Source organism: Blautia sp. HCP3S3_B11 (assembly GCF_052064435.1).
Classification (GTDB): Bacteria; Bacillota; Clostridia; order Lachnospirales; family Lachnospiraceae; genus Blautia_A.
Map to the genome: position 1 here is coordinate 173,015 of NZ_JBQHVP010000002.1, position 57,671 is coordinate 230,685.

At 41.7% G+C, this 57,671-nt stretch carries 49 protein-coding genes, 1 pseudogene and 1 riboswitch (2 of these 51 running past the window's edge); of the genes and pseudogenes, 4 read left to right on the forward strand and 46 right to left on the reverse strand.

Annotation, left to right across the window (positions count from 1 at the left end):
* From ACTNC0_RS02325 to ACTNC0_RS02355, 7 genes are all read right to left on the reverse strand, one after another.
* Positions 1 to 714, reverse strand: partial view of a ClpP family protease gene (locus tag ACTNC0_RS02325; RefSeq protein ID WP_441086273.1) — the 5' portion only. The gene continues 81 nt to the left of window position 1, outside the view; the window shows 714 of its 795 coding nt (coding positions 1-714); it begins with the start codon at positions 712 to 714; its stop codon lies beyond the left edge, outside the window.
* Positions 715 to 911: 197 nt separating this feature from the next.
* Positions 912 to 1,640: a YebC/PmpR family DNA-binding transcriptional regulator gene (locus tag ACTNC0_RS02330; RefSeq protein WP_441086203.1), complete on the reverse strand. Its 729-nt coding sequence runs from the start codon at positions 1,638 to 1,640 to the stop codon at positions 912 to 914.
* A 62-nt stretch (positions 1,641 to 1,702) separates the two neighbouring features.
* A complete protein-coding gene (locus ACTNC0_RS02335; RefSeq protein WP_441086204.1) occupies positions 1,703 to 3,004 on the reverse strand; it encodes a hemolysin family protein in 1,302 nt (433 codons plus the stop codon).
* Between the two features lie 355 nt (positions 3,005 to 3,359).
* Complete coding sequence (locus ACTNC0_RS02340) at positions 3,360 to 3,707, reverse strand: type II toxin-antitoxin system PemK/MazF family toxin (RefSeq protein ID WP_441086205.1); 348 nt, start codon at positions 3,705 to 3,707, stop codon at positions 3,360 to 3,362.
* A 263-nt stretch (positions 3,708 to 3,970) separates the two neighbouring features.
* Positions 3,971 to 5,146 (reverse strand): alanine racemase, encoded by a 1,176-nt coding sequence (gene alr, locus ACTNC0_RS02345; protein ID WP_441086206.1) that lies wholly within the window; start codon positions 5,144 to 5,146, stop codon positions 3,971 to 3,973.
* Between the two features lie 64 nt (positions 5,147 to 5,210).
* Positions 5,211 to 6,710, reverse strand: a complete 1,500-nt coding sequence (locus ACTNC0_RS02350) for an NAD(P)H-hydrate dehydratase (RefSeq protein ID WP_441086207.1) — start codon at positions 6,708 to 6,710, stop codon at positions 5,211 to 5,213.
* Between the two features lie 157 nt (positions 6,711 to 6,867).
* The gene (locus ACTNC0_RS02355; protein ID WP_441086208.1) at positions 6,868 to 7,515 is read right to left on the reverse strand and encodes a redox-sensing transcriptional repressor Rex; all 648 of its coding nucleotides are present in this window, start codon (positions 7,513 to 7,515) and stop codon (positions 6,868 to 6,870) included.
* Between the two features lie 453 nt (positions 7,516 to 7,968).
* Here ACTNC0_RS02355 and abc-f point away from each other — a divergent pair, with 453 nt between their 5' ends.
* Positions 7,969 to 9,879 (forward strand): ribosomal protection-like ABC-F family protein, encoded by a 1,911-nt coding sequence (gene abc-f / locus ACTNC0_RS02360; RefSeq protein WP_118609867.1) that lies wholly within the window; start codon positions 7,969 to 7,971, stop codon positions 9,877 to 9,879.
* A 76-nt stretch (positions 9,880 to 9,955) separates the two neighbouring features.
* Here abc-f and ACTNC0_RS02365 read toward each other — a convergent pair whose 3' ends face one another.
* Complete coding sequence (locus tag ACTNC0_RS02365) at positions 9,956 to 11,164, reverse strand: NADP-dependent isocitrate dehydrogenase (RefSeq protein WP_441086209.1); 1,209 nt, start codon at positions 11,162 to 11,164, stop codon at positions 9,956 to 9,958.
* A 284-nt stretch (positions 11,165 to 11,448) separates the two neighbouring features.
* Positions 11,449 to 12,297: a S8 family peptidase gene (locus ACTNC0_RS02370; RefSeq protein WP_441086210.1), complete on the reverse strand. Its 849-nt coding sequence runs from the start codon at positions 12,295 to 12,297 to the stop codon at positions 11,449 to 11,451.
* A 346-nt stretch (positions 12,298 to 12,643) separates the two neighbouring features.
* Here ACTNC0_RS02370 and ACTNC0_RS02375 point away from each other — a divergent pair, with 346 nt between their 5' ends.
* Positions 12,644 to 12,799: a hypothetical protein gene (locus ACTNC0_RS02375; protein ID WP_178761999.1), complete on the forward strand. Its 156-nt coding sequence runs from the start codon at positions 12,644 to 12,646 to the stop codon at positions 12,797 to 12,799.
* Position 12,800: 1 nt separating this feature from the next.
* Here the strand turns inward: ACTNC0_RS02375 and ACTNC0_RS02380 are convergent, their stop codons facing one another.
* From ACTNC0_RS02380 to ACTNC0_RS02495, 24 genes and pseudogenes are all read right to left on the reverse strand, one after another.
* Positions 12,801 to 14,393 carry a GH25 family lysozyme gene (locus ACTNC0_RS02380; RefSeq protein ID WP_441086211.1) on the reverse strand — a complete coding sequence of 531 codons (1,593 nt, stop codon included), beginning with the start codon at positions 14,391 to 14,393 and terminating at the stop codon, positions 12,801 to 12,803.
* A 158-nt stretch (positions 14,394 to 14,551) separates the two neighbouring features.
* Positions 14,552 to 15,283 (reverse strand): class I SAM-dependent methyltransferase, encoded by a 732-nt coding sequence (locus ACTNC0_RS02385; protein ID WP_441086212.1) that lies wholly within the window; start codon positions 15,281 to 15,283, stop codon positions 14,552 to 14,554.
* A gap of 225 nt (positions 15,284 to 15,508) precedes the next feature.
* Positions 15,509 to 17,350 carry a glutamine--fructose-6-phosphate transaminase (isomerizing) gene (gene glmS, locus ACTNC0_RS02390; protein ID WP_441086213.1) on the reverse strand — a complete coding sequence of 614 codons (1,842 nt, stop codon included), beginning with the start codon at positions 17,348 to 17,350 and terminating at the stop codon, positions 15,509 to 15,511.
* Positions 17,351 to 17,522: 172 nt separating this feature from the next.
* Entirely contained in the window at positions 17,523 to 19,100 is a 1,578-nt protein-coding gene (locus ACTNC0_RS02395; protein ID WP_441086214.1) for a hypothetical protein, read from the reverse strand.
* A gap of 127 nt (positions 19,101 to 19,227) precedes the next feature.
* Positions 19,228 to 19,518: a hypothetical protein gene (locus ACTNC0_RS02400; protein ID WP_441086215.1), complete on the reverse strand. Its 291-nt coding sequence runs from the start codon at positions 19,516 to 19,518 to the stop codon at positions 19,228 to 19,230.
* 366 nt (positions 19,519 to 19,884) lie between these two features.
* Positions 19,885 to 20,604, reverse strand: coding sequence for a glycosyltransferase family 2 protein (locus ACTNC0_RS02405; RefSeq protein ID WP_441086216.1), 720 nt, complete (start codon positions 20,602 to 20,604; stop codon positions 19,885 to 19,887).
* Positions 20,605 to 20,703: 99 nt separating this feature from the next.
* Entirely contained in the window at positions 20,704 to 21,852 is a 1,149-nt protein-coding gene (locus tag ACTNC0_RS02410; protein ID WP_441086217.1) for an ABC transporter ATP-binding protein, read from the reverse strand.
* A 49-nt stretch (positions 21,853 to 21,901) separates the two neighbouring features.
* Positions 21,902 to 22,921 carry a FecCD family ABC transporter permease gene (locus ACTNC0_RS02415; protein WP_441086218.1) on the reverse strand — a complete coding sequence of 340 codons (1,020 nt, stop codon included), beginning with the start codon at positions 22,919 to 22,921 and terminating at the stop codon, positions 21,902 to 21,904.
* Between the two features lie 303 nt (positions 22,922 to 23,224).
* Positions 23,225 to 24,358: an ABC transporter substrate-binding protein gene (locus tag ACTNC0_RS02420; RefSeq protein ID WP_441086274.1), complete on the reverse strand. Its 1,134-nt coding sequence runs from the start codon at positions 24,356 to 24,358 to the stop codon at positions 23,225 to 23,227.
* Positions 24,359 to 24,456: 98 nt separating this feature from the next.
* Positions 24,457 to 25,554: a hypothetical protein gene (locus tag ACTNC0_RS02425; RefSeq protein ID WP_441086219.1), complete on the reverse strand. Its 1,098-nt coding sequence runs from the start codon at positions 25,552 to 25,554 to the stop codon at positions 24,457 to 24,459.
* A 301-nt stretch (positions 25,555 to 25,855) separates the two neighbouring features.
* Positions 25,856 to 27,253: a sirohydrochlorin cobaltochelatase gene (locus tag ACTNC0_RS02430; protein ID WP_441086220.1), complete on the reverse strand. Its 1,398-nt coding sequence runs from the start codon at positions 27,251 to 27,253 to the stop codon at positions 25,856 to 25,858.
* A 211-nt stretch (positions 27,254 to 27,464) separates the two neighbouring features.
* Positions 27,465 to 27,641: riboswitch (cobalamin riboswitch) on the reverse strand.
* Between the two features lie 123 nt (positions 27,642 to 27,764).
* Positions 27,765 to 28,091: pseudogene (gene hisI / locus ACTNC0_RS02435) on the reverse strand (phosphoribosyl-AMP cyclohydrolase); the annotation flags it as partial.
* A gap of 307 nt (positions 28,092 to 28,398) precedes the next feature.
* Positions 28,399 to 28,989 carry an imidazoleglycerol-phosphate dehydratase HisB gene (hisB, locus tag ACTNC0_RS02440; RefSeq protein ID WP_118247588.1) on the reverse strand — a complete coding sequence of 197 codons (591 nt, stop codon included), beginning with the start codon at positions 28,987 to 28,989 and terminating at the stop codon, positions 28,399 to 28,401.
* 247 nt (positions 28,990 to 29,236) lie between these two features.
* A complete protein-coding gene (gene hisD / locus ACTNC0_RS02445) occupies positions 29,237 to 30,538 on the reverse strand; it encodes a histidinol dehydrogenase (RefSeq protein ID WP_441086221.1) in 1,302 nt (433 codons plus the stop codon).
* Between the two features lie 2 nt (positions 30,539 to 30,540).
* On the reverse strand, positions 30,541 to 31,188 hold the full coding sequence (gene hisG / locus ACTNC0_RS02450; RefSeq protein ID WP_008702990.1) for an ATP phosphoribosyltransferase: 648 nt from the start codon (positions 31,186 to 31,188) through the stop codon (positions 30,541 to 30,543).
* A 3-nt stretch (positions 31,189 to 31,191) separates the two neighbouring features.
* Positions 31,192 to 32,310: an ATP phosphoribosyltransferase regulatory subunit gene (hisZ, locus tag ACTNC0_RS02455; RefSeq protein ID WP_118420104.1), complete on the reverse strand. Its 1,119-nt coding sequence runs from the start codon at positions 32,308 to 32,310 to the stop codon at positions 31,192 to 31,194.
* Positions 32,311 to 32,939: 629 nt separating this feature from the next.
* The gene (locus ACTNC0_RS02460) at positions 32,940 to 33,473 is read right to left on the reverse strand and encodes a Holliday junction resolvase RecU (RefSeq protein WP_441086222.1); all 534 of its coding nucleotides are present in this window, start codon (positions 33,471 to 33,473) and stop codon (positions 32,940 to 32,942) included.
* 23 nt (positions 33,474 to 33,496) lie between these two features.
* Entirely contained in the window at positions 33,497 to 34,057 is a 561-nt protein-coding gene (gene lepB, locus ACTNC0_RS02465; protein ID WP_441086223.1) for a signal peptidase I, read from the reverse strand.
* Complete coding sequence (locus tag ACTNC0_RS02470; RefSeq protein ID WP_441086224.1) at positions 33,981 to 35,006, reverse strand: RluA family pseudouridine synthase; 1,026 nt, start codon at positions 35,004 to 35,006, stop codon at positions 33,981 to 33,983. The genes lepB and ACTNC0_RS02470 overlap by 77 nt, the downstream gene beginning before the upstream one ends.
* A 33-nt stretch (positions 35,007 to 35,039) precedes the next feature.
* Complete coding sequence (locus tag ACTNC0_RS02475) at positions 35,040 to 35,714, reverse strand: hypothetical protein (protein ID WP_441086225.1); 675 nt, start codon at positions 35,712 to 35,714, stop codon at positions 35,040 to 35,042.
* A complete protein-coding gene (locus tag ACTNC0_RS02480; protein WP_441086226.1) occupies positions 35,711 to 37,771 on the reverse strand; it encodes a YgiQ family radical SAM protein in 2,061 nt (686 codons plus the stop codon). Before ACTNC0_RS02480 ends, ACTNC0_RS02475 begins: the two co-directional genes overlap by 4 nt.
* Before the next feature lie 94 nt (positions 37,772 to 37,865).
* Positions 37,866 to 38,675: a GTP pyrophosphokinase gene (locus ACTNC0_RS02485; protein ID WP_117676402.1), complete on the reverse strand. Its 810-nt coding sequence runs from the start codon at positions 38,673 to 38,675 to the stop codon at positions 37,866 to 37,868.
* A 64-nt stretch (positions 38,676 to 38,739) separates the two neighbouring features.
* Entirely contained in the window at positions 38,740 to 39,582 is an 843-nt protein-coding gene (locus ACTNC0_RS02490; protein WP_441086227.1) for a M23 family metallopeptidase, read from the reverse strand.
* Positions 39,583 to 39,781: 199 nt separating this feature from the next.
* Positions 39,782 to 41,233, reverse strand: a complete 1,452-nt coding sequence (locus tag ACTNC0_RS02495; protein WP_441086228.1) for an aminoacyl-histidine dipeptidase — start codon at positions 41,231 to 41,233, stop codon at positions 39,782 to 39,784.
* A 162-nt stretch (positions 41,234 to 41,395) separates the two neighbouring features.
* On the opposite strand from ACTNC0_RS02495, the gene ACTNC0_RS02500 reads away from it, so the two are divergent.
* The gene (locus ACTNC0_RS02500; RefSeq protein WP_441086229.1) at positions 41,396 to 42,385 is read left to right on the forward strand and encodes a hypothetical protein; all 990 of its coding nucleotides are present in this window, start codon (positions 41,396 to 41,398) and stop codon (positions 42,383 to 42,385) included.
* Positions 42,386 to 42,734: 349 nt separating this feature from the next.
* On the opposite strand, the gene ACTNC0_RS02505 is transcribed toward ACTNC0_RS02500, so the two are convergent.
* The 8 genes from ACTNC0_RS02505 to ACTNC0_RS02540 form a co-directional block, all read right to left on the reverse strand.
* On the reverse strand, positions 42,735 to 43,364 hold the full coding sequence (locus tag ACTNC0_RS02505; protein WP_117676400.1) for an ATPase: 630 nt from the start codon (positions 43,362 to 43,364) through the stop codon (positions 42,735 to 42,737).
* A gap of 62 nt (positions 43,365 to 43,426) precedes the next feature.
* Positions 43,427 to 43,921 carry a pantetheine-phosphate adenylyltransferase gene (coaD, locus tag ACTNC0_RS02510; RefSeq protein ID WP_441086230.1) on the reverse strand — a complete coding sequence of 165 codons (495 nt, stop codon included), beginning with the start codon at positions 43,919 to 43,921 and terminating at the stop codon, positions 43,427 to 43,429.
* Positions 43,922 to 44,001: 80 nt separating this feature from the next.
* Positions 44,002 to 44,553, reverse strand: a complete 552-nt coding sequence (gene rsmD / locus ACTNC0_RS02515) for a 16S rRNA (guanine(966)-N(2))-methyltransferase RsmD (protein ID WP_441086231.1) — start codon at positions 44,551 to 44,553, stop codon at positions 44,002 to 44,004.
* Entirely contained in the window at positions 44,550 to 44,945 is a 396-nt protein-coding gene (locus ACTNC0_RS02520) for a methylglyoxal synthase (RefSeq protein WP_008702973.1), read from the reverse strand. Before ACTNC0_RS02520 ends, rsmD begins: the two co-directional genes overlap by 4 nt.
* 345 nt (positions 44,946 to 45,290) lie before the next feature.
* Positions 45,291 to 45,860 carry an AAA family ATPase gene (locus ACTNC0_RS02525; RefSeq protein ID WP_441086232.1) on the reverse strand — a complete coding sequence of 190 codons (570 nt, stop codon included), beginning with the start codon at positions 45,858 to 45,860 and terminating at the stop codon, positions 45,291 to 45,293.
* A 329-nt stretch (positions 45,861 to 46,189) separates the two neighbouring features.
* A complete protein-coding gene (pap, locus tag ACTNC0_RS02530) occupies positions 46,190 to 47,668 on the reverse strand; it encodes a polyphosphate:AMP phosphotransferase (RefSeq protein WP_441086233.1) in 1,479 nt (492 codons plus the stop codon).
* A gap of 228 nt (positions 47,669 to 47,896) precedes the next feature.
* Positions 47,897 to 48,898, reverse strand: coding sequence for a DHH family phosphoesterase (locus ACTNC0_RS02535; RefSeq protein WP_441086234.1), 1,002 nt, complete (start codon positions 48,896 to 48,898; stop codon positions 47,897 to 47,899).
* A 518-nt stretch (positions 48,899 to 49,416) separates the two neighbouring features.
* The gene (locus ACTNC0_RS02540) at positions 49,417 to 49,653 is read right to left on the reverse strand and encodes an alpha/beta-type small acid-soluble spore protein (RefSeq protein WP_118630458.1); all 237 of its coding nucleotides are present in this window, start codon (positions 49,651 to 49,653) and stop codon (positions 49,417 to 49,419) included.
* 387 nt (positions 49,654 to 50,040) lie between these two features.
* On the opposite strand from ACTNC0_RS02540, the gene ACTNC0_RS02545 reads away from it, so the two are divergent.
* Positions 50,041 to 51,423, forward strand: coding sequence for an alanine/glycine:cation symporter family protein (locus tag ACTNC0_RS02545; RefSeq protein WP_441086235.1), 1,383 nt, complete (start codon positions 50,041 to 50,043; stop codon positions 51,421 to 51,423).
* Between the two features lie 182 nt (positions 51,424 to 51,605).
* Here the strand turns inward: ACTNC0_RS02545 and udk are convergent, their stop codons facing one another.
* The 5 genes from udk to recG form a co-directional block, all read right to left on the reverse strand.
* Positions 51,606 to 52,226 carry a uridine kinase gene (udk, locus tag ACTNC0_RS02550; protein WP_117677338.1) on the reverse strand — a complete coding sequence of 207 codons (621 nt, stop codon included), beginning with the start codon at positions 52,224 to 52,226 and terminating at the stop codon, positions 51,606 to 51,608.
* 72 nt (positions 52,227 to 52,298) lie between these two features.
* Positions 52,299 to 52,586 (reverse strand): carbohydrate kinase family protein, encoded by a 288-nt coding sequence (locus ACTNC0_RS02555; RefSeq protein WP_441086236.1) that lies wholly within the window; start codon positions 52,584 to 52,586, stop codon positions 52,299 to 52,301.
* Positions 52,587 to 53,276: 690 nt separating this feature from the next.
* The gene (gene feoB / locus ACTNC0_RS02560; protein WP_441086237.1) at positions 53,277 to 55,616 is read right to left on the reverse strand and encodes a ferrous iron transport protein B; all 2,340 of its coding nucleotides are present in this window, start codon (positions 55,614 to 55,616) and stop codon (positions 53,277 to 53,279) included.
* A gap of 346 nt (positions 55,617 to 55,962) precedes the next feature.
* A complete protein-coding gene (locus tag ACTNC0_RS02565; RefSeq protein ID WP_441086238.1) occupies positions 55,963 to 56,589 on the reverse strand; it encodes a DUF6465 family protein in 627 nt (208 codons plus the stop codon).
* A 157-nt stretch (positions 56,590 to 56,746) separates the two neighbouring features.
* On the reverse strand, positions 56,747 to 57,671 hold the end of the coding sequence (gene recG, locus ACTNC0_RS02570) for an ATP-dependent DNA helicase RecG (RefSeq protein ID WP_441086239.1). It continues 1,157 nt past the right edge of the window; the window shows 925 of its 2,082 coding nt (coding positions 1,158-2,082); the start codon falls outside the window, past its right edge; its stop codon occupies positions 56,747 to 56,749.

Sequence of the window (57,671 nt, forward strand, 5' to 3'; positions counted from 1 at the left end):
TTCCTGTACTGCCTCCTTTCCCTCTAACATCGTTCCTACATCCTTTACAAGCTGAGTTGTATCCAGCATCAGTTCTTCCAGACGTTCCTGGGATGCCCTGGAATGTTCAGAAATAAATGTGGTGATTCGGTCCTGGATTTTTTCCATATTCCGATAAGTTTGTGCCACTCCGATAAACATCCCGCTGGAACGCACCGGGTGAATCACCATGGTCGCACTTGGCACTACAAAAGAATAGTCCGCCGAAACAGCCATCGGAACACCAATCGAATGGCCTCCGCCAAGAACCAGAGATACCGTAGGAATGCTCAGCGATGCAATCATTTCTGCAATGGCAAGCCCTGCCTCCACATCTCCTCCTACCGTATTTAACAGAATTAACAATCCTTCTATCTCTTCATCATCCTCGATAATCGCAAGCTTCGGCAGTACATGCTCATATTTGGTTGTCTTTGAATGGGATGGTGCAGATTCATGTCCCTCCACTTCTCCGATGATCGTCAGAAGTTCCACTTTATGTTTTCTGGAATTGCTATCCAGAACCACCTGTCCCATCTCTTTAATCTGTTCGTTCTGTGTGTCTTCTTTTTCTAAATTCTTCTCTTTTTCCGCATTCTCTGTTTTTGATTTATTTTCACCGTTTTCGTTTTCCTCTTCATTCTCAAGTGAATCCTCTTCTGGTTTCCCTCTCTGTTTATTCTGATATCTGCACATTTCTGCATACTGTTCCAGAACGTCCATTTCTCCATCCTGCATTTCCGGGTTTCTTTTATTCATCATAATATCACGCATAAAAATACCTCCAAGATTATTCTCCTGGAGGTATTATGTATCATTTGCAAAATATTATTCTGTTTTCTGTCAAGCGGATATTCACAATCCGCTTTCGCTGCTTACCTAATCTGGTTAAATCATTCGTTCCAGTTTGTCCAAACGTCTGTTACATCGTCATCTTCATCTAAGAGATCCAGTGTTCTCTGAAGATCTTTAAGAGCCTGCTCGTCTGTCAGATCTACATATGTCTGAGGAATCATAGCAACCTGTGCTTCTGCGATTGGTGCTCCTGCATTCTCGATGGCTTCACGTACTGCACTGAAATCATCCGGTGCTGTAAGAACTTCGTAGCTGTCTTCTTCCTCATTAAAGTCCTCTGCACCTGCATCCAGAGCGAGCATCATCAGTTCATCAGCATCCATCTCACACTCTTCTTTATCGATGATGATCTGGCCTTTCTGATCGAACATGTAAGATACACATCCCTGAGTTCCGATGCTTCCGTTACCTTTTGTAAATGCGTTACGAACATTACCTGCTGTACGGTTTTTGTTATCTGTCAGAGTCTCAACGATGATAGCAACACCGTTCGGACCATATCCTTCATATACAGCTTTCTCATAGTTATCTGCAGAATCAGCGCCAGCAGCTTTCTTGATACCACGTTCGATTGTATCGTTTGGCATGTTATTAGCTTTTGCCTTTGCGATTACATCACGAAGCTTGCTGTTGTTGTTCGGATCCGGACCACCTGCTTTAACAGCCATAACCAGCTCACGTCCGATTACTGTAAAGATCTTACCTTTCTTTGCATCGTTTTTCTCTTTCTTATGTTTAATGTTTGCAAATTTTGAATGTCCTGACATCTTTCTTTCTCCTTTTGTTAAAATAATTTGTTTATTACTGTCCACGTTGTGGACAATAGCATTTATTTATCCCGTTCTACCCTGACCTTGCCGATCGTCTTATTGCCGATAGACAAGATGGTAAAGCAGTATCCAATCGCTTTTATGGTCGTATCAATGTCCTTGTCTGTAGGAATATGTCCCAGAATATTCGTAAGATAACCATTTAATGTCTCAAACTCTGTGTCTCCAAAATCAGCCTCCAATTCCTCTTCCACATCTTCCAGATACGCAAGCCCGTCAACGATCAGACTGTTGTCTTTCTGCGCACGAATCGTGATCTCATCCTCATCATATTCATCCAGAATATCCCCGACGATTTCTTCCAGAATATCCTCCATAGTGACAATACCTGCTGTCTGTCCATATTCATCCACAACAACAGCCATATGAATCTTCTTGGCCTGCATGGTATGAAAAAGATCTCCGATTCCTCTTGTCTCAGGAATGAGCGAAGCCTGCCTGATAATTCCTGGCAGCTCTTTCAGCGGTTTAAATTTCGCCCATGGATTCTGTGTCATGAACTTGAGTGCATCTTTATAATGAACGATTCCCTTAATATTGTCAATATTTTCCTCATATACCGGATAACGGGAATTTCCCTCCTCCAGCATCGTATCGATCATGTTTTTAAGTAGAATCTCTTCATCAAAAGCTACAACATTTTTTCTGTGAGTCATAATATCATGCGCTTCTGTCTCATTAAAAGACATAATATTCTGAATCATCTCTGCCTCGTTCTCTTCAATGACACCCTGTTCATGGGCCTCATCTACGATAGAAATGATCTCTTCCTCTGTCACAGCAGATTCCTTACGGTCTATTTCCACGCCAAACGGCACTGCTGCCAGTCTCGCTATCCAGGTAATAAATACCGTAAAAGGTTTCAGCAGATTCACCCAGAAATGTACCAGGTTCAGATATCTGTACGCATAAGTATCCGGATGATACGTACCAACCCGGCGAAAAGTCAGAATCCCAATTCCCGCAAGCAGAATCACACTCAATGCCATCACCAGGATCAATGCCGGTACGTGCTTTATGTACGGGTGAAATGACTCTACTGCCCATGGAACAAGAAACGTACCAAAGCAAATACCACACGCCATTACGATCAAAGGAATCGCATTGACGAACTGCGTTGGCTTATCGATCAATGCCATAAGCATCTGCGCTTTCTTATCGCCCTCATCTGCTCTCTTCTGTGTATCATTCTCACTTATATTTCTCAGTGCCGCAGCAAATCCATAAAAGATACCATTTAGCCACAGCAACGATAGTAAGACAAACAAGCCCCAGAGGGGCATACTACTGCCATCTTCCATTGTATTGATCAGTCTCCTCTGTATTGAATACGCGTAGTTACTGATAAAATATATCACTTTCTCAATTAATCGTCAAGATATCAGAACGTGTTTAAAAAATCAGTTACTGTTCACTCCGTGCCCAGTAACATGCTACGCGATGCAGGAAATATGAACCTCCTTGTGCTAAGCCCAAGGAGTATCGTTTGCTTCGCAAACTTAATTTATGCTAATCGCATACAGTATGTCTCAGGTTTTCTGTTGCCAAGCATCCGTAAGAAGCTGCCAGTGGCAGGTTCTGTAGGTGACCTTCGTTCACAAAAAACATCTCGCGGGATACTACCAGTGAATACAGAACATATTTTTCAGACAGACTCTAAAAAGTAAGTTCAAGGCTGATTTCAAGTGCGTGATTGACTTTATCAAGCATTGCCTCATCCAGATGGCATACCTTATCTTTCAGCCTTTTTTTATCTATAGTTCGAAGTTGTTCCAGTAAAATTACAGAATCCTTTTCAATTCCATAAGTCCCTGCATCTATTTCAATATGTGTCGGAAGTTTCGCCTTATTCATTTTGGATGTAATAGCAGCACAGATCACCGTAGGGCTGTGTCTGTTGCCAACATTATTCTGAATAATCAGAACCGGACGAATCCCTCCCTGCTCGCTCCCCACTACCGGACGAAGATCCGCATAAAATATATCCCCTCTTTTAATTACCACACAATTCACACTCCGATTCTTTCTGGTTTCATAAAAACCTTGTTTTAGAATTAAGTATTTCCATCTTTTTCTTGTGTATACATGCGTGGTATATAAAATAACCGTAACTATTCAGTTCCCTTATGTATCAATAAATCTTCTGATTATTGTTATAGTAATGGATAACCTGCTGATGAACAGTTACAAAATTGCAGTTTACTCTGTCATTTATAGTTCTGCCGCATTATCCGCGCACAAAAGTAATCCATGGCGTCAACTCAGGTTCAGAAAACCTTTTGTCCCTGATACCATACTTCAGCTTCTTTGCCGTCTTTTATATAAACTCTTGGCACACGTGGGCTGATATCACAGGCAAATTCATAAGAAAACCTGCCACAAAGATCCCCCATCTCTTCTATACTGATAAATTCATCCCCATCTCTGCCAAGAAGAGTTACTTCATCACCCTTCTTTACATTGTCGATTTCTGTCACATCTGCCATAAACTGATCCATACAGACTCTTCCAAGGATCGGGGCTTTTTTTCCATGTATCAGAACCCATCCTTTATTAGAAAGCTGTCTTGGATATCCATCTGCATAGCCTACCGGAATCGTAGCTACACGTCTCTTCTTATCTGCCACATAGGTGCCGCCATAACTGATCGCAGCACCTGCCGGAACATCTTTTACATATGTAATATGACTTTTCAGTTCCATTACAGGTGCAAGCTTCACGATGTCCCTCTCCACCTCCGAAGAAGGATAAATTCCATAAATAGTAATTCCGGCGCGAACGATACTTAAATTTGCCTCCGGTACACGAATAATCCCGGCACTGTTAGAGCAGTGATGCAGCGGAATATCCACTCCGGCTTCCTCTACACGTTTCGAAAAATCCTGATATCGTTCAAGCTGAACCATCGCCGGACTTCTGTCATACTCATCCGCTCTCGCAAAGTGAGTAAACATCCCCTCTATCTCAAGATTCGGAAGTTCAGCGATCTTTTTGATTTCCTCCACACTCTCTGGTATATCCGCATAACCAATTCTGGTCATACCTGTATCCAGCGCAATATGAATATGTACTGTCTTATTCTGTAAAACAGCCTCATCAGAGAGTTTCTTCGCCTCATCATACTCGCATACAGCAGGACGAATGTCATACTGAACAAGTTCAGGAAAGTATTCATCAAATACAATTCCAAGAATCAGAATTGGTTTTGTAATACCGGCCTGACGCAGATGAACAGCCTCTTCTGCCGTTGCAGCCGCAAATCCCCAGATATAATCATAATCCTCTATCAGATGTGCGATTGGTACCGCACCATGGCCATAAGCATCCGCCTTAACCACTGCGATCATCTTCGTATCCTCTGCAATATTCTTTCTCATTTCCCTGAAATTCTGTTCTACGGCATCCAGAGAAATCACTGCTTTCACTCTGTTATTTTTCTCCATAATAATTCGTCCTCTGCCATAACTGCTCATAAACGATTCACACGTTGTTACGACCAGTTATTCTTTATTTTAATATTTCCGGCAAAAACCGGATAATGTCTCCTGCTGTCATACCCCGCTGACCTACTGTTTCAGCTGCCAGATCACCGGCAAGCCCATGAACATATACACCAAGGGCTGCCATCATCGCCATGGATGGCTTCCTTTCTGCTTTCAGATACATACAAAGCACGCCTGCGATCACGCCGCTTAGTACATCACCACTGCCAGCTGTTGCCATTCCTGCGTTTCCGGAAATATTCAGATACCTCTCTTCTGACGCACCTGACACTACAGTACATGCATCTTTCAAAACACAGACTGCTTTTGTTTCCTTTGCATAATCAAATGCTGTCTGAACCAGACAATCCTGAATATCACCAATACTTTTTCCACACAGGCGGCTCATCTCGCCAATATGCGGCGTGACGATCACATTCTCTCCGATAAATCTCTTCCAGTCCTCATGAAGTGCCAGAAGATTCAACCCATCTGCATCCAGAACAACTGATTTTCCACACATAGCAGCTCTTGACAGAAACCACTGAGCACGCTCTCTGCTCTGTGCACTTGCTCCCAGCCCCGGTCCGATCACCAGCACATCACACCATTCCAGCATTCTCTCATTTTTACTCTCATCAAAATCACAGGTGATCATTGCCTCCGGCAGAAGTGTCTGTAATGGAACACGATTTGCCTCCACGGTCTGGATCTTCACCATGCCCGCCGAACACTTTAGTGCAGCTGCGGCACTTAAATATGCTGCACCGCACATTCCCTCAGAACCTGCAACCAAAAGTACCTTACCGAAAGTCCCCTTATTCCCATAGGGAAGTCTGTCCGGAAGCATTTTCAAGTCTTCTCTTTCCAGGTAATTCATTCGGATTTTCTTATCAGGCATTGAATAAATCCCAATATCCGCCACAATGATCTCCCCACCATACATACGCCCCGGATAGAAACACAGGCCTCTCTTTCGAAAGGCAAATGTAACCGTAAGATCGGCCCGGAAAGCGATTCCTTTCTCGAATCCTGTGTCTGCATCAATCCCGGAAGGAATATCCACCGCAACTTTAAACGCAGATGCCTGATTTAATTCGCTGATAAGTTCTCCGTATTTTCCCTCTATCGGTCTGCTGAGTCCAACTCCAAAAATGGCATCTACTATAGTAGTATATTCATCCGGAATCAGGTTATGCACCCGTGGAGTATGATAGTACTCTGCTGTGCGAAGCTGACTGGAAGTTTCTTTTGTCATTTTCTCTTCGTTTCCAACAATATAATACCACGTTTTAAATCCCTGTAAATAGAGTAATCTGGCAATTGCCAGTCCGTCTCCTCCGTTATTCCCGGTTCCGCAGACCACCAGGATTTTCTCTTTATCCTTCGTATTCACCCGCTTTATGATTTCTGTAACAGTCTGTAATGCAGCACGCTCCATCAATACCAGCGAAGGAATTCCGGCTTTCTCAATCGTATTTGCATCCAGCGCCTTCATTTCTGCTGCAGTCACAACTCCTCTCATCTGTTCACCTCCCCGTATGTTCTCGTATTTCATCAAACATGTCAATCGGATATTCGCAATCCGCTTTCATTTTGTAGTTCTGAATAAGCCAAATCATCTTGCTAAATTCAGAAAAGCTGTGATCAGATGACCACAGCCTTGTGTTCCACATCATATTCTACTCGCCTTCGTGCTCTTTCCTGTATTCACTCAGGTTATAGGACAGAGTCATAAGGCTCTCTGAAAGATGTACATTCTCAACCATTACATCCTCCGGAGCATCCAGATCAATGTGTGCAAAGTTCCAGATTGCCTTAATTCCATTATCAATTAAAATCTTCGCCATCTCTTTGGCTTTATTCTTCGGAAGAGTCAAAATAGCAATCTCTACCTCATTCTCCTTCAGAAACCATGGAAGATCACTTAACATCTGTATCTCGATTCCGCGCACCGCAATTCCCTCAAGTACAGGATTTACATCAAAAATACCAACCAGTTTAAAACCACGTTTTTCAAAGTCCACATAATTGGCCAGCGCCTGTCCCAGATTACCGGCACCAAGAATAATCATCGGATGTACTGTATCCAGTCCAAGGATCTTGCCGATCTCTGTGTATAAATAACGTACATTATAGCCATAACCCTGCTGACCAAAACCGCCGAAATTATTTAAGTCCTGACGAATCTGGGAAGCTGTCACATGCATCTTTTTGCTGAGATCATTGGAAGATATACGCTCAACATTCTCCTCCATCAACTCACCGAGGTAGCGATAATAACGTGGCAGACGTTTAATCACCGCTTTTGAAATTTCTTTAGCTTCCACAAATTTTCCCTCCTTAACTTATCTATGTCAATTATACCCAGATGTTATTTTATTGTCAAACTAATTCTGTACTTTTTCACCAAATAATTCTGCATTTTTTATCAATTTACCTCAGAAACTATCTTATAAAACGGTATTTTCTATTTTTTATCTATAACTTTCTATCATTTCCGGCAGTCTGGAACAAATTGGGATTGCTTGGCAACAGAAAACCTGAGACATTCCGCGCGAATTTATGCGAATAGCATAAATTAAGTTTGTGAAGCAAATGAACCTCCTTGGGTTTAGCACAAGGAGGTTCATATTTCCTGCATCGCGAAGCATGTTACTAAGAACGCAGTGAGCAGTAACATATATCTTTGCAGAAATAGATAAATTCATTTAAAATACTTTCAAAAACAACTTTTTTCGATTATAATAGTACGCGGACAAATTATAAATGGAGGAATTCTTATGATTTTATCATGTCAGAATATCTGTAAATCTTTTGGCGAAAAGGTCATCCTTCAAGACGCCAGTTTCCATATAGAAGACCGTGAAAAAGCAGCTCTGATTGGCAATAATGGTGCCGGTAAAACTACTCTGCTGCGTATCATCATGCACGAGCTCTCACCTGATTCGGGAAACGTAGTCCTTGCCAAAGATAAAAATATCGGATATCTCGCCCAGTACCAGGATATCCATGGACACCACACGATTTATGAGGAGCTGATTTCTACCAAGCAACACATCATTGATATGGAGAACCGCCTGCGTTCTCTGGAACAGGAGATGAAAACAACCACAGGTGATGCTCTGGACAGTCTGATGAATACTTATACAAGACTGAGCCACCAGTTTGAATTGGAAAACGGATACGCATACAAAAGTGAGATCATGGGCGTATTAAAAGGTCTTGGCTTTACCGAAGATGATTTCGAACGCCAGATTGAAACCCTCTCCGGAGGTCAGAAAACACGTGTTGCTCTCGGTAAACTGCTTCTCTCCAGCCCGGATATCCTTCTGCTGGATGAGCCTACCAACCACCTTGATATGGAGAGTATTTCCTGGCTGGAAACTTATCTGCTCAACTATCCGGGAGCTGTATTTATTGTATCCCATGACCGTTATTTTCTTGACAAGGTAGTCACTAAGGTAGTGGAAATTGAAGCCGGCACTATGCGTATGTACAGTGGAAATTACTCCGCCTATGCACTCAAAAAAGCACAGCTTCGTGACGCGCAGTATAAAGCTTATCTTAACCAGCAGCGTGATATCAAACATCAGGAGGCTGTTATTGCCAAACTGAAATCCTTTAACCGTGAGAAGTCAATTAAGCGCGCGGAGAGCCGTGAAAAAATGCTGGATAAGATTCAGCGTATCGATAAGCCACAGGAAATCCAGAACCAGATGCGAATCTCACTGGAACCAAGATTTATCAGCGGAAACGACGTTCTCACTGTAGAGAACCTTTCCAAATCTTTCCCGGGGCAGACACTTTTCAGCGATATCTCTTTTGAGATCAAGCGTGGAGAACGTGTAGCTCTGATTGGTAATAACGGAACCGGTAAGACTACCATGTTAAAGATCATCAATGGACTGATTGATGCAGACGGCGGCAGATTCAGTCTTGGTTCTAAAGTTCAGATTGGTTATTACGACCAGGAACATCACGTACTGCATATGGAGAAAACTATCTTTGAAGAAATTTCTGATGCTTATCCTACTCTTACAGAAACAGAGATTCGAAATATGCTCGCTGCTTTCCTGTTCACAGGAGACGATGTATTTAAGCTCATCTCTGCCCTCTCCGGTGGAGAAAGAGGTCGTGTATCTCTCGCCAAGCTGATGCTTTCAGAGGCAAACTTCCTGATTCTCGATGAGCCTACCAACCATCTTGATATCGCATCCAAGGAAATCCTGGAAGAGGCATTAAACAGCTATACCGGAACCGTGTTCTATGTCTCCCACGATCGATATTTCATCAATCAGACAGCTACCAGAATTCTGGATCTGACCAACCAGGCAGTCGTAAATTATATCGGAGACTATGATTATTATCTGGAAAAGAAAGAAGAACTGACTGAAAAATATGCACCCGCTGCCGCCCAGGCAATCGCAGAAGCCAAACAGGCATCTGACAATAAACTCTCCTGGCAACAACAGAAAGAAGAACAGGCACGCCAAAGAAAACGCGAAAATGAATTAAAAAAAGTTGAAGCCCGCATTGAAGAACTTGAAACAAGAGACAAAGAAATCGACGAAACCATGGTTCTCCCGGATATCTGCACCAACGTAGCAGAATGTGCAAAACTCAGCAAAGAGAAGGCTGCAATTACCGAAGAACTTGAGGGATTATATGAAAAATGGGAGGAACTTGCATAATGCAGGTTCCTCCCATTTTTATTATATAATCTTATAAAATACGATCTATCAGTTTTGAGACATAATCATTTACAAATTATAAAATCTCATCCAGCTTTTCTCTGATTGCAAGAATAAATTCCTTACTATTCAGCGCGGTTACATTCTCAAGAGAAGTAATCAATGCAAGGTCTTTTGTCATCTTACCGCTCTCGATCGTCTCCAGAGTAGCTTTCTCAAGCTTGTCTGCGAATTCCATCAGATCTTTATTGCCATCTAATTCGCCTCTTTTTCTCAGTGCACCAGTCCATGCAAAAATTGTTGCCACAGAGTTTGTAGAGGTCTCTTCGCCCTTCAGATGACGATAATAGTGTCTCTGCACAGTTCCGTGAGCAGCCTCATATTCATAATAACCCTGAGGGGATACCAGAACGGATGTCATCATAGCCAGAGAACCAAACGCAGAAGAAACCATATCACTCATAACATCACCATCATAGTTCTTGCACGCCCAGATAAATCCACCTTCCGCTTTCATAACACGGGCTACAATATCATCAATCAGACTGTAGAAGTATTCAATGCCTGCTGCCTCGAATTTATCCTTGAATTCATTCTCATAGATCGTTGCAAAAATTTCTTTGAAACGCCCGTCATAAATCTTGGAAATCGTATCCTTGCCGCCAAGCCACAGATTCTGTTTCGTATCAAGCGCATAATTAAAGCAACATCTTGCAAAACTTGTGATAGAATTATCCAGATTGTGCATACCCTGAAGAACCCCCGGACCTTCATAGTGATGAATCAATTCTTTTCTCTGTTGTCCGTCAGCACCTTCAAATACCAGATAAGCATCTCCTGGTCCATCAATGTACATCTCTGTATTCTTATACACATCACCGTATGCATGACGTGCGATCGTGATCGGTTTCTTCCAGTTCTTAACACATGGCTCAATACCCTTTACAACAATCGGAGCACGAAATACGGTTCCATCAAGAATCGCACGAATCGTTCCATTCGGGCTTTTGTACATTTTCTTTAAGGTGTACTCTTCCATTCTCGCCTTATTCGGAGTAATCGTTGCACACTTAACTGCAACACCGTACTTCTTGGTAGCTTCTGCTGCGTCAACAGTTACCTGGTCATCAGTTTCATTTCTGTATTCCAGGCCAAGATCATAATACTCTGTATTCAAATCAATATATGGGAAAATAAGCTCATCTTTAATAATCTTCCAGAGAATTCTGGTCATCTCATCTCCATCCATTTCCACAAGTGGTGTCTGCATCTGAATTTTTTTCATGTTAGTCCTCCTCTTTGGCTTTGATAATTTTACTGTTCACTGTGTGTCCAGCACCTTTGATAATCAATTAACTATCATAATAGCCGAAATCTGACTATTCGTCAATGCTTTTGTATGGTAAAGTGGTATTTTATAAAATACAATGTTACTACTCTGTGAGGCATTTTGGCATGAATATAACAGAACCCCCAGATATACTACACCAATTTATTCAATTAGCACAAATCCTGTGCACTGCAAAGTGTATTGCCAAAAGTGAAGTAAACTGCAATTGTACAATTAATTCATACTGGTCGCATAAGATGTCCCAAATCCAATTCTCCCCAACCCTGCTGATTTTTAGGCAGTCCCAGATCTCTGGCGCATTCTTTTAATTTCATCTTAATCTGAACATTTGTCAGCTCCGGATTTTTTTCTAACATCAGTGCTGCCGCGCCGGAAACCAGAGGCGTGGACATGGATGTGCCGCTTTTAACTCCATATCCGTTATCCGGTCCCGAAGCACAGGAAAGTATATGATTTCCCGGAGCAACCAGATCAGGCTTGCAGATACATTCAAAAGTCGGTCCTCTTCCTGATATGGCAGTCCGCCCCGTGAGAAGATCACTGGAGCCTACGGTAATGATCTTACGGCTGCTTCCGGGCGCCGTCACGCTTCCCGGACCAGGTCCCTGATTTCCTGCCGCGGCCACTACAACCAGTCCTTCATCCCATAACCGCTCTACTCCATCAATTAAAACCTTATGATCCTCAAATGTTCGACAAGTCGTTCCGACAGAAATATTGACCACACGGATTCCATAATACCGCCGGTTCTCCAAAATCCACTGAAAAGCCCTCAGCACATCCTCTTTTCTTCCGTTTCCCCTACGGTCCAGAACTTTCAGCACAATCAGTTCACAGCCAGGTGCAACTCCCCTGATACGCCCCTGTGAAGCTCTTCCGTCACCGCCTATTATACCACATACATGGGTTCCATGAGAATTATCATCATACGGCTGGATACGGTGTCCGATGAAGTCATGAAATGCCCGTATCCGCCCTGTAAAATCTATATGAGAATAAATCCCGGTATCCAGTACACAGACACCAATGCCCTTTCCTGAATAGCCGGAATCATCTGAATTTATCATAAACAACTCCTCAATCCACTTATAACATTTTATGATATCAGGAGCAAAAAGTCAGAAAGTCATTTGCGCCTGCACGGTAAGACTTTTGACCCTAACGTCATTTCATTGAAATATTATAGGCCCAGTCTTACTTTAAATTATTCCCGAAAACTTGTCTTGGTGTTTCCAACAATTATTATTTACAAGTATTCCTGACAATCCCTTTACATTTCTCATTAGCATCTGGTATTTTTCTGCTTTTTTTGAATAAAATGTATAAAACTCTCAAAATATGCAAAGACTTTTGGTATATCCACAAAGACTATACCAAAAGTCAGTATCTCTCGCATATAACAGGAGGCAGCTTATGATTACGTTATTATTTATTCTGGTCTTTCTTCTCTGTCAGACTTTCATTCTCCTGTGCTGTGTAGCCGCCGGAAACGACGCAGCATCACAGGAAATCTCCGATCAGGAACAGATAGAATTTATAAATGAATGGAAAAAGACACATACCAGCTGATTTATTTTTTGTACTGTTTTGTGCATACTCCGTTTTTATCAAAGACAGAAACAATATTATTTGAACTGGTCAGAGTAATATTCTCTGCTCTGGTTCCTGATAATATTTTACTGTTTCCTTTATAAAAATAATATTTTTTTCCTTTATATGTCAGCCAGCCTTTATGTGCTTTTCCATCTGTGTGGAAATAATAAGTGCGAGAAGTGCCATTTTCCGTTACGCGTTTCATTCCATCTTCACAGCGTACGCCATCACTTCCAAAATAATAAATATCTCCGGTACTTCGGACCACTTTTCTGTTTTTGTATATATATCCCTGTGTGGTATGGAACCAGTAATATTTTCCATCTACGCGTTTCATTCCCTTATAAGCGGCACCATCAGATTTAAAGTAATACGTTTTCCCTTTATAATCTGTCAGCCATTTATTGGCATACATGACTCCGTCACTGTCTACATAATAGACCTGCCCGTCATCCTTAAAAAGCTTATCCTTATAGAGGCTTCCTGTATCCGGATCAAAATAGTATTTCTTATTGCCTATTTCTTTCCATCCGGCTGCTTTCTGGCCATTTACATAGTAAAAAGTACTTCCATCCTCTTCTACCCAGCCATTTTTTGCCTGATCATAAGATCCGGTATTCGCTGTATCTGCCGGAACATATGAAGCCACAGGCTCCCATCTTGGTGTTATTTTCTTCGTATAATCCACATATCCAAAATCAATGTCAGAATCATTCCAGGACGGTATTCCCGCAATCAGCCCTTTCGTAGGATTCAAACCATTTTCTGTATTTCCATCGGTAGACTGCCAGATCGTATAGGAATACCTCGCTCTGTCTGGTGCCTGAATCGTATCGCCATATCTGGCGATCCACACGTCAAGGCCAGAAAGCATACTCCAGTCTATAAAATTATCATACCAGTATGTATTACAGTAGATAATCGGATAATATCCGGCACGGCGAACCTCATTACAAAAAGCCAGAGCCATTTCGGATACAGTCTTTTTTGACAGTTTCTGAATTTTCGAATCTTCCAGATCATAAGCTACAGGATAGGAAACCTTATACCCCTTCATCTTATTGATAGCCAGCTGTGCCTCTTTTAATGCCTCTGCTGTATTCTTCGCCGTACTATATACATAAGTTCCTACAGGCACACCGGCAAGCTCCGCCTGCTCCATGTTATAATTATATTTTTTATCCATATAATTCAGCCCATAGGAAATGCGTACAAACGCATAATCAACATCAGAACTCTTAACTTTTTCCCAGTTGATTGTTCCCTGCCACTCTGATACATCAATTCCTCTGGTAATCGCACCTGGAATAGGCTTGCCGCTTCCGTTATAGCAGACACCATTGATTTTCTTCCATGCATTCTTATTTACCGTTGCTCTTGCCGCAGAAGCTGCACTGAATGTTTCTACAGAAGATTCAAATTGCTCTGAAGCAACTGTCTGTCTTCTGTCATAGTGCATCGTTGCCATAACTGACTGTGCCGGCTGCATTCCGCACAGAAATATTGCCATAAAACCAATTGCCAGCTTTTTCCCCCTGCATCCCCGCTTATTGAATAACTTTTTCTTCATCTGATTACCTCTCAATCAAAAATGGATTCATGCCATTATTCTTACTCACATAAGATAATAATAACATGAAACCATTTTTTCGTAAAGATTTTGTCATAAAGTGTTACCATTTAGTTACTGTTCACGTTACTGTTCACATATGCAAATAGCAATACATTTCATATTACATAGCAGTCATAGCGGATTGCTTTCCCCTTTAGTATGTATGACGGTTCCCGACCATCAAGATATACACTTTTCAGCGGACGCTTTACAATAATCTTGGATGGGCTGGCCTTGACAGCCGCATCAAAGAGATCTTTTTCTTCCGAACACGGAGGTTCCAGTTTCTGGATTAACTGAAGCTTTTTGTTGATCAGACCGGACTTCTGTCTTTCAGGGAACATAGGATCCAGGTAAATCACGTCTATCGGATCCATAAGTTTCGCCAGACACTCTACACTGTCACCTTCTACCAGTTTCATTCTGGCTGCAATATCTTTTAATACCGGGTGCTTCTTTGCCCGGCGGAGTGCATCCTTCAAAAGAGCGGCAATCACCGGATTCTGTTCATACAATGTCACCTCATATCCATACGCTGCCAAAAGAAAACCATCCTCTCCCATACCAGCGGTAGCATCAATCGCCTTCAGATTTTCTCCGTCAGACTTAGCCGCACGCACCAGCATTTCATGAGAAAGTCTTCCATTTGTAACTCTGTGGAGCATATTCTCAAAATCTCCCTGATAAGTCAGACCATATCCTGTCAGAGATACACCTTTGGCATCAAACATTACCGTCAGATGCTCTCCCGGTTTCTCCACGATCGGCACATTATTTTTCCTGGCAAAAGACTCTGCCATTTCTCTCTGTCCACCCTTACCTAAACAGACAACTATTTTATCATTCAAACTTAGTCACTCCATTTTCTTTATGCTTTATTTTTGTAAAACACATTACTTTGAAATTCAACCCACCATCTCTAAAGAGTTTCTTTTCGTTTATCAAATATCTTTTCACTTCCTGTATTATCTAACAACATTATAAAAATGGCTTCATGCTATCAAATCTTTCAATTTAGATAATGATAACATGAAACCATTTTAGTGTAAAGCAACATTATATACTTATATTTACTATTCTACAGTTACACTCTTAGCCAAGTTCCTCGGTTTATCCACATCCAGGCCCTTAGCTACACTGACATAGTATCCTAACAGCTGTAACGGAATAACCGCAAGTGATGTTGCAAAGTGCGGATCTGTTTTCGGGATATAGACTGTGAAGTCTGCAGTGTCTTCTATATTGTAGTGGCCATATGTGGTAAGTCCCATCAGGTATGCGCCACGACTCTTGCACTCTACCATATTGGAGACTGTTTTTTCATAGAGATGATTCTGGGTAAGAACACCGATCACCAAAGTTCCATCTTCAATGAGAGAAATCGTTCCATGTTTCAGCTCGCCGGCTGCATAGGCTTCGGTGTGTACATAGCTGACTTCTTTCATCTTCAGGCTTCCTTCCATGCTGATTGCATAGTCAATTCCACGACCGATGAAGAAGGCGTCTTTTGCATTCGCCTGTTTAGCGGCAAACCACTGGATACGTTCCTTATCATCTTCGATGATCTTGGAAATTTTATCCGGAAGTGTCTGCAATTCTGCGATAAGTTCCTGATATTTCTCCTCCGTAATCTGCTCTCTGGCCTTGGCAAACTGTACTGCCAACGCGTAAGATGCGATGAGCTGGGTACTGTATGCTTTTGTTGTTGCCACGGAAATCTCCGGTCCAGCCAATGTATAGAATACATTATCCGCCTCTCTGGCAATGGAAGATCCTACCACATTAACGATTCCAAGAGTACGGATACCTCTCTGCTTTGCTTCTCTAAGTGCTGCCAGGCTATCTGCCGTCTCACCTGACTGACTGACAATAACCACAAGTCCGTTCGGATCCAGAATTGGATTTCTGTAACGGAACTCAGATGCAAGTTCTACGCGAACCGGAATTCTGGCAAGGTCTTCGATCACATACTGAGCCGCCATTCCTACATGATAAGCGGAACCGCATGCTACGATATAAATCTGGCTGATTGTACGAATATCCTCTTCAGTAAGACCTACTTCTGTAAGGTCAATCTGATCATCTTTGAGCACAGAATTTAATGTATCGCGCACTGCCTTTGGCTGTTCGTGAATTTCTTTCATCATGAAATGCTCAAAGCCCGCTTTCTCTGCTGCCTCTGCGTCCCATTCTATTGTTTTTGGTTCTTTCTGAATCTCATCACCATCCAGGTTATAGAAAGTAATCTCACCCTTTCTGACACGTGCCATTTCCAGGTTGCCGATATAATAAACGTTTCTGGTGTATTTCAGAATTGCCGGAACATCAGATGCAATATAAGATTCGCCATTCTCCACTCCAAGGATCATCGGGCTGTCTTTTCTTGCCACATAAATTTCTCCCGGATATTCTCTGAACATGATAGCCATTGCATAAGAGCCGCGGATACGTACCATTGCATGATTGATGGCATCAACAGGTGTTCCGAGATATTTCTTATAATAATAATCCACTAGTTTAACAGCCACTTCCGTGTCTGTGGATGAATAGAATTCATAACCATTGCGGATGAGTTTATCTTTCAATTCCTGATAATTCTCAATAATTCCATTATGAACAGCTACCACATTTCCATCATCACTCATATGCGGATGGGCATTCGTCTCAGACGGTTCTCCATGAGTTGCCCATCTGGTATGTCCGATTCCACATGTTCCAGGCACGCTCTCTCCGTCGCTGGTCTTGTCTGCAAGAACTTTCAAACGTCCTTTCGCTTTAATGATTGCTGTATCACCTTCACCATCGCGGACTGCAAGTCCTGCCGAATCATATCCTCTATATTCCAATCTGGACAGACCATATAATAATATTGGTGCTGCCTGATGATCACCTGTAAATCCTACGATTCCACACATATTATAAATATTCCTCCTATAATTTAAGGGATTTTCTTTGTCATGTCGTGTCTCATTGTATCATGATGTTCCATACATGGCAAGAAAATCCCTTAAAACTCTATACTCTGTTTTTATGAAAGTACTTTCAATATTATTTTTCGTGATGGCACTGAGAATTTACTGATTGCGTTTATTTTACTTTCTTACTTTTCACAGCAGACCATCCACTGTATACTTTTTTCCCATTCTTATCATATCTATATGACCTTATTCTGTAATAATATGTGCGTCCTTTTTTCAATTTTGTGTTTGTGTATTTTACTGTTGAGCCGGATTTGATCTCTGCTGCTCTTACATAAGAACCTGTCGTTCCTGTCCTACGGTAGATTTCATATCCTTTTGCTCCTTTTGACTTCTTCCATGTAAGCACAAGTTTACCGGCTGTCGCATTTGATATGCCTGTAATCAATGTTTTCGCAGGTTTCGCAGTTAATTTATCTACAGAATAGGCATCCTGTGTCATCAGAAGAACCGAATTCTTTCCTGTCCCATATAGCGTCTTGGTTTCTGTGTCATATGCATAGTGCATGTCTGTGCTCTCTGTTGCATATGTATATCCCTTGGAAACGCTTCCGGAGATCGGGGTATCCAGAAACAGACCGCCATTTTCCCCAACTGTACCTTCATCGCAGTTTGTAATATCTGCCATGTAGTATTTACCGTCATTTTCCACGATATTCCACATATGAGGTGCGGCACCTGTACCGCCATCCATCGTACCAGTCACTGTATAGCAGGTAATATCACTGAGGTCACATAAGTACTGAAATGCTTTGGAATAACCTTCGCAGACTACATTTGTACTGTCATCTCCGTCAAACACATAAATCAACTGCCATGGATCTCCATATTCTTCCCATTCTACAGCTTCATCATTGTATGAGGTAAGATAACAGATTATTTCTTTATATCCTATTAATTTTTCAGTTTCTGTATAGCTGCTAAATTTCTGCACAATCATCCTGGCGTTGGCTGCTGCCTGCTTTGCAAGCTGTACGATTTTTGCGTTTACTTTATATCTTCCTGAAGCATAACTGTTGCACACCGGCATGTTTACAGAAATATTTTTGATCATTACAGTTGTTTTGTTTCCTGTTGTAGTCGTCGTGTATCCATATTCCCATGTGGTGGATGCCGTCTTTTCATACCAGTATAATTCATATGGACAGTCTACTAACAGACAGTTAATGATTTTTGAAGTGCTTAGTGCATCAAAATGCGAAGATACTTCTTTGTCAAGTGCTTTTCCCCTTGCTGTAGTCTTCCAGGTCAGTCCAAGATCTGCACTGATACTAATTTTTGTAGAACCGCCTTTTGATGCTACTGTCGCAATCTTACTCTTAAGTTCTTCATACAATGCCTGCTGCACACCACTTAGCACACTCTCTGCCACAGAAGTTCCAGGCTGTGTAGACAGATCCTGTTCATAGAGGATACGATTCAGATACTCTTCAAGGAGTTTCTCATTATCTGTCGTGTCATCCGCGTCAGGAATCATGTTCTCCTTGAAAGAGACCTCCGCATCCGACGGTTCTTCTGCCGTAATCTCTGTATCATCTTCCACATTACCTTCTGTTCCATCCTCAAATTCTGTATCAGATGTGTAAGCTGTGCCGTCTGAAAATTCAGCTGCCGCCACAGATGATACGGGCATCGCTGCCAGTATAAAGCTAAGTCCCAGGCTTATAAATTTATTCCTCTTATGCATCTTCTCATCTCTCCTTATCTGCCCTGAAAATCCCACATTTATAAGATTATTTTAAAAGAATTTTCTTTTTATATTTACAATATCCTATTTCGACAAATAAAACAAGAGATTTCTTTTTTAATACACTTTATTCATTCTCTGCAACAGCCGTATCCATGTCCTCTTTTACCCCTGCCAGATAGCACAGATCTGCAAGGCGCTCGTATTTCGTCTGCATACATGCAATGTAATCATCCAGAAATCTTCTTACAGGATATGATATATCCAGTTTCTCATATCTGCTTTCCAATTCTGCAAGATCTCTGTTGTCCTGCTGAATATACCTGTCTGTTGCGCCCAGTTTCTTTTTTAAAACAGACAGTCTTTCCTCGGTATCAGCTGTTAATTCCATTTCACATAATTCATTCGTTTTGTTCATCTTATACTTTTCTCCCTACTATCTTTCACGATTGACCGAATCAGGTAAGTCTTATCAGAAGACCTGCTTTTTTGATTCTCGTTTCATTTTGTATCATTTTGTGTCATATAGTGTTGTGTTTTGTCCTGTTATGTCCATCATTGTAATTTCATTTTTCAAAAAAGTCAACAAAATTCGTCCGACATTTCATTATATAATTCGATATTTATCCGAATATTCCGAGACAAGAAAGAGTCTTGCACGAGTGCATTTTATCATTATCATAGAAATATTATAAAGTAACTACCTATGATATAAAAGATAAATATAAAAATGCTGTCCACCCTATAGCTACCACAGGTGAACAGCAAAAATGTATTTTTTCTATTATGTATTACGAATGATTTTATTTAATTTCATGAAGTCTATCACTGCCTGTTTGCCGATCTTGCAGATTTTCTTCATATTAATAGAATTTATCCCGCCCTGACGCGGTCTGAATGTGATAGGAAGATATTTAATCGTACAGCCCTTTTTCTTGTAAATAACTGCCAGAAGGACATTGGACAGGTTAAAATTCTTTGGTATCAGGCGAATGTATTTACGCATAGTCTCCGCTTTCATCAAACGGTAAGGTGTGTTCGCATCTGTGAGAGTCACTCCAAAGCAGATACGGATCACAAGTTTTAATGTCTTCGTCACAAATACCCGAGAAGCACCGTCCTGTCTTTCTTTTCTCCAGCCAATCACCATATCATATTTCTCACGGCGATTCCAGAATGGTTCAAATTCCTCAGGAAGTGTCTGTCCGTCAGAATCTGTCTGAAAAATATAATCCGCATCGTTCTTTAACGCATATTTGTATCCGTAGAGTACTGTTGCTCCATGACCGCCATTTGGCTTAGTCAGAGGAGTCAGTAACGGACGTGTCTTCGCATATTGTTTTAATTTTTCATATGTAGAATCTATACTTCCGTCATCAATGATAACCAGACGGGACTGACCATCTCCGTTATGCTTTTCAATAACCGGATACCAGTCATTAATGACTTGTTCGATGTTATCCTGTTCGTTGTATGCCGGAATAACGATATATAATTTATCCATAAGCCTCTCCTTTGGATGATTGATGAGACCTATTATATCACACATTGTCAGTAAATGGTATTGATTTGGTTAAAACCCAAGAATCTCTCTGAGATAAAATTATGCTTTATTTTTTAAGAGTCCAAGTTCTTCTGCGAGTTGAAGGAGTTCTCTGTTTCTTGCATTCATAGTTCCAAAATCTTTTAATGGGCAAATAACTTCTTTGCATTGTCTCATAATCTCTGCTGCCTGGTCACAGGCATTCTGGGAAATGCATTCAAATGGCTGTTCCGAAATAACTTTATCTGCCAATGCGCCGGCCACCTGATAGTCTACATCATTGGTATGAAGAACGCCTGCTGCAAAAGGAATCCCCTGGCGCTGCAATTTCCGGTAAACCGGTATCCCGCTTCCGTTTCCACCGATTACGAATACCTGTGGAGTTCCTTTAGGCGCTTCCATTTCTACGCAGCCAAATGCTGCATTGTAGCTCCCTCTGGTAATTCCATATAGATTCCTGATATATTCTGAAGTAAAAATTTCTTCCGGGGCACCATATTTCTCTATGTATTCTCCATGGACGCAGATTACTTTGTCAGACACCTTCTGTGCAAGATCCAGTTCATGAAGAGACATGATCACCGTAAGCTGATGATCCAGAACCATTTGCTTCAAGATCGTAAGCAGTTCCAATTTGTGACGAATATCCAGAAAAGAAGTCGGCTCATCCAGTACAATGATCTCCGGTTCCTGGCAGATAGCACGCGCGAGAAGAATTCTCTGTCTCTGGCCATCACTGATAGCTGTAAAATCTCTGTCTTTTAAATCCCAGGCGTGAACGGTTTCCATTGCTTTTCTTACTTTTGCCTTGTCTTCTGCTGAAAGAATCCCAAGAGTTCCTGTGTATGGATATCTCCCCGTTGCTACGATATCTTCACAGGTCATAAGCTCCGGACGCATTCTCTCTGTCAAAACAACTGCCAGTTTCTGAGATACTTCTTTATTAGACATCTTAGACATCGTCTGTTTATCCAGATAGACGGTACCGCTTATTGTGGCAAGCTGTCTGGTGATGCTCTTAAGAATTGTTGACTTTCCGGCTCCATTCGGACCGATGAGAGTCAGAATCTCACCTTTTTTTAATTGAATATTGATTTCTCTGATCAAAGGTTTTCCATCGTAGCCTACCGTCAACTGGTCTGTATAGAAGAAATACTGTTCCTTCTGGTGTGTATTTTTATTTTCTGTTTTTGTTATCTTCTCTTCCATATTTTCCTGCCCATCCTGCAATTTATTATTCTTATATTTCCCGAAACATTTATACTCTTTGCTGCCTGCGGATCATGATATAAATTACCACTGGCGCACCAAATACAGCAGTTACGGAGCTGATGCTAAGTTCTGTCGGTGCAAATACCGTTCTGGCAATCAGATCGCAGAAAAGACAGAATACCGCACCACCTAAAAAACATGCCGGAATCACAAGAAGTGGTCTGGCTGTCTTAAGCAGGCTTTTTACAATATGAGGTACTGCGATTCCTACGAAAGAAATCGGTCCTGCAAAAGCCGTTACACAGGCTGACAGAATACTTGACAATAAAATCAGACCTATACGGAACAATTTGATATTTACTCCCATATTCTGGGCATAAACCTCACCCAGCTGATAGGCGCCGATCGGCTTTGACATAAAAAATACAATCACCATCGTAATCAGCACCACGACTGCCATTACCTGTACATTTCCCCATGACATTCCAGAAAAACTTCCCAGTGACCAGTTATGAAGATTAACAATGTTGGAATCATCTGCGAAGGTGACTACAAAATCTGTGATTGCGGAACAGATATATCCGATCATGACACCACTGATGACCAACATGGACATATTGTGGACTTTCTTTGCAACAAGAAGGACAAATCCCATGGAAATCATAGATCCTATGAAAGCTGCGATAATCATAGCCGCAGACCCCATAGAGATTGATTTGCTGAGAAAGAAGATCATCAGAAGTGCAACTACAAGCTTGGCTCCTGAAGAGATTCCAAGTACGAAAGGTCCTGCAATAGGGTTATTAAAAAATGTCTGAAGGAGAAATCCTGATACGGAAAGCGCTCCGCCCAGAATAATTACCGCCAGAATTCTTGGCAGGCGGATTTCCCATATAATATTGTAGGCAGTGGCATTGCCTTCATGTCTGAAAATGATATTCATGATCTCACCTACCGAAAGATGGATACTTCCGGCATTTACATTCCAGACGAATAAAATCACCAGCAGTACTGCCAGTATAAGAAATGCCAGCCAGTATCTGGCTGCACGTTTTTTATCATCCATGTTCTTTTCCTTCTATCTGTTTTATTTTATATATGTAACTCTTGATTATCTGTAACTGTTCAGTAACTTCACAGTTACGAGTCAAAATCTACAAGAAAAAATCCTGCAAGCAGGGTTCTCCGCCTGTGGCAGGTCTCTTTAGCGGCATAATTGCCCTCCGCCACAGTGCGATTCTGCCCGGAAGGCTTTTAATATCATAGGAACATTATGGAACAATTTAGCTTCTATACAATTCAGGGGACAAAAGATATTTTTTGTCCCCTCTTAAATAATTTTCACTTATCCAAAAATACTGTGCTTGTTCTATTTTAATTTATGCATATAAGAAAGTTCATCCAAAGAGTCATCATCCGTCGTAAGAATCGTATGAATATCTTCGATCATAGTTCCCAGTTCTGTGGTTTCCTGGAAGAGGTTCTTACCTGTGCACCATACATTTCCATCCTTTACTGCTTTGAAATCGGCCAGAAGATTGCTCTTGGCAAGAAGTTCATCAATGGTTGACAGCTCTCCGTCAATGGTGCTGTTGTAAATAATATAATCCGCATCCTTCGCTTTAGCGTAGAATTCTTCCATCTGCATATTCATAGTAGAAAGGGCGTTATCACTCTCGCCTGTATCTTCCGGAACATATTTGCCGCCTGCAAGCTCGATCATATTAGATACATAATCGTTACTCTTTCGTACATTGACAGCACCTGTAGAATTGATGTAAAAGAATGCCACAGTCTTTCCTGTATCTTTGTCATCGGATGCAAGAACTTTATCAAGCTTGTCTGTCTGCTCTTTGAACGCTTTCTCCGCCACATCCTCTTTTCCCAGAAGAACTGCATATAATTTCATCCACTCTGTTCGTCCAAGAGGATGACTTTCGTAGCTTGAACGCTCTACCATTACAGGGATACCAAACTGCTCCAGTTTCTCCTGTACTTCAGGATTATGATGAATCATAGTTGACTCAATGGCAAGTCCACAGCCTTCATTCAGGATTAGTTCATAATCCGGTGCATTGTACTTGCCTGCATAAATCATCTTTCCGGATTCCATGGCATCTTTGGCTTTCTGAATATACCAACCGCTTTCTTTTGTTCCGGAGAGGCGAATATTATCAATGCCGTCGATGGCACGGAAAAGATCCATAGCTGAGGTTGCCACCAGATAAATATTATTCAGTGGCTGCTGAATAACAGTGATATCCTCGCTCAGACCTTTCGGTGCTTCTTTTCCTTCCGGCACTACAAGAAACTGCCCTTCCTCAGCAATCGTGATGAGGGCATATCCATCATTATAGTAATCTACACTGAACTCTTCTGCATAGGAAAGTTCCATACTGTGATCGTATGTCAGTCCAGGAAGCTCCGCCGGAGTTTTGGCCTCGTCTGCTGCCTGTGCTGTATGTACAGTGCAAAAAATGCAGGTGCAAACAAGTAGCAACATAGTCAGTAGAAAGCCATGGTGCCATGTCCTCTGCTGTTTTTCAGTTGAATTTACTTTTCTCATAATCTTATCTTTTTCTTTTCCTGTTTTGCTTTTTATTATTTAGCCTCTTTGTCATCTGCTGTCTTTGCTTCTTTGACAGTTGTGGAATCGAAGTTTAAGGTATAGTCGATTTCATGAGGCTCGCTCATTGCTACGGTATCAGCTGTCACATCCATCTCTGCGTCAAATACACTGACTGGAATCTCAAATGTGGAGTTCCCGTCTTTGTTGACTGGTTCGTATTTCTCGCCGTCTACCAGCATATAGTCATAATTCGGGCTGCTCCATACAATCGTTGCTGTCGCTTTATCGCCTTCAACTTTGATTGCTGCCGGAGAGTCAATAGTTGCTCTGCCTGAACCACCTGTGAGAGTTACTTCCATAGTATAGTCGCCATCCTCAAGGTTCAGATCCGCCAATGTTTTACCTTTGCTTTCCTCATCCTTAGTATCTTTATCTGTATCCTCTGCTTTAGCATCCTCTGTTTTTGTATCTTCTGTCTGTGCATCTTCAGATTTGGAATCTGCATCTTTATCTTCTGTATCTGCATCTGTGGAAGCAGAATCATCTTTTACCGGATTTTTGACGCTTACTTTGTGGTCGTACCATTTTCCCTTTGTTCCGACTAAGGCTACATCAAATTCCTCATCAATTGCCGGTACCGGAATATCAAATCCGTATACTTCTTCGCTCATTCCATCACTGTATGTAACAGTATCGGTTGTCGGCTCAAGCAATTCTGCTCCGTCTTTCTGAGCATCCTCTGCTTTGCCAGCAAAAAGATTTACGATTTTTTTAGATGCAAGGCTTACGTGGATTGTCATTTTGCCATCTTTTACAGTAAGGACTCCTTTTCCATCATTTGCTTCGTTTACGTGGAACATTCCGTTGTCTGTGTCAAATTCAGCTGTGTATGTACCATCCTCTAATGTGTCGCCTTTTGATGCATCTGCATCCTTGCCGTCTTCTGCTTTTGCATCTGTATTCTTTGCATCAGATTCTTCCGAATCAGCTTTATCTGTGCTTTCTTCCTTATCGGCGCTCTCTTCTGTCGCTGTGTCGGTGTCTGTCTCTGCCAGAATCGGGCTTGTGCCAAGAAGTGTTGCGGAAATAGTAAGTGCTGACATTAATAATGTAAATGAACGTTTTTTCATGATTTTTCTCTCCTTGTTTTATATATTCATAATCCGCAGATTTACTACGTAAATCGCTACTCTCTCATGTTTGGCAGGTCCCAAGTTCAAAAGTCTTATCGTGCAAACACGAGCGACTTTCTGACCTTTTGACCCTGATATCATATTATCCAAAACCTAAAAATACATACCAGATATATTATATGATAAAAAATATCATCCTCTCTTATCATATAATATATCTGCCCGGGAACTTTTACAAGTTCTCCGGGCAGCTTATTTGTTTGGACAATGTTATTTAAAGAAATAACTTTTTATTCTATTATTCAGCGTCAGCCTCTGCAGCATCATCTGCTGCTTCTTCTGTCTGTGTATCGTCAGCCGCTGCCTCATCTTTTGTATCATCTGCTGCTTCTGCATCAGCATCGTCTGTTGCAGCTTCATCAGATGTTCCAAGAGAATCAATTGCTGCTTTTGTATGCTCTACATAGAGATCTTCTACAGCTTCAATTCTTCCAAGACCTGCGATCTGGCAGTCTACACTGTCGAAATCACCAGATGCTTCGAACTGAGATTTCCAGGAATCTTCATCATCACCAGCCATATCGTTATTAGCGTGGTCACCGGCAACAACCATCAGAGGACGAAGAATTACATTCTTAAATCCAGCTTCTTTTACTTTCTCGATAACTGCTTCGCAAGCTGTATCTTCTGGCTCACCTTCTACAGTACCGATGAATGCATTTGTGAATCCAAGGTCATTCATCTGTGTCTGCATCTGATCATATGTTACGTTAGCTGTATGGGATGTTCCATGTCCCATGAATACGAATGCTGTACCGGCATCTGCTGCTGCCTGCATATCATCAAATCCAGCTTCTTTGCATGCTTCATCTGTGATTGCCTGTGCAACTGCTTTCTTATCGTCGTTGATCACTGTAGCGTCATCGCCAACTTCACCAAGCATTGGCTCTGCGATTGCTACGGATTCGAATTTATCTTTATATCCGTCGATAGCTTCTACCATTTCATCATATTCAGCACCATGCATCAGATGTGTAGGCTGTACAACAAGGTTCTTAACACCGTTGTCTACTGCACGGTCAAGTGCCTGCTGCATGTTATCGATTACTTCATTATCTCTTGCTTCTACATGGTTGATAATAATCTGTGCTGTGAATGCACGTCTTACTGACCAGTCCGGATATGCTTCTGCAAGAGCATCTTCGATTCCTTTGATATCCTCTGCACGGCTGTCGTTGAAAGATGTACCAAAGCTTACTACAAGGAGTTCGTTCTCACCGATTTCATCCTGATTACGCGGATCATCTTTGGAAGCGTCACCTGTGTCACGACCAAAGTATTCAGGGCTTGCTTCTTCACCTTCTACCAGTTCTTTCTGAGCATCTGTCAGTTTGTCCCATGCTTCTTTTGCTGCTTTGCAGTCGTCATCAGTTGTATCTGTTCTTTCCTGAACATAAATTTTGTCGATCAGGGCAGCTACTTCATCTGCTGCTTTCTGATCATCATCAGATGCTTCTGTTGTGTCATCGGAAGCTTCATCCGCTTCTGCATCATCTGCTGTTTCCTCTGTTGCATCGTCAGCTGATTCTTCTGTCGCTGTGTCATCAGATGCAAATGCTACTGCACCTGTTGCTGCTGTCATGGAGCAGGTCATAGATACTGCAAGTAATAAAGCTAACATGGATTTTCTTTTCATTTTGTTTTTCCTCTTTTATTTCTTGTATTTCCGGACAGACGTATGCAAAAAAGCAGCCATATATTCTGCAGCTGCCACTTTCCCATAAATACACGATTTTTAATGAATCAGCCAGATATCTCACAATTCATAATTCAATCAGACTGCCTGATTCATTTATATAAAAGAGCTATGTATAGTTATGAGAATATAGGTTCTGTATACCGCAGACCTTAAATTCCACGCCAAGGCAGTTCTCCTGACTTCGATCATCGCTGTTTTCCCCTTCCCGGCAGCCCAGTGGTCTCTGAAAAACAGCTCCCATACACAGTGACGGTATCGCTCCGGATTCTCACCGGATTCTCTTTTGCACATCATATATGATGTAACCTTCGCGCTATAACATTGCACATATTCAATTCGGATACTCTTTTTTTATCACATTTAATAAAAAATGTCAATACAATTATATATTTCCTATTAATGTTTTTACACTATATGAGAAACAACATTGATTCTCTTACTTTACTGCCTCTGTCAGTGTTTTAAAGAAGCAGGTTCTGTTTCCTGTATGGCAGGCTGCACCGATCTGCTCTACTTTTGCAAGGATGGTGTCGTTATCGCAATCTAATGTAAGAGACTTTACAAACTGAAGGTGTCCGGAAGTGAGGCCTTTGATCCAGAGTTCATTGCGGCTTCTGCTCCAGTAGGTCATTTTGCCGGTCTGAAGTGTGGTATTGAATGCTTCTTCATTCATGTATGCAAGCATCAGGACTTCGTTTGTCTGATAGTCCTGTGCGATTACAGGTACCATTCCGTCGCTGTTTAACTTGAAATCCGACCAGGCGATGCTGCTCTTTAAATTTGCTGTATTTTCCATCTTTATCACGCTCTCCTGATTAACTTATAATGCATTATTTTATCTTTATCTCAAAAGATGTTCCACATAGCCCGAAGATAATACTATTTTTCTGCTATTCCGGGAACATCTTTCATTATTCTGCAATTATCGTAACTGTTCAGTACCTTCACAGTTACGAGTCAAAATCCATTAAAAATCGCCTTCGGCGATGGGATTTTGACTTGTATGTCTCGGGATTTTGGCATGTTCATGCCAAAACACCTCGCGGGATAGTAGACTGCTGAATAGTTACCAATTATCTACATTACGCAAGGCTTCCTTTGGTAGACAATACATCTGTGATTCTCGGGTCATAAGATGTTGCTGCATCCAGTGCTTTGGCAAAGCTCTTGAACATGGCTTCTGCCATATGATGGTTGTTTCCACCAGTCAGAACCTTGATATGGAGGTTCATGCCGCAGGAATAAGAAATAGCGTAGAAAAATTCTTTTACCATTTCTGTAGACATATCGCCAATCTTATCTGTAGTGAATTCTGCATCCCATGCAAAATACGGTCTTCCGGACAGGTCAATCGCACAGAGCACAAGGGATTCATCCATCGGAAGGATACAGCTGCCGTAACGCTTGATTCCTTTTTTGTCGCCGATTGCTTCTTTTAATGCGGTTCCGAGAACAATTCCTGTGTCCTCGATCGTATGATGATCATCTACCTGAAGGTCACCATGAACTCTGACACTTAAGTCAAAAAGTCCATGACGGGTAAATCCATCCAGCATATGGTCAAAAAATCCCACTCCTGTTTCGATATCGGAATATCCGGTTCCGTCCAAATTAATCTTTAATTTAATCTCGGTTTCTTTTGTATTTCTCTCTACTGAGGCTTCTCTTGCCATAATTACGTCCTCGCTGTTTTTCTCTCTGTAATATGTAATGGAGTCAATCGGATATTCGCAATCCGCTTTCGCTACTTGCTCATAACCAAATAACTGCTTCGCAGTTTATCAGAAGGGGCTTGTACCCCTTCTGATACAAGCAAGTCCCCACCCACTGCTTATTGCTCTTCGCAACCTCCGCAGGGGACTTACTTGATTTGGTTAAATAGCTTCTCTTCTATTTATTTCTTAAAAAAATCTGACGCTATTATTTATCCTCATCCTCAAAACGAACGGCAATAGAGTTTGCATGTGCAGTAAGCTGTTCGGAGGTTGCAAACTGGATGATATCCTTGTGGATGTCACGCAGCGCTGCTTTAGAATAATATACAATACTTGACTTCTTAATGAAATCATCTACAGAAAGTGCAGAGAAGAATTTGGCTGTTCCGTTTGTTGGGAGTACATGGTTCGGACCTGCGAAGTAATCTCCCAAAGGTTCTGAACTGTATTCTCCGATAAAGATCGCACCTGCATTCTTTACTTTCATCATATCTTCAAACGGGTTGGCTGTCACGATTTCCATATGTTCCGGAGCAATTTCATTGGCTGCTTCGATTGCCTCGTCCATATCTTCCGCAATAAGGATATAGCCAAAGTTATCAAGAGACTTCTGGATAATCTCTTTTCTGGAAAGGACTTCTACGAAGCCCTTTACTTCTTCGTCTACTTTGGCTGCAAATTCTTCGCTTGTAGTGATCAGAATCGCGCAGGCAAGTTCATCATGTTCTGCCTGGGAAAGAAGGTCTGCTGCTACGAAGTGTGGATTTGCTGTCTCATCTGCCAGAACAAGAATCTCACTTGGACCTGCAATAGAGTCAATGCTTACATATCCGTATACTGCTTTCTTTGCAAGGGCTACGAAAATATTTCCAGGGCCTACGATCTTATCTACTTTCGGGATGCTCTCTGTTCCAAATGCCAGTGCGCCGATTGCCTGAGCGCCTCCTACTTTGTAGATTTCATCCGCCCCTGCTTCTTTGGCAGCTACCAGTGTAGATGCACATACTTTGCCGTCTTTTCCAGGAGGTGTTGTCATAACAATGTGCGGTACTCCTGCTACTTTTGCAGGTACGATATTCATAAGTACGGATGATGGGTAAACTGCTTTTCCGCCAGGTACATAAACACCTACTCTGTTTAACGGAGTCACTTTCTGGCCGAGCATAGTTCCGTTTGTCTCACTTGTAAACCAGCTGTTCTGAATCTGTTTTTCATGATATTTGCGGATGTTGACAAGTGCTTTGCGGATAACGCCAAGAAGTGCAGGATCTATCTGCGCATATGCTTCTTCGATCTCTGCATCCGTGACACGGATTGTCTCTTTTGTTACATCTGCTTTGTCAAATTCCTTTGTGTAGGCAAAGAGTGCTGCATCTCCTTCATTTTTTACTTTATCAAGAATCTGAGCTACTTTGGATTCAAATTTCCCATAGTTGTTCGGGCTTCTTTTCAGCAGATTCTCAAGAATATCTTTTGTGGATTCTTTTGTTAATTTTACTGTACGCATCTTTACATTTCCTCCTGCAGAACTCTTCTTAAATCTTCAATGAGTTTGCGAATTCTTTCGTTCTCCATCTTCATGCTTACCTGGTTGACAACCATTCTGGCAGACAGCGGGCAAACCTCTTCTAATACTTTGAGACCATTTTCTTTCAGTGTGCTTCCTGTCTCTACGATATCTACGATAACCTCTGACAGACCAACGATCGGTGCCAGCTCGATAGAACCATTTAATTTGATCAGATCTACGGTCTGATGTTTTCTGTTAAAGAAGTAGTCCTTTGCAATATTCGGATATTTGGTTGCTACACGGATGAGCTGGTTGTTCTCCAGAACCTCTCTGGCACTCTCCGGTCCGCAGACACACATTTTACATTTTCCAAATCCGAGGTCCATAACCTCATATAACTTACGGCCTTCTTCAAGGATCGTATCTTTTCCGACGATTCCGATGTCTGCCGCGCCGTATTCTACATAGGTAGGAACATCCGGACCTTTTGCAAGGAAGAATTTCATTTTTAATTCTTCATTTGTAAAGATCAGTTTACGGGAATCTTTATCTTTCATTTCTTCGCAGGTGATTCCTGCTTTCTCAAACATTTCCATTGTTTTGTTGGCAAGTCTGCCTTTGGTCAGGGCAACTGTCAGGTATCTCATGGCTTATCTGGCCTCCTTTTTCAAACGTAATGCCACACATTTGCCTTCTGCGCGAAGTTTCTGTGCTTCTTTGATCGCCTGTGCACGATCCTGTGGCTCATATTCGATCACTTCCGGCTTCTCTTCTTTCTCAGAGAGCAGTTTCTGGCTGGAAAGTGCAAGAAGAAGATTGTCTACTTCAATCGCAAATCCGATAGAGGCCGCCGGTTTACCGAAGTGTTTCATCAGGCCATTGTAACGACCGCCCTTGATCATTGGCTCGCCGGTTCCATAGGTGTATGCCTGAAAAATGATTCCTGTGTAGTACTGATATTTGCTGAGCATTCCGAAGTCAAAAGAGATGTATTTCTCGTAGCCGTAGTTTTTCATGATCTCATAGATTTCTTCGAGTCTGGAAACTGCTTCGAGTGCGCATGCATTGTTTGTCAGGCTTCTGGCTTTCTTTAAGACTTCTTCGGAACCGAACATCTGTGGGATTTCGATAAAGGCTTTTACCATGCTGTCTTTAATTTTCTGCTCTGCTACGAATTCTTCTACTCCAAATGAGTTTTTCTGTGAGATCAGGGTTCGGAGGCGTTCTTCTGCTTCGGGGCCGAGTTCTGCTTCTTTTAAGAGGGACTTGAAGTAATCTACCTGTCCGACGCTGACCTGAAATTCCGTCAGTCCTGCTGCCAGGAGACATTCGACTGTCATGGCGAGAAGTTCTGCATCTGCGTCTGCGGATTCATCTCCGATTCGTTCTACGCCCATCTGTGTAGTTTCTTTGAGATGGCCTCGATAGCTGGAATTGTTGATGAATGTGTTGCCGGTATAGCATAAGCTTACTGGTTCTTTGTCCGGGGAGAAGTAGGTGGCACAGGCTCTGGATACGGACGGGGTGAAGTCTGGTCTGAGTACCAGAGTGTTGCCTTCGCGGTCGAAGAATTTGTAGAGTTCTTTGGATGGGATGGTTCCTACTTCGCGGCTGAATACTTCGAAGTATTCAAATGTCGGAGTTTCTATGTCTTCATAGCCGTACTGGTGGAAGACGCGATGGATTTTCTCCTGTACCTTTCTTTTTTGGCTGCATTCGCCGTTGTAGATGTCTCTTACACCTTCCGGGGTGTGAAAAATACGTTGCATGGTTGGTCCTCCTGTGGTTATGTTTTTTTGTTTCTTATTATGTTTTATTCCTTATCGCTTTAATTTGGTAACGTGATACCAAGCTAATACAAAACTAGATAGAATTATATAGGGTTTTGGCGGAATTGTCAATCCCTGCGGAGTTGTTTTTTATTTGATTTGGAAGGGACGCTCAGAAAGATATGATATCCCAGATGCGGTTTCGACATCTAAGAGTTTCTAAGTCTCCCGAAAATCTGCTAAAAGCATGAGCAGAAAAGTCCGGAATTACTCGCTGGCGCTCAGACAAGGGACTTTTCTTCTCATAACGCAGATTTCCGGGAGACTAAGAAACTCTAAGACGTCTGCAAATGCATCTGGGATATCATATCTTTCTGAGCTGGGAATTGAAATATGGAAAATTATAATTCCATGTGTAAAGTTTTTACTTTTCTTTTTTTAGTACCCCAAATTTTTTAACTGAAAAACTTTAAAGAATCACATAATGGCATTTTCCTCAACCAAATTATAGTAAAAAACAAATGTCTGAACTCTCGTTGCTAATCATTTCTTATAAAGAAATTTACCAGCTAACTAAGCAAAAAGCAAATATGTTTCTGCGCGTCCCTTTATAAGATGACATACACCCTCTATTCTCTCTCATTTAAGTCAATCTGAATCCCGTCAAGATACGGAACTAAGAATCCATTTTTTTTGTTGAGATAGTATTGCGGATTGAGTTCTTCTCTGCGAAAGCTTTTGCGACCGCCTTCTTGCATTCGGGTCCAGAAGATGAGGAGGTGGCGCAAGGGGAGGTAGTAGAATTGGTTCTCGTGGCTGTAGAATATGAGAAAGAATGCTATGCCGCCTTGTTTTTCAAATGCCTGCATGAATTCTACCTGGTGGGGATGGATGTTTGCGAGGGGGAAGGTGTCTGTGGCGCATTCTTTGGCGTCAAAGCATATGGGGATTCCCTGTACTGCTCCAATGTAGTCTACGGTGCTTCGCTGTTCGAAGTAGGCCAGGGTGATATGACGGTTTTCTTTGTCCATTCGGACGGGGGTGATGGGTGTTGGGATTTTCTGGATGAGTGCAAGTTCTTTTTCTCTGTATTGTTCGTTGGTGCGGTTTACGAGGTCTTCCAGTGTGGAGCCTCGTAAGCCTCTGCTATTCCATGTTGCCAAATTGTTCTCCTTTAAGGTTTTTCTTATTTAAGTAATTTCACCGACGGATAATACCGGATGACGGCTTTGCCTACGATTTCGTCGAAGGTTACAAAGTTGGTGGTTTTCCAGCAGCGGGAATCTTTAGAGTGGTTGCGGTTGTCTCCGAGCATGAAGTAGCTGTTTTCGGGGACTTCGTATGGGCCGAAGTTTCCTCTTGCTTTCTCGGGGATGAAGCTGTCGTCCAGTGGAATTTCGGAGTCGTTGATGTAAACTTTTCCGTCTGTGATCCGGACTTTTTCTCCGGGGAGTCCGATGAGGCGCTTGATAAAGAGTTTTTTTTCATCGTCCGGATATTTGAAGATGATGATGTCAAATCGCTCAGGGTCTTTTATTTTTTTTGATATTTCATGCCCGAAGAGATCTATGTTGATGCCATATGCCAGTCGGAAGCCGAAGAGACGATCTCCGGTCATAACGGTTTTTTCCATTGATTCGGAAGGGATTTTGGCGTTGATAAGTACTACGTTATTTATGAGTGTTACGATCAGCACCACTATGATGATCATTTTCGCGTAATCCCATACTTCTTTCCAGATTCTCATGATATGCCTCCTGCAGGTGTTCTTCGTTGATGATTTTGAAAAAAAGCTCCGGCACCGGTGCCACGAAGGTTTGGTCTGTCTCCGGAATTACTAATCTGTATGCATGGAGAAGCTGGTATTTTACTCCATGGCGGGTGTATTGTTTGTTGAATTCATTGTCACCGTATTTGGTGTCTCCCAGGAGCGGATGACCAGTTCCGGCCAGATGGGCTCGGATCTGATGTGTTCGGCCTGTGATCAGTTCTACTTCCAGGAGTGTCATTTTTCCATTACTGTCAATCGGGCGGTATGCGGTTTCGATTGGCAGGGAATCAGGGAAATCTTGTTTGCTTACGGTTACTTTGTTGGTTTTTTTGTCTTTGTGCAGGTAGCCTTTGATATGGGCAGGTTTGTCCAGTTTGCCTTTTACCAGACAGAGATAGTATTTATGGAGCGTTCTGTCATGGAAGATTCTGGATAGGAACTGCAATCCGGCGAGACTTTTGCCAGCACAGACCATGCCGCTGGTGTTTCGGTCGAGACGATTGCACACGGATGGTTTGAAAGTTTTTAGCTGTTCTTCTGTGAGTTCGCCTTTTTTCAGGAGATAACCGATCAGGTATTCTACCAATGATGGTTCGCCGTCGTCTGCTGGCTGAGAGAGCATTCCTGCTGGTTTGTTGATGATAATGATATCGGCATCTTCATAAATGATGTCTAATTCACAGTACGCTCTTGCTACCTGGGTGCTTCCGGCAAATTTGTCGAAGGTTTCATCACTCAGGAATAGTTTGATGGTGTCGCCTTTGAGGAGTTTTTCGTTTCCGGTGGCTTTTTTTCCATTCAGGGTGATGTTTTTCTTGCGGAGCATTTTGTAGAAGAAGCTTTTAGGGGCTTCTTTAAGAAGCTTGGCAAGGTACTTGTCAAAACGCTGTCCGGCTTCGTTTTCTTCTATTATAAATTCTTTCATTATTTCTAATATATCTTTCTCAATATTTCATGGCTACAGACAAATAGCCAAGATCGTCTGTCGGATGAGTTCGTTTCTGGAAAGATCCGGGTATTTCTCATCCGGGGTAAATTTAATACCTTCTTCCAGACTTTCTTTATGGTCATTCATGGAATCAAGGCGTTCCAGAAATGGGCGAAGGTCTGTGAAGATCTTTACTGTGGCTTTGTAGCCGTTTTTGCGGATGATTTTTTGGGAGTTGGTTTCCATGAAAGAGGCATCGATCTTCGGGTCGCTGCTGTAGGCTGCTACGGTGTTTCCGCATACTGCTACTGCGTCGATATAGGCACTCTTTTCATAGAAGGTCATGTATAATTCATATGCCATATCAAGACTGCCCTGATGTTCCTGGATTTTCTGATGCAGTCCTGCATCCATTGGTCTGCACTTCAGGATCATGATCAGGCTTACCATGGATTTGCATGCCGGAAGACATCCGACTACTGCCACTACTGTCCAGACAGTCATTCTTGTTTTAAAGTAAATCCAGGATGTAAAGAAGATAAATAACGGTACTGCGAAAAGAATCGCTGTGATGATCAGGCGGCGTTTCTTTTCGCTTTTGAAGTATCCGAAATTTCCTTTGGAAATTTTCTTTGATTTTTTATTGTTTGATGTTTTAGACTTAGCTGAAGATTTTGTGTTGTTTGGCTTTTTCTCTGCTGTCACTTTCGTCCTCCTTTGGAGTTGCTTTTCTTATGTGTGTTTCTTATTGTGCTTTTCTTCGCAGATATAGTGGCGTTTCTCTTGTTTCCTCTGAAGTCTGTTAAACCTCTTCTTGTATTTCTGCCAGTACTTTCTCTGTTATCTCTGCTTCCGTTCTTGTTGTTGCTATAGTTATTGCCATAGCTGTCACCTTTATTATTTCTGCTGCCACTACGGCCATTATTCTTTTTGACGCCATCATTTCCCTGATGCTCTCCATGACCTTCGCGTATCGGGCGGATCAGGCATTTCGTACCGTATCCTACTAGGTCCATTCTGCCGGTCATTTTTAGACCTTCGAGTACCAGTTCTCTGTTTGCAGGGTTCTTGTACTGCATCAAGGCTCGCTGGATGGCTTTCTCGTGAGGATTCTTCGGCACGTATACTTTCTCACCTGTGAGAGGATGAATTCCTGTATAGTACATACAGGTAGAAAGAGTAGATGGCGTCGGATAGAAATCCTGTACCTGTTCCGGGGTAAAGCCAAGGTCGCGGACATATTCTGCCAGTTTTACAGCTTCTTTCATGGTGCAGCCCGGATGGGAAGACATGAAATATGGTACTGCATACTGCTGCTTTCCTGTTTTTTTATTGGCTGCATCATATTCTTTAAGAAACTGCTGATAAATGCTGTGACTTGGTTTTCCCATGTATTTGAGTACCTGATCTGATACATGTTCAGGAGCAACTCTCAGCTGTCCGCTTACATGATGTTCTACCAGTTCATTCAAAAACGTCTTGTTCCGGTCTGCTACCACATAGTCAAAACGTACACCGGAGCGGATAAATACTTTCCTAACTCCCGGAATCCTACGCAGTTTGCGAAGAAGGGCAACATAATCCGAATGATCTACCGTCAAGTTCTTACATGGTGTCGGGAACAGGCACTGCTTGTTCTTACATACACCCTTGGTGAGCTGTTTCTGGCAGGATGGCTGTCTGAAGTCTGCGGTAGGACCACCAACATCATGGATATAGCCCTTAAAATCGGGATCTTTTGTCATTCTGGTGGCCTCTTCAATCAAGGATTCATGGCTTCTGGTCTGAAGAATTCTTCCCTGATGGAATGTCAGAGCGCAAAAATTACAGCCGCCAAAGCATCCTCTGTTGCTCGTCAGGCTGAACTTAATTTCCTCTAGTGCCGGGATTCCACCCAGCTCGTCATACATGGGATGTACTTTCTCCGTATAGGGAAGCGCATAGACATCATCCATCTCCTGCTGTGTCAGAGGCAGCGCCGGAGGATTCTGTACGATATATCCCTTTGTTCCGTAAGACTCTGCCATTGCTCTGGCGGTAAACGGGTCTGTATTCTGATACTGAATGGCAAAGCTGTCTGCGTATGTTTTTTTATCTTCTTTTATCTCTTCATAGGATGGAAGAATAATTGGCTCATAAATTCTGGAGAGATCTTTACATTTAAATACGGTTCCAGCAATATAAGTAAGCTCTTCTACAGGAATTCCGCTTGAAAGTGCATCCGCAATCTCTACGATTGAATGTTCGCCCATTCCATAAGAGATTATGTCTGCTCCGGAATCAAGAAGTACGCTGTGTTTTACTTTGTTGTCCCAATAATCATAATGGGCCAGTCGTCTCAGGCTGGCTTCAATTCCACCCAGAATAATGGGTGTCTTTTTATAAGTCTGACGAATCAGATTGCTGTATACGATCACCGCACGATCAGGGCGAAGTCCCATCTGACCGCCTGGTGAATAGGAATCCTTCTGTCTGTGCTTCTTGGACACTGTATAGTGGTTCACCATGGAATCCATATTTCCCGCTGATACCAGAAATCCCAGTCGCGGCTCACCAAATACCTGGATACTCTCTTTCTTCTTCCAGTCCGGCTGACTGATGATTCCCACTTTATATCCACGGCTCTCCAACAGCCTGCTGATGATTGCCGTGCCAAAGGAAGGATGGTCCACATAGGCATCGCCTGTGATGTAGGCGAAGTCTACATGATTCCATCCTCTCTGTTTCATTTCTTTCTTAGTTACCGGTAAAAAATCCTGCATTTATATTTCCTCGTATGTACTTGATGATATTGATATCTGCGGATTTCTCCGTTGCAAAACAACTCCCATAATCCTGATATCATAATACTCCATCTTAATGATGATATACCGCCTGCGCACGATATCCTTCTGAAATAATATCAAGCTGTCTGTGGAATCGCTTCAGCTGCTGGAGATCCTTTGTGCGGAATACTCTCAGGAATTCATCCTGAATCTTCATAATCTCACGTTTATTTGCGATCTTGTACAGGTTTTCGATATTAATAAGGATATCTTTCACCAGATTAGACTGCATCTGGGAAGAGTTCTGTGCATCCATGATCTCATTTCGTACAGAAGACATCTCATGATCCAAAGCATTGATAGCATCTGCTGCCTTGCTCAGACGCTCTGCAACATGCTCCGGCATATCACCTTTATATTTGTATTGCAGGGAATGCTCGATCGTTGCCCAGAAATTCATCGCCATTGTACGGATCTGAATCTCTGCCTGTAGCTTCTTAGGTCCATTAATAGTATCCACTGTATAATAAATGATCAGATGATAACTTCTGTATCCACTCTGCTTAATATGTTTCAGATAATTCTTCTCACTCTTTATAGTCATATCGCTTCTTTTCTGAATCATAGAAGCAACCGTCTCTATATCCTCTTCAAACTGGCAGATAATACGAACACCTGCGATATCCTCCAGTTCCTCTTCCATCTTCTCCATAGGAATATGCTTGCGCTGCATTTTCTCAAGGATACTGCTTACACTCTTAACTCTGCCCTCTACCTGCTCGATCGGACAGTAAATATCGTTCTCTTTACACTCATCGATAATGTGATTAAATTTCACTTCCAGCTCTCTTACAGCCAGTTCATACGGGCACAAAATGCTTCTCCATAACTGTATTTCCATCTTCACTCGCTCCTTGCATTTCATACATTTTGTTATTATAGCATAGATTTAAAAAAATATCTCGCTAATATGAATAGTTTCTGATTTTTTTAGAAATGGCTTTCAACACCCAGTAAGGGTTTACGCTCAATTCCTCATAATGCGGTGTCCTGATATAAATTCCCAGATGAAGATGAACCGGAAACATGCCACGCGTACCTTCCGTACCATATCCGGTATTTCCCATATATCCCAGGATATCTCCTGCCGATACCTCTTCCCCCGTCTGGAAATCTTTCTCATATGTATCCAGATGGGCATAATAAAAATACCCGCCTTTCGGGGCACGTATTCCAATCCTGTAGCCACCCAACGGAAGCCACCCGATATTCTCCACCACGCCATCCGTGACACTTAAGACCGGATAATAGCCAGACTCCTTCTTACGTCCAAACAAATCACAGCCTTCATGTACACGCGAGTCTCCATAATCCCTGAGCGCACCATAGGTATTTTCAAAATCAACTTCCGTAGATGGAATGGGAAAATATTTCAGATCCGACCATACAGACTGATAATCCTCCATAAGCCGCTCATATTCCTCTGGCTTATACTTCCGATACGGCACACTGTCCGCCCGGACCTGCCTCGGATAAAATCCCGAATTCAGCATTGTCGCCGTCAAAATATTCGCAAACCCATCAGCCCCCGTCCCTTCGACCAGTGCAGCCTTCCAGATACTGCGATAAAGCCCGGGCGTCACATGCTGCTGCCTGAAATCACTCTCCTCACAAGCCTCCGCCTTCAAAGCCGAAGCCCGGCTGCGCATATTCAGCGTCATCTGCAACATAACCACCATCACCACAAGCACAAACAACGGCAAAATATATCGAACCAACGAAGTCCGCGCATTATACGGATCAAACATATGAGATACCTCCGCATTCTGTTACAGTATATGCATTAAAATGAAAATATAGAACCTATAAAGCATTTAGCTTCAAATAAGATTTTAAAAATCTTCCAATAACCAGCAGAGAGAGGACATTAGGTCATGACCTAATGTCCTCTCTCTGCGTCCCTTAATCAAAAATACACCCTGCCACAAACAGCAGGGTGTAACGCCATCAGTCTTTAAGAGCTCCCAGAACTTTCACCAGATACTTCCACACTCTCTCTGTAGAAGAAACACTAAGAACCTCCTCAGATGTATGAATATCCTTCATATCCGGTCCGAGGGATACACAGTCCAGACCTTCCATCTTCTTATAGAAAAGTCCACACTCAAGACCTGCATGAATTGCCACTACATTTGGCTTCTGACCATACATTTCTTCATAAACTTCCACCATCTTATCACGAAGCGGTGAATCCTTGCGGTACTCCCATGCAGGATATACACCCTGTCTCTCATATTCTCCGCCAAGAAACTCTGTCAGATACTCAATCTTATCAGAAAGTGCGTCTCTGGCTGTCTCTACAGAACTTCTGATACTGGAGCTTCCCAGCACTTCGTTCTCAGATGTTTTCAGAATACCGATATTTGTAGAAGTCTCTACCAATCCTTTGATAGTTCCACTCATCTTCTGAACGCCATACGGTACATTTACAAGGAAGAATACAACTTTCTCTTTACTTGTCGGATGAAGAACTTTCACATCCTGCTCACCTTCCTCTGTGACAGTTACTGTGATTCCTTCATCAGTTCCTGCATACTCTTCCCTCCATGCAGCCTGCATAGAAGCGGCATACTCTTTAACAGTTTCTACGTTCTCTTTAACAGTAAGAAGTTCTGCTATGGATTCTCTTGTGATTGCATTATCTTTCTGACCGCCCTGTACACTGATCAGCTCATAGCCTGCTTTCGCATCAAGACCATGAAGAAATTTACCCAGAAGAGAGTTTGCATTTGCACGGTTCTTATCAATCTCAGCACCAGAATGGCCACCCATCAGACCACTGATCTTAACTGTCAGTTTCTCACCTTTCGCTTCCAGTCTTGTCACTGGAATATGGCTGATTCCGGAAAGACCTCCTGCGCAGCTGATCCAGAGACTTCCCTCTGCTTCAGAATCAAGGTTGATGAATCTTCTTCCTTTTAATACGCTGCAGTCAAATCCGACAGCACCAAGAAGACCGATTTCCTCATCTACAGTAATAAATACTTCAAGAGGAGGATGTGCAATCGTATCACTCTCCAGAAGTGCCAGACCATAAGCTACTGCGATTCCGTCATCGCCACCGAGAGTTGTTCCATTCGCAGATACATAGTCACCTTCAACAGAAAGATTTAATCCATCTTTTGTAAAGTCGTGATCTACGTCCGGACGTTTCTCACATACCATATCCATATGTCCCTGAACGATTACTGTCGGTGCATTCTCATATCCTGCTGTTCCCGGTTTATAAATAACTACATTATTCATCTCATCCTGAATATACTTCAGATCATGATCCTTTGCAAACTGTACCAAATAGTCACTGATCTGCTTGGTGTTTCCTGATCCATGCGGGATCTTGCAGATCTCTTCAAAATAATGAAATACCCTTTTCGGTTCGCAATTCTCTAAAACTGCCATAATTATTACCTCCAAAATCACACTGATTTATAAAAAGAATCCTATAAAAAAATCTGATAAAACCAGATCTATTTTACCTGAATACTATAGCATTTATTTTCATTAAGTGCCATATAAATTTTATAAAGAATCTATAAAATGGTGTCCATGGAACATATTATTATGAGCAAAAACCATTTCCTGCTTTCCAGTGTACGTCGAAATCTTAAAAATATTCTGCTCGTCTGTGGAGTTTTTTTCCTTCTGGAATTTCTTCTGATGCATCCGGCTGAAAGTCTGGTCTGTGCGAAAGCAGGAATGACTTTATGGCTGAATACATTAATTCCGACACTTCTGCCATTTATTATTCTTACCGGTATATTGACACGCATTGATAACATCCAAAAAATTCTATCCCCTCTGGAGTCTTATTTTCGTGTTCTGCTGGGTGTCAGCAGCTGGGGCGGTTACGTGTTTCTGCTTGGTATGTTGTGCGGATACCCTCTGGGTGCCAAACTGGCTTCTGATCTGTATGAATCAGATAAAATCAGTAAAAAAGAAGCTGTGTACCTTTCTACTTTCTGTAATAACCCAAGTCCTGCTTTTGTCATTACATACCTGGGTAAATTATGCCTGAAGGATGTCGTCCCTGCTTATTTTATCCTCACAAGTCTCTTTTCTGCTAACCTGATATGTATGTTATTTTTTCGTTTCGCAATCTACAAAAATCAGATTCTGACAAGTGCGCAATACACAGATACACGTAATAAAAAAGAGGTCATGTCTACAGTCCCAGCCGGAAATATCGTCAATACTTCTATTATGAACGGGTTTGAAACCATCACACGGCTCGGAGGATATATCCTTCTTTTTTCTATTCTGGCCGGATGCATCAGATATTATCAGCCATTCCCTGCTTTTTATCAAAATCTGCTTCTGGGATTTACTGAAATTACTGCAGGGCTCTCAATTATTTCATCTTCTAATCTGTCTGTCACAGCCCGCATTTTTGTATCCGTCTCGGCTACGGCATCGGGAGGTCTGTGTATTCTTGCTCAGACAAGAAGTATTTTTCATTGCGATCTTAGTCTGATACCATATATTGTCTCCAAATGTATCAGTGCAGTTCTGACATCTTTTATCCTTTACTGCCTGTTATATTATTTTCTGTAAATACATTCTGATTATTAGCTTATACTGTCTACAACAAGTCGTTTGCTATAACAAAAGACATTTTAGAAGAACTTCCACATAAAAATTGCCAAAGACAATTTCAAAGGTTACTGTTCACTCCGTTCACAGTAACACGCTTCGCGATGCACAGAATTTATGCTGATCGCATAAATTCGCGCGGTATGTCTCGGGTTTTCTGTGACCTTTGCTCACAAAAAACACCTCGCGGGATATTACCAGTGAACAGTAACTTTCAAAGAAACAACACTAATATTTATAATGTAAAATATAAAAGGCCAGGAAAATATCCTGGCCTTAATATTATTCAATTAATATTATTCAATTAATCTTAGTTCTCTCCCAGATCATCTAAAAGATCGTCATCGTCATCTTTGCTGTCGTCATCATGGTAAGAACCTGTGATTGCTGCTGCCTGTGCTGTCTGAGGTGCAAGTTCCTGACGGTTATGATTAACAACGTCAAGACAGCTCTGCAGAGAATCAATAAATGTCTTATATTTGGCACCGGCATCCTCTAATGTTGTGTTAAGGACGCTGCCAATATTTGCCATCATATCATCTGTATAAGTGATAGCACTGAGACGGATGCTGTTTGCATCCTGTGTTGCAGAATCCAGAATCTCCTGTGCCTGCTTGTTAGCTGCATTGATTGTATCGTTTGCCTGTGCATATGCTTTCTGCATGATCTCATGCTGAGTTACCAGTTCCTGAGCTCTTGCCTGTGCATCTGCGATCAGAGCATCAGCTTTGGACTGTGCATCCTCAAGGATAGCATCTTTATTGTTAATAATCTTCTGATAACGTTTGATCTCATCCGGAGTTTTCAGACGGAGTTCTCTCAGAAGTTCTTCGATTTCTTCTTTATTTACAACAATCTTGGTTGTTGACAGCGGCTGAAATTTACAGCTGTCTACATATTCCTCGATTTCACCGATAATCTGTTCAATTCTGCTGCTCATAGTATAATATCTCCTTAATCTTCTCTATTTGTGTTACTGTCCTTTCGTATATGAACAATAACCTATTTGTCATCTGCTGTGCGATGAAGCTTCTCAATGACTGCATCAGTTATTTCTCTTGGTGCAAATTTACTCAGGTCGCCGCCAAAATGAGCAACTTCTTTCAATATCGTAGAGCTTAAATAAGCGTATTGCAGACTTGTAGTCAGAAATACAGTATCTACATCCGGTGCAAGCACACGATTCGTCTGAGCCATCTGAAGCTCATATTCAAAATCAGTAACCGCACGAAGCCCACGTATGATCACCTGAGCATGATTCTCTCTGGCAAAATTTACGGACAATCCCTCAAATGGTTTCACTTCAACATTCGGAATATCTAAAGTTGCCTTTTGTAATATATTAACACGTTCTTCTACAGAAAACAACGGACTTTTTGAAGAATTGTGTAAAACACCTACTATCACCTTGTCAAAAGATACTGCTGCTCTCTTTATCACATCAAGATGACCATAAGTTGCCGGATCAAAGCTGCCTGGGTACACTGCTATTTTCATGTGTTTCTTACTCTCTCTTTCCTCTGGCACGTATGCATGAAAAACAGTCACTGCTCACTTTATTGCTGACAGTAACTCCATCATGCACGTTCTAAAAATACGTGCTTATTTGTCTTATACTCTTTTGAACGCAGCTGTCTGTAACCAAGAGATTCCACATAACTGAAATCCGTCTGAAGGTCTGCCTCTACTATAATAAGCGTATTCTCATCTGCAACTGTGCTGTCCTTGAGATATTCGAGCACCTGACGTTCCAGTTCGTTATTATATGGCGGATCCATGAAGATTATATCGAAAGCACCTTTTCCTTCAAGGGAACGCAATGCCTGCAGCACGTCCATGTTCAGCAGTTTACCATCTTCTGCCAGTTTTGTAAATGTAAGATTTTCTCTGATGCATGCTGCAGCCTTTGGATTCTTCTCTACAAATATTGCATAAGAAGCGCCTCTGCTCAGTGCTTCGATACCAATTCCACCACTTCCTGAAAAAAGATCAAGGAAACGGCAATCCAAAAGTTCTGGCTGAAGTATGTTAAATAAAGTCTCTTTAATCCTGTCTGTAGTAGGTCTTGTGTCCATACCTGGAACTGTTTTTAAATTAAGCCTTCTGGCTTTTCCTGCGATTACTCTCATTTAAGATTCAGTCTCCAATCCAGGTCTCCTCTTGCGAGTCCTAAAATAAGAAGTTCTGCAGTGGCAATGTTTGTCGCTACAGGAATATTGTACTGGTCGCATCTTCTTACAATACTTGTGATGTCCGGTTCTTTTGGATCGATCATAACTGGGTTGTAGAACAGGATGACCATATCGAGATCCTGACGTTCTACCATCTCCATAAACTGCTTGTCTCCACCAATACTGCCGGCAAGGAATTTATGCACATGAAGACTTGTCGCTTCTTCAATTCTTCGTCCCGTTGTACCTGTCGCGTAGACCTCATGTTTGGCAAGTATATTCTTATAAGCGATGCAGAAATCTTCTATTAGTACTTTTTTACTGTTATGTGCGATTATACCTAAGTTCATAGTTTCTCCTCTCCGATTCTCCCGTTTATTTTGCGAATTCTTTCAATTCTTCGCAATTCTAAGTGTAATTATAACAAAGCACTAAATAAAACGCAATTAAAACTTGAAAAATATACACAATTCATAATTTATTAATATTTTCCTGGGAATTCTTCCTTCCCAGATGACTTACAAATCACTTGGATAACGATGTATAAGCAGCAGCTGAACTCATTTCCTGTGATATAAAAATAATGTCGCTTTATTTCTGACATCATAAAAAATATGATATATCAATAAAGCGACATATACTTATTGTTTCATTTCATGTTTTATAACATTTACCGGTTACTCTGACAGCCACACTTACTTTGATTTCGCCTGAATATAATTTATAATCATATCAACTGCGTCAGAAATAGCAATCTTTCCGGTATCAATGGACAACTGATACTGGCTGGTATCTTCCCATGCTTTTCCGGTGCAGAATTTATGGAATGATGCTCTCTTTTCATCCACTTCCTTTACCATGTGCGTAGCTTCTTTTTTGGAAATATTGTCACGCTTCATGATTCGCTCAATACGGCAATCTCTGTCTGCATGAAGAAAAATCGTTGTCGCTTCAGGATCTTTTTCATATACCGCACCCGAACAGCGGCCAATGATCACTGCTGATTTTCCTTTTGTAAGTTCACGCACAAGCTCAAAGGATCTCTCCATCGGGTTGCTGTCTCCATAGCTTACCGCTATGCTGTACAGCAGACTATTTACCGCTTTCTCCTGGAAAAATTCTTTATTCTCATCATATTTGCCAAGCTTTCTGGCTTCTTCTTCCAGTTTCTTTCTGTCGTAAAATTCCATTCCCAGTCTGGAAGCCAGTTCTCTGCCTATCTCATGTCCGCCGCTTCCACATTGTCTTGCAATTGTAATAATCATCTCGGTTCCTCCTGTCATACATTGTCATGATGTCATTGATTAGTTACTGTTCACACGCCACTATCCCGCGAGGTGTTTTGGCGTGAAAATGCCAAAATCCCGAGACGTACCGCGCAAATTTATGCCTGAGGTATATATTCTGTGCATCGCGAAGCGTGTTACTGAGAACGAAGTGAACAGTAACATGATTATTCATAATGGATCATTTTGGTTTCATTATACTCAAAAAGGAAGTGGATGTATATGCTAAAATCTACCATAAATTATCCTTGCAAAACCTGATATTCTGGTACTTATGGCGAATTGGTCAGACAAATTTAGCTTTTTATCTACTTATCTTTTAACGCCTTCTCAATCTCACTGATTACGATTTTAAGTGCCTTAATACGGGCGTATTTTTTGTCAACAGATTCAAGCACATGCCATGGTGCAAAGGAAGTATTCGTTTTCTGAAGCATTTCATCTACTGCAACTTCATATGCGTCCCATTTTTCTCTGTTTCGCCAATCTTCATCTGTGATCTTCCACTGTTTCTCCGGATTATTCTGTCTTTCCCGGAAACGTTCCAGCTGTGTATCCTTATCGATCTGAACCCAGAATTTAATAATAACTGCGCCCCAGTCCTTGAGTTCTTTCTCAAATTCATTCATTTCATTGTAAGCACGTTTCCAGTCATTCTCACTGCAGAATCCCTCGAGACGTTCTACCATAACTCTGCCATACCAAGTTCTGTCAAAAATAGTGATGTGTCCATCTTTCGGAAGTCTCGTCCAGAAGCGCCACAGATAATGTCTGGCTTTCTCATGAGGTTCCGGGCTTGCGATCGGATTCACTTCATAACCTCTCGGATCAAGGGCTTCAGTAATACGCTTAATATTTCCGCCTTTTCCTGCGGCATCCCAGCCTTCATATGTGATGATGACAGGAATACGTTTTCTGTATAACTTATTATGAAGTTCTCCAAGCTTGTCCTGAAGCAGCTTCAGTTCTGTCTTGTATTCTTCCTCTTCCAGAGTCTTACCTTTAAGATCTATGTCAGCCAGACGTGGAATCTGTTCCAGTGGAAAAACATTCTGCAAAATCGGTACAGAGTGTGCCTGATTCTGCATTGCAACTTCGATATTGCTTACCATCGTTTCCAGTACCTGAAGCTCTGCCCATTTTCTGTCACTGGCATCTATGATATACCACGGTGCTGAAGAAGTATTGGTGTCGGACATATACTGAGAAAATACCTTCGCGCATTTTTTATAATGGTCATTCTGCCATCTGTCAAACTCTGATACACGCCATTTCGTATCCTTATGTGTCAAAAGGAGTTTCTCACGTTTTTTCTGTTCGTCTTTATCAATCTGCATAAAAAATTTCAGAACGAGGTATCCATTGTCCGTAAGCTGTCGCTCAAAGCGGCGAATACTCTCAATTCTCTGTGTGTAGCTTTCTCCCTCAATTTTGCCCTCCAGACATTCTCTGCAGGTCTGCTCCATCCAGCCAGAATCCAGAAATGTAAATTTACCAGTTTCCGGGATCTGTTTGAAATAGCGGTAGAGAAATGGATATCTCATCTCTTCTGCCGTCGGGGTGGACATTGTGGCAACTTTGAAGAATCTTGGATCAATATTTTTGATTACTTTTCCAATCGTACTGCCCTTTCCGGAAGCTCCCCAGCCTTCAAAAAGTACGATTACCGGTATTTTATGTTCCTTGATCTTCATCTGGAAATCATAAAGCTGACTTCTCGCTGTCTGAAGACGGGTTTTGATTTCCTCTTTTTCCGGCATATGCGCCGGAGTCCAGTTTGTAAGCATTGTGCAGACCCTCCTTGATTTATAATATAATTTTTGCTTTATTATCATTTCTCTATTTGTGGCACCACAGTTTTTGCAGACATTCAAATCGTCGCTGTTAAGACTGCCGCAAAAGCTGCACTGCCAGTCCGGATTGCGGCTGATTTTTTCTGCTTTCTCCTCAGAAACATATTTAATTTCATCCGGCATATAGAATTTTGTGTTTATTTGCTCATTTATAGAGTATTATTAATTTTTCATCTCTGTTACTCTGTTCAGAATCTGTTTCTTTAATTCTTCCACATTATCGGTCCGATATTTTAATCCTGCTGCGGAAATGTGTCCTCCACCACCAAAAGGTTTCAACAGTTCATTAACATTGATCCATTTCCCGTCTGAACGAAAAGAACATCTCCACCCGTTTTCTTCTTCCTCATACATGGTAAAACCAAGTTCAATATCGTCGCAATCGCGCAGGATTGTGCTGATACAGTGGATGTCTTCGTATGTGATATCTTTTTCGGCAATTTCCTTCTGTCCCATAATGACATAAGCAACCCGGCCATCCATCGCACGTACTGCCCCATGAAGAATATCAGCTCTTTTGTACAGAATGTCCAGGGTATCACTGTGTAAGGTTTTCATAATCCTGCCATGATCAACTCCCATAAACATCAGATCAGCTACAGCCCGAAAAATACCCTGAGTTGCCCTTGCCAGTCCTCCGGTATCATGCAGGATACCAAGGTAAATATAATCTGCGGCATTAGGATACGCTTCCTTTTGGGCTGCATTTAAAAGCAGTTCGGGAGAAAGCATATGGTATACATTTTCCGCACACGCCTCAGAAACCTTTGTCCAGTTCACATCTCCGTACCCTTCATTGGAAGCATGATGATCAACAACAATGCTGGCAGCGGCATTTTGGTAATATTCCAATCCAATCATACGCTCCAGAGTTGCATTATCACAGACTATGACACAATATTGTTTTCCGGATATATCCGGCATCTCAAAAGGAACAAATGTCTTATCTTCCACGACCATCTTTTTCGGACCGCGCTCCAGCGTTTTTGCAAGGTATGGAAACACCCTGTATTGTGGATAATTAACATGGATATAGTGCGCAAGGCTCATCACCGATCCGGCAGCATCGCCATCCGGGTTTAAGTGTCCCAGAATCACTACAGTGTCCAGATTGTTCGTCTGCATGGTTTCATCAAAAACAGTATCAAATTTAAACTCTGTCATTCGTACCTCCTTCGTTATCTCACTTCCCTGTTATATTTTAATCTTATCATCTAACAGATCAGATAGCAAGTTGCGAGCACATACAAGCCAAAATTCATTCCCGATTGCCCTGCTGGCAATCCAGTCCATCATAGTGTGAAGTCATGCGTCAGATATCTTTGTCATGTCTCAGCACACCTGCAGATAAGTTCTGGTTATATTTAACAGATAATGGATGATATGGGTATGGTATCATGTGTTAAATTTTCAAGGTACAAATCTACCTGAATAGATACGGGCTTTTGACGCTTAAATCATATATATAAGATAACATAAACAAATGCATGAAACAACTTTTAAGTGACAACAACACACAGCAACACAATGCCGCCTTATTTCCATTGCTATAAGAGTATAGAACAGAAATAAAGCGGCATTTTTTCTTTTGTATAAAGTTTTTATGAACGTAATAATAATTTACGAAGCAATTATTCCGTCATAATCAGACGATAAAGTTCCTTTATATTATAACGTCATTTTTAGTACTGCTGGCCACCCTGAGAACCGGATCCGCTGGACATCTGTCTTTCCTGGGCTTCGATCATTTTCTTGACCATATATCCGCCGACTGAACCGTTCTGTTTGGATGTCAGGTTACCGTTGTATCCATCTGTAAGCGGTACACCTAATTCGTTTGCAACCTCGAATTTGAAACGGTCTAACGCACCTTTTGCTTCCGGTACAGCTGCCTGATTAGAAGATTTTGTGTTTGACATATCAATTTCCTCCTTGGTTGTTGTTTTCATTTTTGATTGTTTTGGTGTTGCAATGCTAGTATATGAAACTAGAAGAATAATACACTGGAAGTTTTCGTATACTAAGGAAGAGCATGGAAAATTTATTGCAATTTTATATTTTTTTATGGTATAATTACATTTAATTACCGAGATTAATCTCTAATTTCAGGCAGATATTTGTATCTGTGTATATGTGTGTAACTAAAAGACGAACCGTACAAAGGCGTACATCACATGAACTATCGTGTGTGTATGCCTTTTTTATATAACATTAATTTTTTTATTATATAAAACGGTATCTTTGAAGTTCAAAGATGTATCTTCTTTTCTTTACTCACATAAATTCATAAAAAGGAGAGGAAACCTATGATTAATTCTGTCGCAAATTTCATTAACAAACTGGATGGTCTTGTATGGGGATGGTGGATGATTCTTCTGCTTCTCGGGACTCATATTTTTATGACAGTCCGCACAGGTGTGATCCAGAGAAAAATCGGTACAGCTATCCGATTATCTGTCACGAAAGATACAGGGGCAGAAGGCGAAGTCAGTCAATTTGGTGCACTTACCACTGCTCTCGCTTCTACAATTGGAACCGGAAATATCATTGGTGTGGGAACCGCTATCGCGCTGGGTGGTCCTGGTGCTGTTCTCTGGTGCTGGCTGACAGGTGTTTTCGGAATCGCCACGAAATACAGCGAGTCTCTTATCGCTGTCAAATACCGTGCGAAAACGAAAGACGGACGTATGCAGGGCGGTGCCATGTATGCACTGGAACGCGGGTTACATATGAAATGGCTGGCATTGCTTTTTTCATTCTTCGGCAGCTTCGCTTCCTTTGGAATCGGATGTGCTACTCAGGTAAATGCAATTGCAACTGTATGTAATGAGAATCTGAATATCTCTCCAGTTTTTATCGGAATCGCAGTTGCCGCACTGACAGCACTTGTTATCTTTGGCGGTATCAAATCAATCGCAACCGTATGTGAACGCCTGGTTCCATTCATGGCTTTCTTTTATGTACTTGGATGTCTGATCATTCTGGGAATCAACTATGATTTTATTATTCCGGCAGTAAAAACGATTTGCAAGATGGCATTTACCCCAGGAGCTGCTGCCGGCGGACTGGTTGGACGCGGTATTATGATGGCAATGCAGTACGGAATTGCCAGAGGCCTTTTTTCCAATGAATCAGGTATGGGTTCTGCCCCTATCGCAGCAGCTGCCGCCCAGACGAGAAATCCTGTACGTCAGGCACTGGTTTCCAGCACCGGAACTTTCTGGGATACCGTTGTTGTATGTCTCATGACAGGTCTGGTTCTCGTCACAAGTATTATGAAAAATCCTTCCATTGATATGGGAAATATCACAGATGGCGGTGTGCTTACCACTCTGGCATTTCAGCAGATTCCGATACTTGGTCCGGTGATCCTGGTTGTCGGCATTATTTCTTTTGCTTACTCAACAGTTCTTGGATGGGCTTACTACGGTGAACGATGTGTGGAATATTTTGCAGGTAAAAAAGGACTGATTCCTTATCGCGTACTGTATATCACAGTTGCCGCGATCGCACCGGTTATTTCCCTGAATCTTGTATGGACCGTTGCCGATATCCTGAATGCATTGATGGCAATTCCAAACCTCGTGGCTGTGTTGCTTCTGTCAAATGTGATCGTTGCGGAAACAAGAAAATATATCAATGATCTGGATGCCAGAGATGATACTCCTGTTGAAATTATTGACAAATAGTTAACTGTCTATTGCTCTTCACAATTGAAACAACAGGCTTACCTGATCTGGTTACAAGCTGTTTTCATCAATAAGCTTCAGAATACAGAACTGTTAAACCGTTATAAAATTTTTTACAAAAAGCAAGTTTCCAAAGTTCACTATATCTTGATGAACTTAGAAACTTGCTTTTATTTTTACACTCAGTCTTCCTTTTTATCCAGCAACAGACGGATTTTTGAGACAAACAGGTCGAATGCAATATCATTCTTACCGCTGTTAATAACAATATCAGCTTTTGATCTGGTCGGTTCTACGTAAAGGTAATGCATAGGCTTTACAGTAGTCAGGTACTGTTTGATAATGCCGTTGAGATCTCTTCCGCGTTCTTCTACATCACGTGAGATTCTTCGCAGGATACGCTCATCTGCATCTGCTTCTACATATACTTTAATATCCAGAAGGTCTCTCACTCTCGGATCTGCCAGAAGCAGGATTCCCTCTACAAGAATAACCGGTTTCGGATCGATTCTGATCACCTTGTCAGAACGGTTATGTTTCGTATAATCATAAACCGGGCACTCGATTGATTTTCCCTCTTTTAACTGCTTCAGATGCTCTACCAGAAGCTCTGTCTCCAGTGAATCCGGATGGTCATAATTTACAGTTACTCTCTGTTCAAAAGGAACTCCGTCTTGTCTGCGGTAATAGTTGTCATGATAAAGAACAACTACATCATCTCCGAAATAATCTTTAATCCTGTTTGTAAAAGTAGATTTACCAGAGCCGGAACCTCCGGCAACTCCAATCACAATGCTTCCCATTTTTGTTTTTCCTCCATTGGCTGTATATTAACTGCTATGTGCTTCATTTCATGCAGTGTATATTTCTGCAATTTATTTCTGATTTTTATTCTTTGTATTATAATTCAGTCCGAATTCCTCCGGCATAAAGCGCGGGCAGATATTCTCTGAAGTACAGATTACAGTGGAGGAAAGACGTGTACCGATTCCACATGCCTCTTTTAATGTTTTTCCATAAGTAAGTCCTGCACAAGTTCCTGCAAAGAAAGCATCTCCCGCTCCCGTAGTATCAACTACATCTACCTTCATAGCCGGACATACGCCATATCCGCCATTCTGATCTGCATATACAGCGCCCTGTCCTCCCATTGTCACGATCATCTGTGGAATATATCAATAAATACATCTCCGATCACAACAATTCCCATACTTTAAATTCACTCCTTTGTTCCTTATTTTTTCATCTTTTTTGAAGACCATTTCTCTTCCTGTTGCAATTCAGTCCGTGGCATGTGAACTGTAACATGAATAGCAACTTTCTCACGTTCGTATTCTAGTGTACCAACAAGTTGATTTCTTGAACAATCTTACGTCTAAATTTCTTATTTCCGCGTTGTCGTCGGTCGCCGTAGCCACCGCTACGCCTCTCTCCTCCGCCTTGAAATAAAGAATTTATCCTGCAAGATTGTTTCAAAAATCAACTTGTCGGCACACTAGTCATTGACGCTATGATAGCATAAAAAGCTTTTTCCGTAAAGTTTCTATTTTTTTCGACCTTATTCTTCACTAATCATAAAAATGTCCGGGAAACTTTTTTAATTATAAGAACATTACAGAATAATTTTTTATAGCATAAAAAATCCCCGTCTGCTGTACATTATTTTAGACAGTAGATCGAGGATTTTAATCAATAGTCAATCGGATATTCGCAATCCGCTTTCGCTACTTGCTCATAACCGAATAACTGCTCCGCAGTTTATCAGGAGGGGCTTGTACCCCTCCTGATACAAGCAAGTCCCACCCACTGCTTATTGCTTCTCGCAATTGAAGCAGGGGACTTACTTGATTCGGTTAAATAATGAATGCCGCAACAAAACGAACGATCAGTGCAACGATCCATGCAACCACACACTGCCACACAACTACACCTATGGCCCATTTTCCACCAAGTTCACGTTTCACTGACGCGATTGCAGCCACACATGGAGTATAAAGCAGGCTGAATGCAAGCAATGATGATGCTGCCAGTGGTGTCAGTACAGAAGCAATGCTTCCACTGAAAAGCACTTCCAGTGTCGATACCACGCTTTCTTTTGCCATAAATCCACTGATAAGAGCGGTGCAGATTCTCCAGTCTCCCAGACCAAGTGGCTTAAAAATCGGAACCAGAAGTCCGGCTGTCATTGCCAGAATACTGTCAGAAGAATCTTTTACCAGATTCAGATGCAGGTCAAAACTCTGGAGGAACCAGATAATCATAGTTGCAAGCAGGATTACAGAAAACGCTCTCTGCAGGAAATCTTTTGCCTTTTCCCACAGTAACTGTGCAACGTTCTTCGCTCCCGGCAGACGATAATTGGGAAGCTCCATGACAAACGGCACCGGTTCTCCTTTGAAAAGAGTACCATTGTACAGAAGTGCCGCCAGGATTCCCACAAAAATACCAAGCAGGTATAATCCTGTCATAATAAGCCCGCCTTTCTTTGGGAAGAATGCATTCACAAAGAAAGAATAGATTGGAAGCTTCGCAGTACAGCTCATAAACGGTGTAAGCAGAATCGTCATCTTTCTGTCACGTTCACTTGTAAGGGTACGCGTTGCCATAACCGCCGGAACCGTACATCCAAATCCAATCAGCATCGGCACAATACTTCGACCGGATAAACCAATCTTTCGCAGAAGCTTATCCATCACAAATGCCACACGTGCAATATATCCACTGTCCTCCATAAGGGACAGAAAGAAAAACAGAGTAACAATTACAGGAAGGAAACTCAAAACACTTCCCACACCTGTAAAGATGCCGTCAATTACCAGACTGTGCATGGCACTGTTTACATTGGCAGCTGTCAGTGCTGCATCGGTCAATGCAGAAATCTTATCAATTCCTATTTCCAGGATTCCCTGAAGCCACGCACCGATTACATTGAATGTCAGATAAAAAACAAGTGCCATAATTCCTATAAAACACGGAATCGCCGTATATTTTCCTGTCAGGATCCTGTCGATCTTTTCACTTCGAATCCTCTCCTTGCTTTCTTTTGGCTTTACAACGGTCTGCTCACATAATCGCTCGATAAAATCAAAACGCATATCCGCGATTGCAGCACTCCTGTCCACCTGGCGTTCTGTCTCCATCTGCTGTACGATATGTTCAAGCATCTCTGTCTCATTGGTGTCCAGCTTCAGTTTCTCCATGATCAGAGGATCTCCCTCGATTGCCTTGATTGCGGCAAAACGAGATGGGATGCCTGCCAGCGCCGCATGGTCCTCGATTAAATGCATTACCGCATGAATACAACGGTGAACAGCACCGTCATGGTCATTCTTATCGCAAAAATCCTGGCGCAGCGGATGTTCCTGATATTTTGCTATATGTAATGCGTGATTTACAAGTTCATCAACACCTTCATTCTTTGCCGCCGAAATAGGGATTACCGGAACTCCCAGCAATGCTTCCATCATATTTACATCAATGGAACCCTTATTTCCCAGCACCTCATCCATCATATTTAATGCAACGACCATCGGAATGTCCATTTCCAGAAGCTGCATGGTAAGGTACAGATTTCTCTCTATGTTTGTCGCATCCACAATATTGATGATCGCACTTGGTTTCTCATCCAGAACAAAATTTCTGGAAACGATTTCCTCACTGCTGTAAGGTGACATAGAATAAATTCCCGGAAGGTCGGTAATCTCTGTATTTGGGTGTCCCTTAATAGAACCTGTTTTACGGTCTACAGTTACTCCCGGAAAATTCCCTACATGCTGATTAGAGCCTGTCAGTTTGTTAAATAATGTAGTCTTTCCACAGTTCTGATTTCCTACCAGTGCATAAGTCAGAGTAGTTCCTTCCGGCAGAGGATGCTCATCTTTCTTGGAGTGATACTTTCCTTCCTCTCCCAGTCCCGGATGTTCTGCATCACTCAGAGACTCAATTCCTTTATGACTTCTGCTTCTTCTTGGAATCTGCTCAATCTCTATCTGTTCTGCTTCTGCCAGTCTTAAGGTCAGCTCATATCCATGCACCTGCAGTTCCATCGGATCTCCCATAGGTGCAAATTTTACAACCGTAACCTCCGCACCGGGAATCATACCCATATCCAGGAAATGCTGACGTAAGGCACCTTTTCCACCAACCGATTTGATCACAGCACTTTTTCCAATTTCCAAATCTTTTAATGTCATTGTCGTTCGCTCTTCTTTCGTTTTGTCATTTGGTTGTTATTGGCTAATGATTAATTATTATCAATAATTTATCCATTGAAGATAGCTTATACTAACTGATAATTTTTGTCAAGTAGGGCAGGCAGTGAAAAAATTATAGATACAATATTTTCTATAATTTTTTTCATATTACAGAAATGAAAAATATTACAGAAATAAAAACTCAGATGAATTTACCTTATCATCCGAGTTTCCTGAATTCATCCAGACAAATCACAACATCTGTCCCGACATTTATTTGATTTTTTTATTAGTGAATCTTTTAGCAGTATTTATATATTTATTTCCTGCTTCTGCTTTTTATATATCAGAGTCCGATAGCGCCTGTGATATCGCCATTAATTACATAGTATGCTTTATATTCTTCCAGTTTAATATAAATCTTAACGTCTTTAAGATCTTTCTCCTTCTTGCCCATTTCTTCTGTCCAGATCTTCTTTACATTCTCTAAAACATCTTTTGCATAGACTTCTTTGCCCATGAACTGAACGTATACTTCTGCAGTTGCTTCTTTCTTAGCAGTTCTTCTGGTAGTTGTCTTCTTCTCTGCTGCTTTTGCAACTGGCTTTTCTGCAGCTTTTTCAGCAGTTTTTTCAACTGGTTTCTCTGCAGTCTTCTTTGTTGTTCTTCTTGTAGTTGTCTTCTTTGCTGTAGTTTTAGTTGTTTTTGCTGTTTCTTTCTTCTCAGTTTCTTTTGCAGGTTTTTCTGCTTTTGTTGTTTCTTTTACTGTCGGTTCCTTTACAGCTACATCTGCTTTTACTGTTTCTTTCTTTACGGTCTCTTTCTCTGCAGTTTCTTTGTTATCGGTTTCTTTCTTCTCAGCTTCTTTGTTTACAGCTACTTCTGAAGCAGTTGTCTTTGCAGGAGCCTCTTTAACTTTGGTTGTCTTCGCAGTGGATGTATTGAGATCTGCTGTAGTTTTTTTTGTTGCCATTTGATAGCCTCCTTACAAGGTATAATTATTCTTTTTATGGAAATAGAATACTACTAATCTCCTGTTTTTGCAATGATTTTTACCTTTATATGGAAAAATTACTACAAACAGACAGCCTTTGTCTATATTCTTTCGCTCCCATTTTGTGCAATATTACTTATAATCCCAGATTCTGCAAATCTTCTTTCATATACTCAGACAGCTTTTTCTGCAATTCCTGATTCTGCGGAAGGCTTAAATCTTCATCCAGAGAAAGAATATCTGCCGCGGTCTCACTGGCTGCTTTCAGGATATCCGCATCCTGATAAATATCTCCAAGTTTAAACTCCAGCAGACCACTCTGGCGGATTCCAAACAAATCTCCAGGGCCTCGAAGCTTCAGGTCCTCCCCCGCGATGTAAAATCCATCATTAGATTTATTCAGAATTTCCAGACGTTTCGAAGTCTCCTTCGCCCCATTTCCCTGCATAAAAATACAATAGGACTGATATTCTCCACGCCCTACACGCCCACGAAGCTGGTGAAGCTGTGCCAGTCCAAAACGCTCCGCATTCTCCACCATCATCACTGTCGCATTTGGCACATTCACGCCTACCTCCACAACCGTCGTCGACACAAGAACCTGGATTTCTCCCGCTGCAAAAGCCTCCATGACCGCATTCTTCTCTTTCGCCTTCATCTTCCCATGAAGAGACGCCACCTTAATATCCGGCGGAAAAACATTTCGTAACTTCATCGTATAATCCAGAACATTCTCTCCATCCATGCCCTCACTCTCTTCAACCATAGGACAGATCACATAAACCTGACGTCCCTGACGGATCTGCTTCTCCATAAAAGAATAAGCCTTGGGCCGATAAGAAGTATCCACAACACAATTCTTAATAGGAAGTCTCTGCGCCGGAAGCTCATCAATCACAGAAATATCCAGATCACCATAAATAATGATAGCAAGAGTACGCGGAATCGGTGTTGCACTCATTACCAAAACATTCGGCGGATTTCCCATCGTCGTCAGAGCTTCCCTCTGCTTCACACCGAAACGGTGCTGCTCATCCGTAATAACAAGCCCCAGATTATTA

Excerpts from the sequence above, each read along its gene's own strand:
- ACTNC0_RS02330 (WP_441086203.1), bottom strand. The coding sequence starts at position 1,640 with ATGTCAGGACATTCAAAATTTGCAAACATTAAACATAAGAAAGAGAAA.
- ACTNC0_RS02405 (WP_441086216.1), bottom strand. The coding sequence starts at position 20,604 with ATGGATAAATTATATATCGTTATTCCGGCATACAACGAACAGGATAAC.
- ACTNC0_RS02335 (WP_441086204.1), bottom strand. The coding sequence starts at position 3,004 with ATGGAAGATGGCAGTAGTATGCCCCTCTGGGGCTTGTTTGTCTTACTA.
- ACTNC0_RS02495 (WP_441086228.1), bottom strand. The coding sequence starts at position 41,233 with ATGGCAGTTTTAGAGAATTGCGAACCGAAAAGGGTATTTCATTATTTT.
- hisG (WP_008702990.1), bottom strand. The coding sequence starts at position 31,188 with ATGAGATACCTGACAGTTGCCCTGACCAAAGGCAGACTTGCCAACAAA.
- ACTNC0_RS02485 (WP_117676402.1), bottom strand. The coding sequence starts at position 38,675 with ATGGAAATACAGTTATGGAGAAGCATTTTGTGCCCGTATGAACTGGCT.
- ACTNC0_RS02430 (WP_441086220.1), bottom strand. The coding sequence starts at position 27,253 with ATGAAAAGAAAATCCATGTTAGCTTTATTACTTGCAGTATCTATGACC.
- ACTNC0_RS02400 (WP_441086215.1), bottom strand. The coding sequence starts at position 19,518 with ATGAACAAAACGAATGAATTATGTGAAATGGAATTAACAGCTGATACC.
- hisD (WP_441086221.1), bottom strand. The coding sequence starts at position 30,538 with ATGCGTACAGTAAAATTAACAAAAGAATCCACAAAAGATATTCTTGAG.
- ACTNC0_RS02480 (WP_441086226.1), bottom strand. The coding sequence starts at position 37,771 with ATGCAGGATTTTTTACCGGTAACTAAGAAAGAAATGAAACAGAGAGGA.
- alr (WP_441086206.1), bottom strand. The coding sequence starts at position 5,146 with ATGGAGAAAAATAACAGAGTGAAAGCAGTGATTTCTCTGGATGCCGTA.
- ACTNC0_RS02375 (WP_178761999.1), top strand. The coding sequence starts at position 12,644 with ATGATTACGTTATTATTTATTCTGGTCTTTCTTCTCTGTCAGACTTTC.
- ACTNC0_RS02490 (WP_441086227.1), bottom strand. The coding sequence starts at position 39,582 with ATGTTTGATCCGTATAATGCGCGGACTTCGTTGGTTCGATATATTTTG.
- glmS (WP_441086213.1), bottom strand. The coding sequence starts at position 17,350 with ATGTGTGGAATCGTAGGATTTACAGGTGATCATCAGGCAGCACCAATA.
- ACTNC0_RS02380 (WP_441086211.1), bottom strand. The coding sequence starts at position 14,393 with ATGAAGAAAAAGTTATTCAATAAGCGGGGATGCAGGGGGAAAAAGCTG.
- rsmD (WP_441086231.1), bottom strand. The coding sequence starts at position 44,553 with ATGAGAGTAATCGCAGGAAAAGCCAGAAGGCTTAATTTAAAAACAGTT.
- ACTNC0_RS02365 (WP_441086209.1), bottom strand. The coding sequence starts at position 11,164 with ATGAAAAAAATTCAGATGCAGACACCACTTGTGGAAATGGATGGAGAT.
- ACTNC0_RS02420 (WP_441086274.1), bottom strand. The coding sequence starts at position 24,358 with ATGTTGCTACTTGTTTGCACCTGCATTTTTTGCACTGTACATACAGCA.
- ACTNC0_RS02425 (WP_441086219.1), bottom strand. The coding sequence starts at position 25,554 with ATGAAAAAACGTTCATTTACATTATTAATGTCAGCACTTACTATTTCC.
- hisZ (WP_118420104.1), bottom strand. The coding sequence starts at position 32,310 with ATGCAACGTATTTTTCACACCCCGGAAGGTGTAAGAGACATCTACAAC.
- feoB (WP_441086237.1), bottom strand. The coding sequence starts at position 55,616 with ATGACATTAAAAGATTTGGAAATTGGAAAAAGTGCTGTGATCAAATCG.
- ACTNC0_RS02410 (WP_441086217.1), bottom strand. The coding sequence starts at position 21,852 with ATGGAAGAGAAGATAACAAAAACAGAAAATAAAAATACACACCAGAAG.
- ACTNC0_RS02520 (WP_008702973.1), bottom strand. The coding sequence starts at position 44,945 with ATGAACTTAGGTATAATCGCACATAACAGTAAAAAAGTACTAATAGAA.
- ACTNC0_RS02415 (WP_441086218.1), bottom strand. The coding sequence starts at position 22,921 with ATGGATGATAAAAAACGTGCAGCCAGATACTGGCTGGCATTTCTTATA.
- ACTNC0_RS02555 (WP_441086236.1), bottom strand. The coding sequence starts at position 52,586 with ATGATCGTGACAATGGGAGGACAGGGCGCTGTATATGCAGATCAGAAT.
- hisB (WP_118247588.1), bottom strand. The coding sequence starts at position 28,989 with ATGGCAAGAGAAGCCTCAGTAGAGAGAAATACAAAAGAAACCGAGATT.
- ACTNC0_RS02470 (WP_441086224.1), bottom strand. The coding sequence starts at position 35,006 with ATGAAAGAATTTATAATAGAAGAAAACGAAGCCGGACAGCGTTTTGAC.
- ACTNC0_RS02505 (WP_117676400.1), bottom strand. The coding sequence starts at position 43,364 with ATGAGCAGCAGAATTGAACAGATTATCGGTGAAATCGAGGAATATGTA.
- ACTNC0_RS02525 (WP_441086232.1), bottom strand. The coding sequence starts at position 45,860 with ATGATTATTACAATTGCAAGACAATGTGGAAGCGGCGGACATGAGATA.
- ACTNC0_RS02540 (WP_118630458.1), bottom strand. The coding sequence starts at position 49,653 with ATGTCAAACACAAAATCTTCTAATCAGGCAGCTGTACCGGAAGCAAAA.
- ACTNC0_RS02395 (WP_441086214.1), bottom strand. The coding sequence starts at position 19,100 with ATGCATAAGAGGAATAAATTTATAAGCCTGGGACTTAGCTTTATACTG.
- ACTNC0_RS02535 (WP_441086234.1), bottom strand. The coding sequence starts at position 48,898 with ATGACAGAGTTTAAATTTGATACTGTTTTTGATGAAACCATGCAGACG.
- pap (WP_441086233.1), bottom strand. The coding sequence starts at position 47,668 with ATGCTTACAAACTGGACTCCGGCGCATATGCCGGAAAAAGAGGAAATC.
- udk (WP_117677338.1), bottom strand. The coding sequence starts at position 52,226 with ATGGGAAGCATTGTGATTGGAGTTGCCGGAGGTTCCGGCTCTGGTAAA.
- ACTNC0_RS02565 (WP_441086238.1), bottom strand. The coding sequence starts at position 56,589 with ATGGCAACAAAAAAAACTACAGCAGATCTCAATACATCCACTGCGAAG.
- coaD (WP_441086230.1), bottom strand. The coding sequence starts at position 43,921 with ATGAAAATAGCAGTGTACCCAGGCAGCTTTGATCCGGCAACTTATGGT.
- ACTNC0_RS02350 (WP_441086207.1), bottom strand. The coding sequence starts at position 6,710 with ATGAGAGGAGTTGTGACTGCAGCAGAAATGAAGGCGCTGGATGCAAAT.
- ACTNC0_RS02545 (WP_441086235.1), top strand. The coding sequence starts at position 50,041 with ATGATTAATTCTGTCGCAAATTTCATTAACAAACTGGATGGTCTTGTA.
- abc-f (WP_118609867.1), top strand. The coding sequence starts at position 7,969 with ATGATTTTATCATGTCAGAATATCTGTAAATCTTTTGGCGAAAAGGTC.
- ACTNC0_RS02500 (WP_441086229.1), top strand. The coding sequence starts at position 41,396 with ATGAGCAAAAACCATTTCCTGCTTTCCAGTGTACGTCGAAATCTTAAA.
- lepB (WP_441086223.1), bottom strand. The coding sequence starts at position 34,057 with ATGAGAATCTGGAAAGAAGTATGGGATTACGCGAAAATGATCATCATA.
- ACTNC0_RS02370 (WP_441086210.1), bottom strand. The coding sequence starts at position 12,297 with ATGATAAATTCAGATGATTCCGGCTATTCAGGAAAGGGCATTGGTGTC.